The 55,959-nt window shown below is 74.3% G+C and carries 55 protein-coding genes and 1 tRNA gene (1 of these 56 only partly in view); 32 read left to right on the top strand and 24 right to left on the bottom strand.

Translation table 11 applies throughout. The features are described from left to right. Positions 1-1,527 carry the 5' portion of a glycoside hydrolase family 15 protein gene (locus K1Y72_RS14060; RefSeq protein ID WP_308287064.1) on the bottom strand. Its footprint begins 360 nt before the window's first position, so only the first 1,527 of its 1,887 coding nucleotides appear in the window; it begins with the start codon at positions 1,525-1,527; the stop codon falls past the left edge of the window. A gap of 302 nt (positions 1,528-1,829) precedes the next feature. On the opposite strand from K1Y72_RS14060, the gene ppdK reads away from it, so the two are divergent. The 5 genes from ppdK (at position 1,830) to K1Y72_RS14035 (ending at position 8,473) form a co-directional block, all read left to right on the top strand. Continuing rightward, positions 1,830-4,523 (top strand): pyruvate, phosphate dikinase, encoded by a 2,694-nt coding sequence (gene ppdK, locus K1Y72_RS14055; RefSeq protein WP_220166742.1) that lies wholly within the window; start codon positions 1,830-1,832, stop codon positions 4,521-4,523. Positions 4,524-4,652: 129 nt separating this feature from the next. Continuing rightward, positions 4,653-5,459 carry a YdcF family protein gene (locus K1Y72_RS14050; protein ID WP_220166741.1) on the top strand — a complete coding sequence of 269 codons (807 nt, stop codon included), beginning with the start codon at positions 4,653-4,655 and terminating at the stop codon, positions 5,457-5,459. 22 nt (positions 5,460-5,481) lie between these two features. Next, positions 5,482-6,732: a deoxyguanosinetriphosphate triphosphohydrolase gene (locus K1Y72_RS14045; RefSeq protein WP_220166740.1), complete on the top strand. Its 1,251-nt coding sequence runs from the start codon at positions 5,482-5,484 to the stop codon at positions 6,730-6,732. Between the two features lie 33 nt (positions 6,733-6,765). Then, the gene (locus K1Y72_RS14040) at positions 6,766-7,953 is read left to right on the top strand and encodes an MFS transporter (protein WP_308287063.1); all 1,188 of its coding nucleotides are present in this window, start codon (positions 6,766-6,768) and stop codon (positions 7,951-7,953) included. Positions 7,954-8,011: 58 nt separating this feature from the next. Continuing rightward, positions 8,012-8,473, top strand: a complete 462-nt coding sequence (locus tag K1Y72_RS14035; RefSeq protein WP_220166739.1) for a GtrA family protein — start codon at positions 8,012-8,014, stop codon at positions 8,471-8,473. Between the two features lie 7 nt (positions 8,474-8,480). Here K1Y72_RS14035 and K1Y72_RS14030 read toward each other — a convergent pair whose 3' ends face one another. Beyond that, positions 8,481-9,284: an SAM-dependent methyltransferase gene (locus tag K1Y72_RS14030; RefSeq protein ID WP_220166738.1), complete on the bottom strand. Its 804-nt coding sequence runs from the start codon at positions 9,282-9,284 to the stop codon at positions 8,481-8,483. A 54-nt stretch (positions 9,285-9,338) separates the two neighbouring features. Then, on the bottom strand, positions 9,339-10,208 hold the full coding sequence (locus tag K1Y72_RS14025; RefSeq protein WP_220166737.1) for an LLM class F420-dependent oxidoreductase: 870 nt from the start codon (positions 10,206-10,208) through the stop codon (positions 9,339-9,341). A 198-nt stretch (positions 10,209-10,406) separates the two neighbouring features. On the opposite strand from K1Y72_RS14025, the gene K1Y72_RS14020 reads away from it, so the two are divergent. Further along, entirely contained in the window at positions 10,407-13,886 is a 3,480-nt protein-coding gene (locus K1Y72_RS14020) for an FG-GAP-like repeat-containing protein (protein ID WP_220166736.1), read from the top strand. Between the two features lie 6 nt (positions 13,887-13,892). Here the strand turns inward: K1Y72_RS14020 and K1Y72_RS14015 are convergent, their stop codons facing one another. The 4 genes from K1Y72_RS14015 to K1Y72_RS14000 all read right to left on the bottom strand — a co-directional run bounded on the left by K1Y72_RS14015 (position 13,893) and on the right by K1Y72_RS14000 (position 16,659). Further along, a complete protein-coding gene (locus tag K1Y72_RS14015) occupies positions 13,893-15,572 on the bottom strand; it encodes a substrate-binding and VWA domain-containing protein (protein WP_220166735.1) in 1,680 nt (559 codons plus the stop codon). A gap of 154 nt (positions 15,573-15,726) precedes the next feature. Next, complete coding sequence (locus K1Y72_RS14010) at positions 15,727-16,122, bottom strand: ATP-binding protein (protein WP_220166734.1); 396 nt, start codon at positions 16,120-16,122, stop codon at positions 15,727-15,729. Between the two features lie 106 nt (positions 16,123-16,228). Then, on the bottom strand, positions 16,229-16,366 hold the full coding sequence (locus tag K1Y72_RS14005; RefSeq protein ID WP_220166733.1) for a hypothetical protein: 138 nt from the start codon (positions 16,364-16,366) through the stop codon (positions 16,229-16,231). A gap of 11 nt (positions 16,367-16,377) precedes the next feature. Beyond that, positions 16,378-16,659, bottom strand: coding sequence for a hypothetical protein (locus K1Y72_RS14000; protein WP_220166732.1), 282 nt, complete (start codon positions 16,657-16,659; stop codon positions 16,378-16,380). 74 nt (positions 16,660-16,733) lie between these two features. On the opposite strand from K1Y72_RS14000, the gene K1Y72_RS13995 reads away from it, so the two are divergent. After that, positions 16,734-17,123 carry a MerR family transcriptional regulator gene (locus K1Y72_RS13995; protein ID WP_220166731.1) on the top strand — a complete coding sequence of 130 codons (390 nt, stop codon included), beginning with the start codon at positions 16,734-16,736 and terminating at the stop codon, positions 17,121-17,123. Here K1Y72_RS13995 and K1Y72_RS13990 read toward each other — a convergent pair. From K1Y72_RS13990 to K1Y72_RS13965, 6 genes are all read right to left on the bottom strand, one after another. Further along, positions 17,072-17,836: an urease accessory protein UreD gene (locus tag K1Y72_RS13990; protein WP_220166730.1), complete on the bottom strand. Its 765-nt coding sequence runs from the start codon at positions 17,834-17,836 to the stop codon at positions 17,072-17,074. The genes K1Y72_RS13995 and K1Y72_RS13990 overlap by 52 nt on opposite strands. Next, positions 17,833-18,546, bottom strand: coding sequence for an urease accessory protein UreG (gene ureG / locus K1Y72_RS13985; RefSeq protein WP_220166729.1), 714 nt, complete (start codon positions 18,544-18,546; stop codon positions 17,833-17,835). The genes K1Y72_RS13990 and ureG overlap by 4 nt, the downstream gene beginning before the upstream one ends. 26 nt (positions 18,547-18,572) lie before the next feature. After that, the gene (locus tag K1Y72_RS13980) at positions 18,573-19,244 is read right to left on the bottom strand and encodes an urease accessory protein UreF (protein WP_220166728.1); all 672 of its coding nucleotides are present in this window, start codon (positions 19,242-19,244) and stop codon (positions 18,573-18,575) included. Beyond that, complete coding sequence (locus K1Y72_RS13975; RefSeq protein ID WP_220166727.1) at positions 19,244-20,959, bottom strand: urease subunit alpha; 1,716 nt, start codon at positions 20,957-20,959, stop codon at positions 19,244-19,246. The genes K1Y72_RS13980 and K1Y72_RS13975 overlap by 1 nt, the downstream gene beginning before the upstream one ends. Before the next feature lie 107 nt (positions 20,960-21,066). Further along, complete coding sequence (locus K1Y72_RS13970) at positions 21,067-21,378, bottom strand: urease subunit beta (protein WP_220166726.1); 312 nt, start codon at positions 21,376-21,378, stop codon at positions 21,067-21,069. Beyond that, the gene (locus K1Y72_RS13965) at positions 21,375-21,677 is read right to left on the bottom strand and encodes an urease subunit gamma (protein WP_220166725.1); all 303 of its coding nucleotides are present in this window, start codon (positions 21,675-21,677) and stop codon (positions 21,375-21,377) included. The genes K1Y72_RS13970 and K1Y72_RS13965 overlap by 4 nt, the downstream gene beginning before the upstream one ends. Positions 21,678-21,942: 265 nt before the next feature. Here K1Y72_RS13965 and K1Y72_RS13960 point away from each other — a divergent pair, with 265 nt between their 5' ends. After that, positions 21,943-22,767, top strand: a complete 825-nt coding sequence (locus K1Y72_RS13960; RefSeq protein ID WP_308287062.1) for a lysozyme — start codon at positions 21,943-21,945, stop codon at positions 22,765-22,767. 48 nt (positions 22,768-22,815) lie between these two features. Here K1Y72_RS13960 and K1Y72_RS13955 read toward each other — a convergent pair whose 3' ends face one another. Continuing rightward, positions 22,816-23,415: a putative glycolipid-binding domain-containing protein gene (locus K1Y72_RS13955; RefSeq protein WP_220166724.1), complete on the bottom strand. Its 600-nt coding sequence runs from the start codon at positions 23,413-23,415 to the stop codon at positions 22,816-22,818. Positions 23,416-23,501: 86 nt separating this feature from the next. Between K1Y72_RS13955 and dnaG the strand changes: the two genes are divergently transcribed. From dnaG to K1Y72_RS13940, 3 genes are all read left to right on the top strand, one after another. Then, positions 23,502-25,403, top strand: coding sequence for a DNA primase (dnaG, locus tag K1Y72_RS13950; RefSeq protein WP_220166723.1), 1,902 nt, complete (start codon positions 23,502-23,504; stop codon positions 25,401-25,403). A 71-nt stretch (positions 25,404-25,474) separates the two neighbouring features. Next, positions 25,475-26,620: an RNA polymerase sigma factor RpoD gene (gene rpoD, locus K1Y72_RS13945; protein ID WP_308287093.1), complete on the top strand. Its 1,146-nt coding sequence runs from the start codon at positions 25,475-25,477 to the stop codon at positions 26,618-26,620. A 113-nt stretch (positions 26,621-26,733) separates the two neighbouring features. After that, complete coding sequence (locus K1Y72_RS13940; RefSeq protein ID WP_258572422.1) at positions 26,734-27,195, top strand: YbjQ family protein; 462 nt, start codon at positions 26,734-26,736, stop codon at positions 27,193-27,195. Between the two features lie 30 nt (positions 27,196-27,225). Here K1Y72_RS13940 and K1Y72_RS13935 read toward each other — a convergent pair whose 3' ends face one another. Beyond that, positions 27,226-28,476 (bottom strand): molecular chaperone DnaJ, encoded by a 1,251-nt coding sequence (locus tag K1Y72_RS13935; RefSeq protein ID WP_220166721.1) that lies wholly within the window; start codon positions 28,474-28,476, stop codon positions 27,226-27,228. A 176-nt stretch (positions 28,477-28,652) separates the two neighbouring features. Here K1Y72_RS13935 and K1Y72_RS13930 point away from each other — a divergent pair, with 176 nt between their 5' ends. The 10 genes from K1Y72_RS13930 (at position 28,653) to K1Y72_RS13885 (ending at position 38,258) form a co-directional block, all read left to right on the top strand. Further along, complete coding sequence (locus K1Y72_RS13930) at positions 28,653-29,228, top strand: TerD family protein (RefSeq protein WP_220166720.1); 576 nt, start codon at positions 28,653-28,655, stop codon at positions 29,226-29,228. 52 nt (positions 29,229-29,280) lie between these two features. Further along, entirely contained in the window at positions 29,281-29,859 is a 579-nt protein-coding gene (locus tag K1Y72_RS13925; protein WP_220166719.1) for a TerD family protein, read from the top strand. A gap of 32 nt (positions 29,860-29,891) precedes the next feature. Beyond that, positions 29,892-31,004 (top strand): DUF475 domain-containing protein, encoded by a 1,113-nt coding sequence (locus K1Y72_RS13920; protein WP_220166718.1) that lies wholly within the window; start codon positions 29,892-29,894, stop codon positions 31,002-31,004. Between the two features lie 24 nt (positions 31,005-31,028). Beyond that, entirely contained in the window at positions 31,029-31,607 is a 579-nt protein-coding gene (locus K1Y72_RS13915) for a TerD family protein (protein WP_220166717.1), read from the top strand. Between the two features lie 154 nt (positions 31,608-31,761). Beyond that, complete coding sequence (locus K1Y72_RS13910; RefSeq protein ID WP_220166716.1) at positions 31,762-32,919, top strand: HpcH/HpaI aldolase/citrate lyase family protein; 1,158 nt, start codon at positions 31,762-31,764, stop codon at positions 32,917-32,919. Then, positions 32,916-34,262: a phosphoribosyltransferase family protein gene (locus tag K1Y72_RS13905; protein WP_220166715.1), complete on the top strand. Its 1,347-nt coding sequence runs from the start codon at positions 32,916-32,918 to the stop codon at positions 34,260-34,262. Before K1Y72_RS13910 ends, K1Y72_RS13905 begins: the two co-directional genes overlap by 4 nt. Continuing rightward, positions 34,259-35,377, top strand: coding sequence for a cysteine protease StiP family protein (locus K1Y72_RS13900; RefSeq protein WP_308287061.1), 1,119 nt, complete (start codon positions 34,259-34,261; stop codon positions 35,375-35,377). The genes K1Y72_RS13905 and K1Y72_RS13900 overlap by 4 nt, the downstream gene beginning before the upstream one ends. Before the next feature lie 112 nt (positions 35,378-35,489). Continuing rightward, positions 35,490-36,320, top strand: a complete 831-nt coding sequence (locus K1Y72_RS13895) for an HAD family hydrolase (protein WP_220166714.1) — start codon at positions 35,490-35,492, stop codon at positions 36,318-36,320. Between the two features lie 103 nt (positions 36,321-36,423). Continuing rightward, positions 36,424-37,743, top strand: coding sequence for an amylo-alpha-1,6-glucosidase (locus K1Y72_RS13890; RefSeq protein WP_220166713.1), 1,320 nt, complete (start codon positions 36,424-36,426; stop codon positions 37,741-37,743). A gap of 17 nt (positions 37,744-37,760) precedes the next feature. After that, a complete protein-coding gene (locus K1Y72_RS13885; RefSeq protein WP_220166712.1) occupies positions 37,761-38,258 on the top strand; it encodes a hypothetical protein in 498 nt (165 codons plus the stop codon). Here K1Y72_RS13885 and K1Y72_RS13880 read toward each other — a convergent pair. Beyond that, complete coding sequence (locus K1Y72_RS13880) at positions 38,255-38,608, bottom strand: YtxH domain-containing protein (RefSeq protein WP_220166711.1); 354 nt, start codon at positions 38,606-38,608, stop codon at positions 38,255-38,257. The two genes, K1Y72_RS13885 and K1Y72_RS13880, sit on opposite strands and share 4 nt — an antisense overlap. A gap of 149 nt (positions 38,609-38,757) precedes the next feature. Here K1Y72_RS13880 and K1Y72_RS13875 point away from each other — a divergent pair. Beyond that, a tRNA-Asn gene (locus tag K1Y72_RS13875) sits at positions 38,758-38,833 on the top strand. A 48-nt stretch (positions 38,834-38,881) separates the two neighbouring features. On the opposite strand, the gene K1Y72_RS13870 is transcribed toward K1Y72_RS13875, so the two are convergent. The 3 genes from K1Y72_RS13870 to K1Y72_RS13860 all read right to left on the bottom strand — a co-directional run bounded on the left by K1Y72_RS13870 (position 38,882) and on the right by K1Y72_RS13860 (position 41,810). Next, on the bottom strand, positions 38,882-39,625 hold the full coding sequence (locus K1Y72_RS13870; RefSeq protein ID WP_220166710.1) for a VOC family protein: 744 nt from the start codon (positions 39,623-39,625) through the stop codon (positions 38,882-38,884). 62 nt (positions 39,626-39,687) lie between these two features. Then, a complete protein-coding gene (locus K1Y72_RS13865; RefSeq protein ID WP_220166709.1) occupies positions 39,688-41,274 on the bottom strand; it encodes an MFS transporter in 1,587 nt (528 codons plus the stop codon). Positions 41,275-41,336: 62 nt separating this feature from the next. After that, complete coding sequence (locus K1Y72_RS13860; RefSeq protein ID WP_220166708.1) at positions 41,337-41,810, bottom strand: MarR family winged helix-turn-helix transcriptional regulator; 474 nt, start codon at positions 41,808-41,810, stop codon at positions 41,337-41,339. Between the two features lie 91 nt (positions 41,811-41,901). On the opposite strand from K1Y72_RS13860, the gene K1Y72_RS13855 reads away from it, so the two are divergent. Beyond that, positions 41,902-44,073, top strand: a complete 2,172-nt coding sequence (locus K1Y72_RS13855; RefSeq protein ID WP_220166707.1) for a helicase-associated domain-containing protein — start codon at positions 41,902-41,904, stop codon at positions 44,071-44,073. Here the strand turns inward: K1Y72_RS13855 and K1Y72_RS13850 are convergent. Together K1Y72_RS13850 and K1Y72_RS13845 are read right to left on the bottom strand one after the other, a co-directional pair. After that, positions 44,059-44,613 carry a putative immunity protein gene (locus K1Y72_RS13850; RefSeq protein WP_220166706.1) on the bottom strand — a complete coding sequence of 185 codons (555 nt, stop codon included), beginning with the start codon at positions 44,611-44,613 and terminating at the stop codon, positions 44,059-44,061. The genes K1Y72_RS13855 and K1Y72_RS13850 overlap by 15 nt on opposite strands. 7 nt (positions 44,614-44,620) lie before the next feature. Next, positions 44,621-45,223, bottom strand: coding sequence for a TetR family transcriptional regulator (locus K1Y72_RS13845; RefSeq protein WP_220166705.1), 603 nt, complete (start codon positions 45,221-45,223; stop codon positions 44,621-44,623). A gap of 79 nt (positions 45,224-45,302) precedes the next feature. Here K1Y72_RS13845 and K1Y72_RS13840 point away from each other — a divergent pair, with 79 nt between their 5' ends. Continuing rightward, a complete protein-coding gene (locus K1Y72_RS13840) occupies positions 45,303-46,760 on the top strand; it encodes an MFS transporter (RefSeq protein WP_220166704.1) in 1,458 nt (485 codons plus the stop codon). A gap of 80 nt (positions 46,761-46,840) precedes the next feature. On the opposite strand, the gene K1Y72_RS13835 is transcribed toward K1Y72_RS13840, so the two are convergent. Both K1Y72_RS13835 and K1Y72_RS13830 read right to left on the bottom strand, forming a co-directional pair. Then, a complete protein-coding gene (locus tag K1Y72_RS13835) occupies positions 46,841-47,398 on the bottom strand; it encodes a hypothetical protein (protein WP_220166703.1) in 558 nt (185 codons plus the stop codon). An 8-nt stretch (positions 47,399-47,406) separates the two neighbouring features. Next, positions 47,407-47,667: a hypothetical protein gene (locus K1Y72_RS13830; protein WP_220166702.1), complete on the bottom strand. Its 261-nt coding sequence runs from the start codon at positions 47,665-47,667 to the stop codon at positions 47,407-47,409. A 147-nt stretch (positions 47,668-47,814) separates the two neighbouring features. Between K1Y72_RS13830 and K1Y72_RS13825 the strand changes: the two genes are divergently transcribed. From K1Y72_RS13825 to K1Y72_RS13815, 3 genes are all read left to right on the top strand, one after another. Beyond that, a complete protein-coding gene (locus K1Y72_RS13825; protein ID WP_220166701.1) occupies positions 47,815-48,651 on the top strand; it encodes a helix-turn-helix domain-containing protein in 837 nt (278 codons plus the stop codon). Next, on the top strand, positions 48,645-49,073 hold the full coding sequence (locus K1Y72_RS13820; protein ID WP_220166700.1) for a DUF397 domain-containing protein: 429 nt from the start codon (positions 48,645-48,647) through the stop codon (positions 49,071-49,073). The genes K1Y72_RS13825 and K1Y72_RS13820 overlap by 7 nt, the downstream gene beginning before the upstream one ends. Positions 49,074-49,141: 68 nt before the next feature. Beyond that, positions 49,142-49,945 (top strand): DUF72 domain-containing protein, encoded by an 804-nt coding sequence (locus K1Y72_RS13815; RefSeq protein ID WP_220166699.1) that lies wholly within the window; start codon positions 49,142-49,144, stop codon positions 49,943-49,945. A gap of 8 nt (positions 49,946-49,953) precedes the next feature. On the opposite strand, the gene K1Y72_RS13810 is transcribed toward K1Y72_RS13815, so the two are convergent. Then, entirely contained in the window at positions 49,954-50,982 is a 1,029-nt protein-coding gene (locus tag K1Y72_RS13810) for an ABC transporter substrate-binding protein (protein ID WP_220166698.1), read from the bottom strand. A 96-nt stretch (positions 50,983-51,078) separates the two neighbouring features. Between K1Y72_RS13810 and K1Y72_RS13805 the strand changes: the two genes are divergently transcribed. The 5 genes from K1Y72_RS13805 to K1Y72_RS13785 are packed head-to-tail and all read left to right on the top strand — an operon-like array spanning position 51,079 to position 55,879. Further along, the gene (locus tag K1Y72_RS13805; protein WP_308287060.1) at positions 51,079-52,119 is read left to right on the top strand and encodes a FecCD family ABC transporter permease; all 1,041 of its coding nucleotides are present in this window, start codon (positions 51,079-51,081) and stop codon (positions 52,117-52,119) included. Beyond that, positions 52,116-53,144, top strand: coding sequence for a FecCD family ABC transporter permease (locus tag K1Y72_RS13800; RefSeq protein ID WP_308287059.1), 1,029 nt, complete (start codon positions 52,116-52,118; stop codon positions 53,142-53,144). Before K1Y72_RS13805 ends, K1Y72_RS13800 begins: the two co-directional genes overlap by 4 nt. Continuing rightward, a complete protein-coding gene (locus K1Y72_RS13795) occupies positions 53,141-53,965 on the top strand; it encodes an ABC transporter ATP-binding protein (RefSeq protein WP_258572421.1) in 825 nt (274 codons plus the stop codon). The genes K1Y72_RS13800 and K1Y72_RS13795 overlap by 4 nt, the downstream gene beginning before the upstream one ends. 46 nt (positions 53,966-54,011) lie before the next feature. Beyond that, positions 54,012-55,451: an MFS transporter gene (locus K1Y72_RS13790; RefSeq protein WP_220166697.1), complete on the top strand. Its 1,440-nt coding sequence runs from the start codon at positions 54,012-54,014 to the stop codon at positions 55,449-55,451. Continuing rightward, the gene (locus tag K1Y72_RS13785; RefSeq protein WP_220166696.1) at positions 55,448-55,879 is read left to right on the top strand and encodes a MarR family winged helix-turn-helix transcriptional regulator; all 432 of its coding nucleotides are present in this window, start codon (positions 55,448-55,450) and stop codon (positions 55,877-55,879) included. Before K1Y72_RS13790 ends, K1Y72_RS13785 begins: the two co-directional genes overlap by 4 nt. The last annotated feature ends 80 nt before the right edge of the window (positions 55,880-55,959 follow it).

Genomic DNA, 55,959 nt, shown 5'->3' with positions numbered 1-55,959 from the left:
CTTGTCGTCGGCGGGCAGGAACCCCAGCAGCGGGATGAGCAGCGCCGACGCGTCGAGCGCGGTCGCGCCGTAGTGCGCGGTGAACACCCCCCGGTCGTCCAGGGCGTTCTCCAGCACGTCGGCGTGCATCTCGTCGGCGGCGAGCTGCCAGCGGCGGGCCCGCTCGTCGTCGCCGCGGATGCGGGCGAGGCGCGCGCCGCGCTCGGCGGCGACCCAGCAGAACACCTTGGAGGAGGTGAAGTGCTGCGGCTCGCCGCGCACCTCCCACATGCCGCAGTCGGGGGCGCGCCAGTTCTCCACGGCGTCCTCGACCTGCTTCACCACGATCTTCCAGAGCCGGTCGTCGAGCCGGTCGCGCTTGCGCACGAACATGTAGATCGACCCGATGATCGCGCCCCACACGTCGTGCTGGGCCTGCATGTACGCCTCGTTGCCGATGCGCACCGGGCGGGCGTTGTCGTAGCCGCTGAGGTGGTCCAGCGTCGCCTCGGGCAGCTCCTCGCGGCCGTCCAGCCCGTACATGATCTGCAGCTTGCCCTCGGCGGCCTCGGCCACGTCGGTGATGAAGTAGAAGAAGTCGTTGGCCTCCCAGTCGTACCCGAGGGTGTAGAAGGCCCAGAGCGCCATCGTGGAGTCGCGGATCCAGGTGTAGCGGTAGTCCCAGTTGCGGTCACCGCCCGGCGCCTCGGGGAGGGACGTCGTCGCGGCCGCGGCGACCGCCCCGGTAGGGCCGTAGGTGAGGCCCTTCAGGGTGAGCGCGCTGCGCTGCAGGTGGCTGCGCCACGGGTGGTCGGGGAAGCGGCCGCGGTCCAGCCAGTGCTGCCAGTGGTGCACCGTCCACACCAGGCGCTCGTGCGCCTCCTCGTAGTCGCCGGGCGGCCGGTGCTCGCTCCACGACAGCGCGACGTAGCGGACGTCGCCCTGCTTCAGCAGCGTCCGGGACGTGGCGAGCGACCCCTCGAAGCCCACGTTCATGTCGGTGGTGAGCCGCAGGTTGATGCCGTTGCCGCGGGCGACGGCCTCGTGGTACCCGGCGCCGCAGTACTCCCAGCGCGCCGGCGTCTGCCCGTAGTCGAACACCGGCATGCAGTCCAGGCGGACCTGCGCCTGCCCGTTGACGCAGCGCACCATCCGCAGCAGGACGTGGTCGGCGTCGTAGTCGGTCGGCGCCCGCCGGTCGGTCTGCGACCGCTCGTTCTCGTGGTGCCAGGGGCCCATCAGCAGCGCGTCGGTCACCACCACCCAGCCGCCGTGCACCCACCAGGTGGTCTCCATCACCATCGTGCCGGGGATGTACCGCTGCGCGGCGGGCACCTCCACGCCCGCCGGGCCCAGCCGGAAGTACCCCGCGTCCCGGTCCAGGATCGAACCGAACACGCTGGGCGAGTCCATCTTGGGCAGGCACATCCACTCGATGTTCCCGCTCGGCGCGACCAGGGCGGTCGTCTCGCAGTCCGACAGGAACCCGAAATCGGCGATCGGTGCGAACGGATCCCCCGCCCGGCCACCGGCGACCTTGGGCCTCACAGCCTCACCTCCGTGCTCCATCATTCCCTCTCGATCGCAATGCGCAGGCCATGTGCCCTGGCTGTTTTCCCTACGGGGGCTGTCTGGAATGTGGCTATTGGAATAGACCACTACGCGGCCGCTGACCTGCGCGAACGCGGCAGAGGTGAACGGGCGGCGAGCGGCGGGGGACAACACGGGTACAGTCCCCGCAAACAGGGCAAAGGACCGTCACCGCCTGCGGGAACGCGACGACGCGCGCCCCGGGCGGGCCGGACCCCGGTCCTGTCGTTGGGTGGAACCGGAGCGAGAAGGAGCTCCCCGTGCCGAAGTTCGTGTACGACTTCACTGAGGGAAACAAAGACCTCAAGGATCTGCTGGGTGGCAAGGGCGCCAACCTCGCCGAGATGACCAACCTCGGTCTGCCCGTGCCTCCCGGGTTCACGATCACCACGGAGGCTTGCCGCCACTACCTCGCCCACGGAAGCCTGCCCGACGGGCTCCAGGACGAGGTGGACGCGCACCTGGCCGCCCTGCAGGAGGAGATGGGCAAGCGGCTCGGGCAGGCCGACGACCCGCTGCTGGTCAGCGTCCGCTCGGGCGCCAAGTTCAGCATGCCGGGCATGATGGAGACGGTCCTCAACATCGGGCTGAACGACGAGTCCGTCGAGGGCCTCGCCGCGCAGGCGGGCGACGAGCGGTTCGCCTGGGACTCCTACCGGCGGCTCATCCAGATGTTCGGCAAGACCGTGCTGGACATCGAGGGCGACCTGTTCGAGGACGCCATCGAGGCCGCCAAGGACGCCAGGGGCACCAAGGACGACGCCGGGCTCGACGCCGCCGACCTGCGCGGCCTCGTCGCCACCTTCAAGGGCATCGTCCGCGAGCACGCCGGCCGGGAGTTCCCGGCCGACCCGCGCGAGCAGATGGACCTGGCGATCAAGGCGGTGTTCGACTCCTGGAACGCCGACCGCGCCATCCTCTACCGGCGCCAGGAGCGCATCCCGGTGGACCTCGGCACGGCGGTCAACGTCTGCTCGATGGTGTTCGGCAACCTCGGCGAGGACTCGGGCACCGGCGTCGCGTTCACCCGCGACCCCGCCTCGGGGCACCAGGGCGTCTACGGCGACTACCTGCAGAACGCCCAGGGCGAGGACGTCGTCGCCGGCATCCGCAACACCGTGCCGCTGCCCGACCTGGAACGCATCGACAAGACCAGCTACGACCAGCTGATGGAGTTCATGGCGCGGCTGGAGAACCACTACCGCGACATGTGCGACATCGAGTTCACGATCGAGCGCGGCAAGCTCTGGATGCTGCAGACGCGCGTGGGCAAGCGGACCGCCGCCGCGGCGTTCCGCATCGCCTGCCAGCTCCTCGACCAGGACCTGATCGACGCCGACGAGGCCGCGCGCCGCGTCACCGGCGACCAGCTCGCCCAGCTGATGTTCCCGCGCTTCGACACCGCCGAGATCGAGGACGTGACGCTGCTCACCAAGGGCATGAACGCCTCGCCCGGCGCCGCCGTCGGCAAGGTCGTGTTCACCTCCGAGCGCGCCAAGGAGCTCGCCGAGCAGGGCGAGGACGTCATCCTGGTCCGCCGCGAGACCAACCCCGACGACCTCGCCGGCATGGTCGCCGCGCAGGGCGTCCTCACCTCGCGCGGCGGCAAGACCTCGCACGCCGCCGTCGTCGCCCGCGGCATGGGCAAGACCTGCGTGTGCGGCGCCGAGGAGCTGGAGGTCGACGTCAAGGCCGGCCGGTTCACCGCGCCCGGCGGCGTGGTGGTGGGCGAGGGCGACGTCATCTCCATCGACGGCTCCAGCGGCGAGGTCTACCTCGGCGAGGTGCCCGTCATGGACTCGCCCGTCGTGCAGTACTTCGAGGGCGAGCTCGACCCCGCGGGCGGCGACGAGCTGGTGCAGGCGGTGCACCGCGTCATGGCGCACGCCGACGGGGCGGCCGCGCTGAAGGTCCGCGCCAACGCCGACAACCCCGACGACGCCGCGCGCGCCCGCCGGTTCGGCGCGCAGGGCATCGGGCTCTGCCGGACCGAGCACATGTTCCTCGGCGACCGCCGGCAGCTGGTGGAGAAGCTCATCCTCGCCGAGACCGCCGAGGAGCGGCAGGACGCCCTGGACGCCCTGGAGCCCTTGCAGCGCGAGGACTTCACCGGCATCTTCGCGGCCATGGACGGGCTGCCGGTCACCATCCGGCTGATCGACCCCCCGCTGCACGAGTTCCTCCCCGACCTCACCGACCTGTCGGTCAAGGTCGCCCTCGCCGGCGCCGACGCGAGCGACCAGGACCGCCGGCTCCTGGAGGCCGTCCGCCGTCTGCACGAGCAGAACCCTATGCTCGGACTGCGCGGCGTGCGGCTCGGTTTGGTGATTCCTGGCCTGTTCTCGATGCAGGTGCGGGCGATCGCCGAGGCGGCCGCGGACCGGCGCCGGGCGGGCGGTGACCCGCGCCCCGAGATCATGATCCCGCTCGTCGGCGCGGTGCAGGAGCTGGAGGCCGTCCGCGAGGAGGCCGAGGGCGTGCTGGCGGAGGTCGCGGCCGAGACCGGCGTGGACGTCCCGGCGCTGATCGGCACCATGATCGAGCTGCCGCGGGCGGCGCTCACCGCCGGGCAGATCGCCGAGGCCGCGGAGTTCTTCTCCTTCGGCACCAACGACCTCACCCAGACGACGTGGGGCTTCTCCCGCGACGACGTCGAGGCGGCGTTCTTCTCCCGCTACCTGGAGCTCGGCGTGTTCGGCGTCTCGCCGTTCGAGACGCTCGACCGCGACGGCGTCGGCCGCCTCGTGCGGATCGCCGCCGAGGAGGGCCGCCGCACCCGCCCGGGGATCAAGCTCGGCATCTGCGGCGAGCACGGCGGCGACCCCGACTCGGTGCACTTCTGCCACGAGGTCGGCCTGGACTACGTGTCCTGCTCGCCGTTCCGCGTGCCGGTCGCCCGGCTGGAGGCGGGCCGCGCGGCCATCGACGCGGCCGCTGCCGCGGCCCGCGGCTAGAACGCGGCCGTCCGGTCCTGTCCGGCGGGGGTTCCCGCTGGACAGGACCGGATACATCACATCGAAACGGTCACGAACGGAGCGAACTCCGGGCGCCCCCGCGGGCATCCAACTAACGTGGTCAGAGCGATGACGTTGGAGATCGAGGAGTCCGGCGGCGAGCCGGACGGGCCGCACGGCGGCGACGGCGGCGAGGGCGCCCGGCGCGGGCGCCGGGGCCGCAAGGGGCGCAAGCCGCGCAGCCGGGCGTTCGTGATCACCATGGGGGTGATCGCCACGGTCGTCGGCGTGCTGGTGCTGGTGCCGCTCGCCGTCGGGTTCCGAGTCTGGTGGCAGGCCCGCCAGGACGAGCGGCCCCGCTCGGACGCGATCATCGTGCTCGGCGCCGCGCAGTACAACGGCGTCCCCTCGCCCATCCTGAAGTGGCGCCTGCAGCACGCCCTGGACCTGTACCGCGACGGGGTGGCGCCGCGCATCGTCACCGTCGGCGGCAAGGCGCCCGGCGACAACTTCACCGAGGCCGACTCGGGCCGCCGGTGGCTGATCACCAAGGGCGGGCTGCCCGCCGACCGGGTGGTGGCGGTCCCGTCCGGCCGCGACACCCTGCAGAGCTTCGAGGCCGTCGGCAAGGTCTACAAGCAGCGCGGCTGGCGCTCGGGCGTCATCGTCACCGACCCCTGGCACGGGCTGCGGTCCAAGCGGATGGCCGAGGACAACGGCATCGAGGCGGCGTCGTCGCCGACCCGCAGCGGGCCGAGCGTGATGACGCGCGACACCCAGTTCCACTACATCGTCCGCGAGACCGGCGGCTACCTGTCCTACGTCCTGCTCGGCAAGAGCGTGAAGGTGCCGGGCGAGACGAGCAGGACGATCCCCGACCCCGCGTCCACGGCGTCGCCCTCGGCGGCCTCCCCGGCCGCGACGCCGCGGCCCTGACGCCGCATACGCTGGACGCCTGATGAGCCCCTACACCGACCGCGACCGCGCCCGCATCGCCCCCGAGGCGCCGAAGCGCCGCGACCGGACCGCCTTCGAGCGCGACCGCGCCCGGGTGCTGCACTCGGCCGCGCTCCGCCGCCTCGCCGCCAAGACCCAGGTGGCCTCGCCCGGCAGCGAGCCCGCCGACAACGTGCAGAGCCTGCGCACCCGCCTCACCCACTCGCTGGAGTGCGCGCAGGTCGGCCGCGAGCTCGGCCGGTCCTTCGGCTGCGACCCCGACCTCGTCGAGACGGCCTGCCTGTCGCACGACATCGGCCACCCGCCGTTCGGGCACAACGGCGAGGCCGCCCTCGACGAGGTCGCCCGCGGCTGCGGCGGCTTCGAGGGCAACGCCCAGAGCCTGCGGGTGCTGACCCGGCTGGAGCCGAAGTCGTTCGCGCCGGACGGCCCGCCGATGCACGGCCGCAGCGTCGGCCTCAACCTCACCCGCGCCGCCCTGGACGCGGCGATGAAGTACCCCTGGTCGCAGGAGGAGGCGGTCAACGGCAAGTTCGGCGTCTACACAGACGACGCCGCCTACGCCGCCTGGATCCGCGAGGGCGTCCCCGCGGGCGCCACCTGCTTCGAGGCGCAGGTCATGGACTGGAGCGACGACGTCGCCTACTCGGTGCACGACCTGGAGGACGCGCTCGTCGCCGGGCACGTCGACTTCGCCCGCCTCGCCGACCCCGCCGAGCGCCGCCTCGTCGCCGAGACCGCCGTCAAGCTGTACTGCCCCGACGCGGGTACCGCCGAGCTGGACGAGCGGTTCACCGCGCTGCTCGCCGAGCCGTACTGGCCCGACCGCTACGACGGCACGCAGCGGGCGCTCGCCGCGCTGAAGAACCTGACGAGCTCGCTCATCGGCCGGTTCTGCCTGGCCGCCGAGGACGCCACCCGCGCCGTCCACGGCACCGCGCCCCTCACCCGCTACGCCGCCGAGCTGGTCGTCCCGCGCGCGCAGCGCCTGGAGTGCGCGCTGCTGAAGGGCATCACCGCGCACTACGTGTGGATCAGCCACGAGGAGATCCGGGCCCGCCAGCGCGAGCTGATCACCGAGCTGGCGGCGCTGCTGCTCGCCGGGGCGCCCGCGACGCTCGACCCGGCGTTCCGCGCCGCGTTCGAGGCCGCCGGCGACGACGCCGCCCGGCTCCGCGCGGTCGTCGACCAGCTCGCCTCGCTGACCGACACCTCGGCGATCGCCCGGCACCGCGTGCTGGCCGCGAAGTAGATCATTCCGGGCGTTCCGCCCTAGAGTCTCCTGGTGAGCGAGACGACGGCGGCGCCCGGGACGGCGCCCGCGCTGCGCCGGGCGCGGCGCGCGGCGACGGTGGCGTTCCTGGCGCACGGCCTGATCGCCGCCGCCTGGGTGGCGCGCATCCCGCAGATCAAGGGCCACCTCGGCCTGTCGGACGGCGTCCTCGGCCTCGCCCTGCTCGGCGCCCCCGCCGGGGTCGTCGCCGCGACCCGCGCGGCCGGCCCGGCGATCGCCCGCTGGAGCAGCCGGACGGTGACGCTGGCGGCGGGCGCCGCCGGGGCCGCCGCGGTCGTCGCCATCGGCCTGTCCTGGAACCTGCCGTCGCTGGTCGCGGCGCTGCTGGCGCTGGGCGCCTCCCTCGGCATGATGGACGTCGGCATGAACGCCCAGGGCGTCGCGGTCGAGCGCCGCTACGGGCGGCCGCTGATGTCGGGCCTGCACGGCGCCTACAGCGTCGGCACGCTCGCGGTGGCCCTGGCCGGCGCGGGCGCCGCGCACGCGCACGTCCCGGTGGCGGCGCACCTGGCGGTGCTGGCCGCCGCGGTCCTCGCCGTCCTCGCCATCGGCTGCCGGGGCCTGCTGGACGCCTCCGCCGACGTCCACGAGGAGCCGGACGCGGACGCCGCCCCCGCCGCAGGGAGGGCCGGCCGGTGGGCGCTCGCGATGCTCGGCGTCATCGGGCTCTGCTCGTTCGTGGGGGAGGGGGCGATGGCCGACTGGAGCGCGGTCTACCTGAAGGAGGACCTCGGCACCGGTCCGGGTCTCGCCGGGCTCGGCTACGCGGGCTGCGCCGTCGCGATGGCGGCGGGCCGCCTCGCGGGCGACGCGGTCGTCGCCCGCTTCGGGCCCGTCCCGGTGCTGCGGGCGGGCTCGCTGGTCGCGGCGACGGGCCTCGGCGCGGGCCTGCTGCTCGCCCACCCGGCGGCCGCCGTGACCGGTTTCACCCTCTTCGGGCTGGGGGTGGCGGTGGTGGCGCCGGTCACCTTCAGCGCGGCGGGCAACCTGCCGGGCGTCCCGGCGGCGACCGGCATCGCGCGCGTCACCTCGCTCGGCTACCTCGGCCTGCTGGGCGGCCCTCCGGTCATCGGGCTCCTCGCCGAGGGCGCCGGGCTGCCGTGGGCGCTCGCCGTCCCGGCGGTGCTCGCGGCCATGATCGTCGTGCTCGGCGGCGCGGCCGGCCGCGCCGGCCGCTGATCGTTTTCTTGCCGATCGCCTCCCGGACATATGTCCGACTCGGGTAAGGTCTCGACAAGTGAGCACCTTGCAGCGGTCAAGACCGGTCGAAACGGTCAGGGCTGCGCGGGATTACCGCCCTTTCGTCCGCGAGCTCCTCAGCTTCGGCGTCGTGGGCTGCCTCGGCACCGTCATCACCATCGGCGGCGCCAACGTGCTGCGGCACCTGCTCGGCGGCAGCCCGCTGATGAGCGTCGTCATCCCGACGGTCGCCTCCACCCTGACGTCCTACCTGCTCAACCGGTACTGGACCTTCCGGGACGAGGAGTCGGCGGCCTCCGGCCGGGAGTTCCTGATCTTCTTCGGGCTGAACGGCATCGGGATGCTGATCCAGGTGCTCTGCACCGGGTTCACCTACTACACCCTCGGCCTGCACGGCGGGATCTCCTACAACATGGGCCTGCTCGGCGGCCTGGCGCTCGGCTCGGCCTTCCGCTACTGGTCCTACAAGAAGTGGGTCTTCTCCCCGGCGACCGCCTAGCGGCCGGTCAGCCGGCCGGCTTCTCCCCGACGCCCGCCAGCAGGCGCACGGCGCCCGGCGTCGCCGGCGGGGCCTCGATGCCGGGCCACTCGCGGACGTCGACCAGCCCCGGCGGCAGCAGCGGGAACCCCTCGTAGAACCGCTCGATGCGCGCCCGCGAGCGCAGCCCGCCCGTGCCGGTGCCCGCGCCCCGGTAGGCGTCGGTCAGCGCGGAGACGTCCGCGTCGAGGTCCGGGCCGGAGGCGACGGTGAGGATGAGGCGGCTGCCGGGCGCCATGCGGGCGGTGAACGCGCCGATGATCCCGTCGGGGTCCTCGTCCTCGCCGATGAAGTGCAGCACCGACACGAGCAGCAGCGCGACCGGCCGGTCCCAGTCGATGAGCCGGGCGACCTGCGCGTCCTCCAGCACCGTCGCCGGCGTCCGGATGTCGGCGTGGACGACGGCGGTGGCGTCGTCGGGCAGCAGCGCGCGGGCGTGCGCGCAGGCGATCGGGTCGACGTCCACGTAGACGACCTTGGTGGCGGGCCGGATCGGCCGCGCCGCCTCGTGCACGTGGCCCTGCGTCGGCAGGCCCGCGCCGAGGTCGACGTACTGGTCGATGCCGGCCCGCGCCGCGTCGCGCACGGCGGCGCCGAGGAACGCGCGGTTGGCGCGGGCGACCTCCCGGACCTCCGGGAACCCCTGCGCGACCTGCTCGCCGCGGATCCGGTCGATCTCGAAGTTGTCCTTGCCGCCGAGGTAGAAGTCGTACATCCGCGCCGCCGACGGCACCGTCGGATCGATCCCCGCGGGCACTCGATCACCTGACATGCCCGACATGCTAGGCCGTCCCGCCAGCCCCCGGCAGTGCTTCGGGCGGGTCCGTCAGCGGCCGGCGGGGACGAGGTCCTCCGTCTGGGCGAGGGCCTCGCCGAGGACGGGGGCGAGGTCCTGGCCGGCGAGCTGGGAGAAGATCACGTGGTCGACGCCCTTCCCGGCGAGGGCGCCGATCGCGTCGACGGCGCGGTCCGCGGTGGCCTCGCCGGGCAGGTTGGTCAGCGCGGTCTTCTCGATCGCGGCGTAGTCGCGGCCGGCGTTCTCGCAGTGCTCGCGCAGGACGTCGAGCTTGCGGGGCAGCTCGGGCGAGTCGAAGAGGTTGCAGGCGTCGGCGTGCTCGGCGACGAGGCGGAGCGTCTTCTTCTCGCCCGACCCGCCGATGAGGATCGGCGGGTGCGGCCGGGTGAGGGCGGGCGGGGAGTTCAGCGGCCGCTCCAGGTGGTGGTGGGCGCCCTCGAACGGCGTCTCGTCGCCCTCCCACATGCGGTGGGCGATGCGCAGCGTCTCCTCCAGCAGCTCGAAGCGCTCGGCGACCGGCGGGAACGCGACGCCGAGGCCGCGCGACTCCTCCTCGTTCCAGGCGGCGCCGATGCCGAGCCAGGCGCGGCCCCCCGACAGGACGTCCAGGGTGGTGACGGTCTTCACCAGGATCCCCGGGTGCCGGTAGGTGACGCCGGTGACCAGCGTGCCGAGCGTGATCCGCTCGGTGAGCGCGGCGGCGTAGGCGAGCGCGCTGTAGCCCTCCAGCATCGGGTCGTCGGCGGGGCCGACCATCTCGATCTGGAAGAAGTGGTCCATCACCCACAGCGAGTGCAGGCCGGCCTGGTCGGCCTCGCGCGCGATGCGGGCGAAGGACGGCCCGATGCGCTCGGGCCCGCCGTCGAAGGTGAAACTCGGCACCTGCAGTCCGATGCGCATGGCGGACGCTCCTCCGGTTCGGGTACGGGTTCCCACTCTGGGACCTGGAGCGCGCTCCAGGTCAAGCGGGCGCGCCCCTGACGGAACATGTGCCCGGTTGAGTGGGCGGATGCGCGGTTTTGGCAGGAATAGGGGTAGGCGCCGGGTAAAAACCGAGAGATATTCAGGTCCGCTGGTTCGGCGGTCCTGGAGGCGTGCATGAGGGTGCGGTCGGCGGGTGCGGTGCTCACCGCCCTGGTGGTGCTGTGGGGGTCGGCCGCGTCGGCGGCGGCCGCCTATCCCGACGACCCGGGCTACGCGCCCGCGGAGCGGGCGGGGGAGTGCCCCCGGGTGCCCGGCGCGGAGCAGCACGGGCTCTACTCCTTCCTCCCGCGCTGCACCCCGAACGCCAAGGACCCCGAGGGCGCGTCCGGCATGTCGGTCGACGCCGCCTGGCGCGACTACACGACCGGGTCGCCGGACGTCACGATCGCCTACGTCGAGGGCGGCATCAACTGGCACAACGGCGACGCCGCCGAGCTCGCCGACAAGGTGTTCCTCAACACCGGCGAGCTGCCGAAGCCGCAGGGCGCGGCGTCCCACGACAAGGACGGCGACGGCGCCGTCACCGCCGCCGACTACGCCGGCGACCCGCGCGTCGAGGACGCCAACGGCAACGGCCGCACCGACCCCGAGGACCTCATCGCCGCGTTCTCCGACGGCAGGGACGACGACGGCAACGGCTTCACCGACGACATCTCCGGCTGGGACTTCTACGACCGCCAGAACGACCCGGCCACCTACGACTCCACCTACGACCACGCCAACAACCAGATGCGCACCCTCGCCGCGCAGACGAACAACGGCGTCGCCGGCGCCGGGGTGTGCCCGCGCTGCCGCGTCCTGCCGGTCCGCGCCGGGCAGGAGGCCCTGGACCGCACCGACGACCTCGCGCAGGCGTGGCTGTACGCGGCCCGCATGGGCGCCAAGGTGATCGTCAGCACCACCGCCGACCTCGGCTACTCCGCCTACATGCGGCAGACCGTCGAGAAGCTGTGGCGCCAGGGCGTCGTCATGGTCGAGTCCAGCAACGACTTCGACTCGACCGACCACCAGGGCGGCATGTTCTGGCCGCACGTCGTCCCCGGCAACGGCCTCGTCGCCAACAGCGCGGGCGTCCCCGGCACCCTCGCCAACACGCTGACGACGACCTACCGCGCGCGGTCGGGGCTCACCTCCTTCGGCGCCAAGGCGATGTTCTCGGTGTCCACCGGCGGCGGGTCGACGTCGGAGTCCACCCCGACGACCGGCGGCGTGTTCGGGCTGCTGCTCTCCTACGGCCTGCAGATCGGGAAGCCGCTCACCGGCGACGAGGCCGTGCAGGTGCTCCGCGCCACCGCCTCCGACATCGCCGACCCGTCCCTGCCCTGGCCCGGGAGGCCCGGCTGGGACCGCCAGTACGGGTACGGTCGCCCGAACGTCGCGAAGGCGCTCAAGATGATCAAGGACGGGGCGGTGCCGCCGACCGGATCCCTCACCGCGCCCGACTGGTACGCCCTCTACGACCCGCAGAAGACGAAATCGGTGCGGGTCACCGGCCACATCGCCGCGCCCCGGTCGTCCGGTTACCGCTACGAGCTGCAATGGGCGCCCGGCATCGAGCCCGCCGACAAGGACTTCCGCACCGGCGGCTCGGGCACCGGCACCGCGCCGCGCGACGGCGCCCTCGGCACCCTCGACCTGTCGAAGGTCCCCGAGTCGGTGTGGAACTCCGCCTACAAGATGCCGACCGACAAGGCCCTGTCGGAGACCGAGCGCTACACCGTGACGCTCCGCCTGCGCGTCTGGGACGCGGCGGGCCGGATGAGCGAGGACCGCCGCGCCGTCGCCGTCCACCACGACCCGGCCCTCCGCACCGGCTTCCCGATCAAGCTGGGGATCGGCAACGAGAGCCAGCCCGCCCTCGCCGACCTGCGCGGCGACGGCCACCAGGCGATCGTCTACGGCGACGGCGACGGCCGGATCCACGCCCGCGACGGCGTCACCGGCGCCGAGCTGCCCGGCTGGCCCGCCACCACCCGCCCGACCGTCCCGCAGGCGCCGACGCCGGGCGTCGACCCCGGCCACGAACCGGTCATCGCGCCCGTCGCGATCGGCGACCTCGACCACGACGGGCGCCCCGAGGTCGTCGCGACCAGCTCCACCGGCCGGACCTACGCCTTCGACGCGGCCGGCAAGGCGCTGCCCGGCTGGCCGAAGACCCTGGACGCCGGCGTGGCGCAGCCCGCGATCCCGCGTCCGGCCCTCAAGTACACCCGGCTGCCCGCGCAGGGCGCCACCGCCTCGCCCGTCCTGGCCGACCTGGACGGCGACAAGCGCCTGGAGATCGTCCAGGCGGGCTGGGACGGCCGCCTGCACGCCTGGCACGCCGACGGGACGACCGTGCCCGGCTGGCCCGTCGAGGTGAGGACCGGCCAGGGGCCGCCCGAGGGCTACGTCCGCATCGACGACCACAAGCTGCCCGGTACGCCCGCCGTCGCCGACCTCGACGGCGACGGAAAGCCGGAGATCGTCGTCCGCTCGCAGCGGTTCGACACCAAGGGCGGCGGCGAGCAGTTCTACGGCGCCGGCTACGTGTTCGCCTACCACGCCGACGGCCGCCCGGTCGCGAACTGGCCGGTGCGCACCCCGTCCACGATGACCTTCTACGGCAGCGCCCAGGAGTTCGTCACCGAGGGCGTCAACCAGCCCGCCGTCGCCGACGTGGACGGCGACGGCAGGGACGAGGTCGCGACCGGCCCCTCCTTCGCGCCCACCTACCTCATCGCCGGCACCGGCAAGATCGTCCGGAACCTGGGGCCGCTGGAGAACCCCGCCGCCGGCCTGAACCCCGCCGCGGTGCTGAAGGGCAACCTGCCCGCCGACGTCCCCCTGTCGTTCACCACCACCGGCGCGTTCGGCCGGTTCGGGCCGTTCAACCGGCTCGGCTACACCGAGAGCGGCTCGGGCGCGGTGTCGCTCATCACCGCGCTGCTGTTCCCCGGAAGCGGGCAGCCGATCGGCAACTACCAGCGCGGCTACGACGCCGCGACCGGCCTGCCCGTCCTCGGCTACCCGCAGGGCCGCACCGGCATCGGGTTCCTCGGCGCCCCCATCGTCGCCGACGTCACCGGCGACGGCCGCGCCGAGGTCGTGGACGGCGGCGACACCTCGACCCTGCACGCCTTCGGCGACCTCGGGCAGGCCGCCGGGTTCCCGCGCTTCACCGGCGGCTGGATGCTCTGGTCGCCGACCGCCGGGGACCTCGACGGCGACGGCCGCACCGACCTCGTCGCCACCACCCGCGAGGGCTACCTGTTCGCCTGGCGGACCGCGGGGAGGGCCGCCGCGAACGCCGAATGGTGGACCTACCACCACGACGAGTGGCGCACCGGCCGCTACGGCGTGGACTCCCGCCCGCCCGGCGCGCTCCGCGGCGCGCGCCGCGACGGCACGACGGTGACGTTCACCGCGCCCGGCGACGACTGGTACACCGGCCGGCCGGCGTCCTACCTGGTCACCGCGGGCGGCCGGACGTCCACGCTGCCCGCGACGCGGGACGCGGGCGCCGCCCAGGCGCTCACCGTGCCGGCCGGGACCGTCCGCGTGCAGGCGGCCGACGACGCCGGCAACGTCGGCCCGGCGGTGACGCTGCCGTGACCGGCGTCAGCGGCAGCGCGGCGCGCAGAGGCGGCGGGCGACGGCCTGCCCGAACACCTCCTGCATCCGGGCGGGCGAGCCGGCCTGGAACGTCCGCCCCTGGACGACCCGCGCGATGCGGCCGAGGGCGGTGACGTCGGCGCCGGGCCCGATCGCGAACATCATGACCTGGACGGGGCGGGCCGGGTCGGCGAGGCCGCGCAGCGCGTCCAGGGTGGCGGCGAGGGTCGGGCCGCCGGGATCCTCGTCGCGGCCGTCGGTCCAGAACGCGATCGTGTTGACGAACTCGGGCTTGTAGGTGCGCTGCATCCGGGCGTAGGCGGCCAGCAGCGTCGCGTACAGGGCGGTGCGGCCGTGCGGCCGCACCTTCAGCCGGCCGAAGGCGTTCAGGCCGAGCTGGCGGCGGGTCGCCGACCCGAACCGCTCGCCGAGCGGCCCGACGCCGACGAGCTCGGTGAAGTCCGGCCGGCCGGCGGGCGCGGCCGAGAAGCTCCACAGGCCCACCTCGGAGTCGTCGGGGAACAGCGCGAGCACGTTCTGCATCGCGGTGAGGGTGCCCTGCAGCCGCGTCCGGCCGGGCGCGATCTCCTCGGCCATCGAGCCGGACACGTCGACGACGCTGAGCAGCCGGATGCCGAGCGTCAGCCGCGCCCACGACTGCGCGGCGGCGGCGACGCGGTCGGGGCCGGGCGCGGCGAGCAGCCGGAGGCCGCCGGCGGACGGCGCGCGGAAACCGGCGTTCCGCACGTCCCGCCGAGTCGCCGCCGAGGCGAGCGCCCGGACCAGCCGCCGCACGGCGGGCGCCGTGTCGGGGCGACCGGCGGCGGGCGCGACGCGCAGCACCGGGTAGTCCATCGCGAGGGTGCCCTCGGCGGGCCGGACGGTGACGGCGGGGTCGCCGGGCGCGTCCCGGTTGTGGGCTAAGACGGCCTGCTCGGGGACGAGCGCGAAGGTCGGGTCGCGGCGGTCGCCGACGAGCGCGGCGCGCACCGAGGGCGCCTGCCGCTCCCGCCAGGCGCGCGCGACCGCGCTGAACAGGGCGCGCTCGCCGGTACCGTCGCCGGTCAGCGTCGCGGCGATCACCAGGGCGGCGAGGCCGGGCCCGGTGCGCGCCGGGTCGGGCACCCGCATCCGCAGCGAACCGCCGGCCGCCGCCCGCATCATCGCCGTCCACGAGGGCGCCTCCGCCGCCCGGTCCGCGAGGCGCCGCGGCAGCGCCGCCACCAGCGGGCTCGCCGCCACGTGCGCGCCGGTCGGGACGAGCGCGCCGCGGCGGTCCGCGGGCAGCAGGCCCGTCCACAGGCCGGTGTCGGGGATCCACACGTCCGGCCGCGCCGTCCCGGGCCCGGCGGCGGCGCGCCCGGCGAGCAGGTCGGCGACGTCGGCGGGCGGCACCGCCCGCACCCGGATCTCCAGGCAGCGGCCCGCCGCCTTCGCGTGCCCCGCCGTCGCCCGCGCCGCCGCCCGCGCGACCACCGGCGCGATCGCCGGCTCGGCCGCCACGTCCAGCGCCAGCGGGGACGCGCCCGCCGCGCACGCGAGGCCGAACGCCCCGCCGACCCGGTACACGCCGAACCCCATCAGCAGGGCGAGCAGCGTCGCCACCGCCAGGGGCCGGGAGAAGCGGCGGCGGCGGGGCCGGCGGTGCCGGGCGGACGGTCCCTGCGGGGTCTGCTTCAGGCGCATGGCGTGGCTGTCACCCTCCTGAGCGGACGCGCTGCCGCCCCTGCCACCCCTGCCGCGACGCGCCGCCCCCGCACCATAGATCAGCGGGGGCGGTTCCGTTCCTTAACGCACGCTTAAGGCCGGTTCAAGCGTCCCTGTCCGCCCGTGATGCGGGTCAGGCCGCGAAGGCGATCTCGAACCAGGTGTGCCGGCGCCCCGCGTCGTCGCCGTGGTGGCCGGCCCGGTCGGCCAGATCCTCGATCATCGCCATGCCGCGGCCGCCGGTCGCGAGCGCGCCCCGGCTGACCCGCTCCGGCGCGGTCGCCCCGCCCGCGTCGGCGACGTCCACCCGCACCGCGCCGCCGACGTCGTAGAGGGTGAGGGTGAGCTCCCCGCCGTGCCGCGAGTCCGAGTGCCGCACGCTGTTGGTCGCGGCCTCGCTGACCAGCAGCACCAGGATGTCGGCCAGATCGCCGGGCGGCAGCAGCCCGGCGGCGAACCGCCGCGCCGCCGGCACGCTCCGCGGCACCGCGGGCAGGGTCACCGAGCCGAGGACGGTCCAGGTCGTCATAAGGCACACTCCGGTCCGGTCGCCATCAAGCCGTCACCATGGGTGATCCCCCGGAATCGATGCGTCACGGGTACGGAACGGGCCACAGATTGCGCACCCGGAGGAGTCAGTGCCGTCTCTCCCCTTCGGGGGTGAAGCGGATACGGCCGTCAGCCCAGTCGTGGAAGAGCCGCGCCCAGCGCTCGTCCACGGGCAGCGGGGGGCGGTCGGGCTCGTGGTCGAGGTAGGGGATGAGTGGTTCCATGACGGACAGGATCAAGGGCCGAACGGTCCGGAGATAGAACCGGTCCATCTCGTAAGCCATGCAGAGCAGCACCCCTGTCCGACGCTGCGGGAGGTGACGAGGACCGTGGCGAGGGGGTACTCGGTGCAGAACCGCTCGATGACGCCGGCGGCGTCCGCGCGGTGCGCTGCGTCGATCAGCTCGTCCAGGCCGGCGGGCGGCCGGCAGTTGTAGGAGACGTCCAGGGTGTGCTCGATGTGGCCGACGACGGACCGGACCGGCGGGTTCTCCTCGGCGAAGTTCCGCACCGTCACGAGGAAGGGGACGCGGTCGCCGCCGGCGCGGCCCGCCTTGACCCGGAGCCGGCTCCGGGCGGAGGGTGGGGCGGGTGAGCTCCTACTCCCCGGCCGAGACCTCGGCGAAGAGCGGTTTCAGCATCGACACGCTCCGCTACTACGAGAAGATCGGCCTGCTGCCGGGCATCGCCCGCGACACCGCCGGGCGGCGCGTGTTCAGCGACGGGGACCTGTCGTGGCTGCACATGCTGCGCTGCCTGCGCGACACCGGCATGCCGATCGCCGAGATGCTGCGCTACGCCGAGCTCGCGCGCGAGCGCGGCACCGAGACCGAGCGCCTCGCGCTGCTGCGCGCGCACGACCGCCGGGTGGAGACCGAGATCGCCAAGCTGCGCGAGCAGCAGCGGCACATCCAGACCAAGATCGGCTTCTATGCGGGGGCGACGGCGGCCTGCCGGGTCGGCGCGGGCCCGGCCGCCTGACGGCAGCGCCGCTCGCCCTCGGCGAGCAGGCGCCGCAGCGCGGCGGAGTCCGCCGCGACGGCGGTGACGAGGACGCCCGGACCGGCGAGCGGCAGCACCGCCAGGCCGTCCGCGGCGTGCGGCTCGGCGGCGACGCCGGGCCCGGCGAGCAGGACGCTGCCGGCGGCGCCCGCGTCGCCGAGCACGGCGCGGCTCGTGCAGGCGAGGCGGTCGGTCAGCCGCAGCTCGTGGCGGAGCAGCGGGACGCCCGCGACGGTCACGTCGAAGCGGCTGGTGTGGCGGCCCGGCTCCTCGCGGTGCCGGCCGAGGACGAGCTCCTCGAACCAGCGCAGGGTCGCATCGGCGGCGAGGTCGATCTCGGCGGCGGCGCGGTGGCGGCAGCCGCGCGCCGCGACCGTCGGCTCGGGCGCGAAGTCCAGGTGGGCGCCCGCGCCGACGGACGCGCGGACCGTCATCCGCGATTCCCCGTCGCCGGGCAGCGCCAGCGACGTGGCCGCCGACCGGACGGCGAGCCGCGCGCCCGGCTCGACGACGAGGTCCAGCTCCAGGTCGTCGCCGCCGAGCGGTCCGGCCGCCGCGCCCACCAGGTAGACGGCGTCGGGGGTCTGGCGGAGGGCGAGCGGCCCGTCCGAGCGGAGCCGGGTGAGGCGCGGCGCGCCGCCCGCGCCGGGCGCCGCGGTGACGGCGGCGCGGGCGGTGTAGCCGCGGGTCACGACGCGGCCGCGCGCTCGCGCTCGCGCCCATGCTCGTGCTCGTGCTCGCCGTGCTCGTGGGCGAGGTCGTGCAGGACGCCGCGGATCCAGGCGGCGACCTCGTCGGCGCCGGGCCGCTCGCGCAGGCTGCTGAACACGACGGGCTTGCCGCCGCGGACCTTGCCGGCGTCGCGGCCCATCATCGCCAGGTCGCTCCCGACGAGCGGCGCGAGGTCGGTCTTGTTGATGACGAGCAGGTCGGCGGCGGCGACGCCGAGGCCGCCCTTGCGCGGCACGTCGTCGCCGCCCGCGACGTCCAGCACGAAGATCTGCCGGTCGGCGAGGCCCTGGCTGAACAGCGCGGTCAGGTTGTCGCCGCCGCTCTCGACGATGATGAGGTCGAGGCCGGGATGGCGCTCCTGGAGCGCCTCGCAGGCGTCGAGGTTGGCGGAGATGTCGTCGCGGATCGCGGTGTGCGGGCAGGCGCCGGTGCGCACGGCGGTGATCCGGTCGTCGGACAGCACCGCCTCGCGGCGCAGGAAGTCGGCGTCCTCGGTCGTGTAGATGTCGTTGGTGACGACGGCGAGGTCCAGCTCGTCGCGGAGCGCCCGGCAGAGCGCGGCGGTGAGCGCGGTCTTGCCGCTGCCGACGGGCCCGCCGATGCCGAGCCGCAGCGCGCGGCCGTGCGGGCGGGTGGCCGCGTAGGGGTCGTGGTCGTGGTTGGCGCCCATGGGGCCTCCTCTTGTACGGGTGCGGGTCAGGACTCGAACAGGCGCAGGTCGGTGCGCAGGTGCCGCTCGGCGTACAGGTCGAGCAGCGGCGCGGACGCGGCGGGCAGCTCCGCCCACGGCCCGTCCGCGAAGCCGGCGGCCTCGGCGGCGACGGCGTCCACGTCGGCGGCGAGGACCGCGAGGGCCCGGTTGACGGCGAGCGGGTCCAGGCCGAGCAGCCGGATCCCGGCCGACGCCGGGCCCGTCACCGCCATGTAGGCGGTGATCTCGGCGGCCTCGCGCGGCGCCGCGCCCATCGCGGCGGCCGCCGCGCCGAGCACGGCCGGATGGTGCGGGCCGCCCGGCGTGCCCGCCAGCGCGTCGAGCGCCGGGGACGCCCACGCGGTGCGGGCGACGCGCAGCAGCGACCGGCCCTGCGCCCGGGACGCGGCCCGCTGCGCGGGGGAGGGCGTGCGGGCGTCGGTCTCGGCGTCCAGCGCCGCCCACGCGCCGCCGCCCCGCGCGGCGTGCGCGCAGGCGGCGGCGGCGAGGGCGGCCGCGACCAGCCCCGACGTGGCGAGGCGGCCGCGCAGGAAGTCCGCCAGCGCCGGGACGTCCCGGACGGCGCCCGCCGCGACGGCCGGCTCCAGGCCGCCCGAGTGGGCGTGGCCGCCGGCGGGCAGCCGGGAGTCGGCGAGCAGCAGCAGCGAGGCGCGCATCAGAACAGGAAGTAGCGCTGGGCCATCGGCAGCTCGCGCGCCGGGGCGGGCTCGACCGCGTCGCCGTCGATCGTGACGGTGAAGGTGTCGGGGTCCACCTCGATGCGCGGCAGCGCGTCGTTCAGCGGCAGGTCGGCCTTGCCGAGCCGGCGGGTGTCGCGGACCGGGACGAGCGCCCGCCGCACGTCCAGGGTGTCGGCGAGGCCGTCCTCCAGCGCCGCCGGCGACACGAAGTGCAGCGAGGCGGACGCGGCGACCTGCGGCGCCGCCCCGAACATCGGCCGCGGCATGACCGGCTGCGGCGTCGGGATCGAGGCGTTGGCGTCGCCCATCTGCGCCCAGGCGATGATCCCGCCCTTCAGCACGACCTGCGGCCGCACCCCGAAGAACGCCGGATCCCACAGCACGAGGTCGGCGAGCTTGCCCGGCTCCACCGAGCCGATCTCGCCGTCCAGGCCGTGCGCGATCGCCGGGTTGATCGTGTACTTGGCGACGTAGCGGCGCGCCCGCAGGTTGTCGGCCGGGCCGCCCAGCGCGCCGCGCCGCGCCTTCATGGCGTGCGCGGTCTGCCAGGTGCGGATGACGGTCTCGCCGATCCGGCCCATCGCCTGTGAGTCAGAGCCGATGATGGAGATGGCACCGAGGTCGTGCAGCACGTCCTCGGCCGCCATCGTCGTCGGCCGGATCCGCGACTCGGCGAACGCCAGGTCCTCGGGGATGGACGGGCTGAGGTGGTGGCACACCATCAGCATGTCCAGGTGCTCGTCGAGGGTGTTGACGGTGTGCGGCCGCGTCGGGTTGGTCGAGGACGGCAGCACGTTCGGGTGCGCGGCGACGGTGATGATGTCGGGCGCGTGCCCGCCGCCCGCGCCCTCGGTGTGGTAGGCGTGGATGGACCGGCCCGCGATCGCGCCGAGCGTCGACTCGACGTACCCGGCCTCGTTGAGGGTGTCGGAGTGCAGCGCGACCTGCACGCCCGAGGCGTCGGCGACGCGCAGGCACGCGTCGATCGCGGCGGGCGTGGAGCCCCAGTCCTCGTGCAGCTTGAACCCGGACGCCCCCGCCCGGAGCTGCTCCCAGAGACCCTCCTCGGACACCGTGTTGCCCTTGCCGAGCAGCGCCACGTTGACCGGGTATCCGTCGAGGGCCTGGAGCATCCGCGGCAGGTACCAGGCGCCGGTCACCGTCGTCGCCTTGGTGCCCTCGGCGGGGCCGGTGCCGCCGCCGATGAGCGTGGTGACGCCCGCGCCGAGCGCCTCGTCCAGCAGCTGCGGGCAGATGAGATGGACGTGGGAGTCCACCGCCCCCGCCGTGACGATCTTCCCGTTGCCGGCCAGCACCTCGGTGCTCGGGCCGATCACCAGGTCGGGGTGGACGCCGTCCATCGTGTCGGGGTTGCCGGCCTTGCCGAGCGCGACGATGCGGCCGTCGCGGATCCCGATGTCGGCCTTGACGACGCCCCAGTGGTCCAGCACGACGGCGCCGGTGACCACCAGGTCGAGCGCGCCCTCGGCGCGGGTGGTGCGGGCCTGCCCCATCGACTCGCGGATCACCTTGCCGCCGCCGAACACCGCCTCGTCGCCGGCGCCCGCCGGACCGCGGCTGCGGTCCTCGGTCACCTCGACGAACAGGTCGGTGTCGGCGAGCCGGATCCGGTCCCCGGCCGTCGGCCCGTAGAGCGCGGCGTACCGCGCGCGCGACAGCTCAGTGCTCATTGGGCTCGCCTCCGCTCGCCGCTTCGCACGCCTTCAGCGTGACGGCTTCCCTCGTCGCTCCGGTCGCAGGCTCCCTGCGCTCCTCAGTCCAGCCGCCACGCGCGTGCTCAGCCATCCAGCTCTCCTGCCTGCTCGGCGCGGAGGCCGGGGACGACGCGGTTCCCGGCCAGCGGGACGAGGTCCACGTCGCGGGTGATGCCGGGCTCGAAGCGCACGGCGGTGCCGGCCGGGACGTCCAGGCGGGTGCCCCAGGCGGCGTCCCGGTCGAACTCCAGGGCCGGGTTGGCCGCGGCGAAGTGGTAGTGCGAGCCGACCTGCACGGGCCGGTCGCCGGTGTTGACGACGGTCAGCGTGGTGCGCGGGCGGCCGGGGTTCAGCTCCACCGGCTCGCCGCCCGGCACGATCTCCCCGGGGATCACGGGATCGGCCGGTGGACGGTGACGAGCTTGGTGCCGTCGGGGAAGGTCGCCTCCATCTGGACGGAGTCCAGCATCTCGGGGACGCCCTCCATGACGTCGTCCCGCGCCAGCACGGTGCGGCCCGACTCCATCAGCTCGGCCACGGTGCGCCCGTCGCGGGCGCCCTCCAGGATGTGCACCGCGATGAGGGCGGTCGCCTCGGGATGGTTCAGCCGCAGGCCGCGCGCCCGCCGGTCCCGGGCCACCTGGGCGGCCACGTGGATCAGCAGGCGCTCCTGCTCGTGTGGGGAGATCTGCACAGTCCGGGACGCTAGCGGCGGTCCCCGACGCGGCGGAACGTCCCCGGCGTCCTTTTTACAGGGTCTTCACACGCGAAACACGGCCGACACGAGCGGGCGCCCGCCGGGGGCCGCCACTAGCACGGACCGGGCGCGCGGCCCAGCCCCAGGAGCGCCGAAGCGGCGACGAATGTTCCCCCAGAATTACGACGTACAAGACTCCGTCCGACCGGGCGCGTCAGGTTATAACTGCACCGGAAGATCCCCCGCTGCAGAGGAGGGTCGTGTGACGACCCGAATGCGTTCCTTCCTGGCTCCCGCCCTCGCCCTCGCCGCCGCCACCGCCGCCAGCGTCGCGGCGGTGAGCGCCCCCGCCGCCTCGGCCGCCCCGCCGCCCGTCTCCCACCCCGAGCGCGACTGGATGGGCTCCCAGGTCGCCGAGCACATGCCGGACGGGCCCAGCTCGCCGCCGCCGAGCCTCGCCGCGCAGACGCGCGGCCTCGACGTCAGCGGCTGGCAGGGCAACGTCGCCTGGTCGACGGTCGCCGCCAACGGCGCCCGCTTCGCCTACGTCAAGGCGACCGAGTCCACCACCTACACGAGCCCCTACTTCAGCCAGCAGTACACCGGCTCCTACAACGCCGGCCTGATCCGCGGCGCCTACCACTTCGCGACGCCGAACACCTCCTCGGGCGCGGCGCAGGCCGACTACTTCATCGCCCACGGCGGCGGCTGGTCCAAGGACGGCCGGACGCTGCCCGGCCTGCTGGACCTGGAGTGGAACCCCTATGGCGCCACCTGCTACGGCCTGTCGGCCGCGGGGATGGTCAACTGGATCCTGTCGTTCAGCGACCGCTACCACGCCCGCACCGGCCGCTGGCCCGTCATCTACACCGCCACGAGCTGGTGGAGCCAGTGCACCGGCAACACCGGCGACTTCTCCTCCACCAACCCGCTGATGCTCGCCTACTACGGGTCGACGCCGGGCCCGATGCCCTACAACTGGGCCTACCAGACGATCTGGCAGTACAGCGACTCGGGCACCTTCCCCGGCGACCAGGACCTGTTCAACGGCGACTTCTCGCGCGTCCAGGCCCTCGCCAACGGGTAGCGCGCGGCGGGCACCCGGCGGCCGGGCCCAGGGGTCGAGCCCAGTGGTTCAGACCCTGCGCCCGGCCGCCGGGTGGTCCGCCACCAGCCCGTCCGCGTCGAAGACGATCTCCCGGCCGCCGCGCGGATCGTCGTGGCGCAGCACCGCGCGGGCGCCGTCGCGGCGGGCGAAGGCGTAGGTGTGGGTCTCGGGCGCCACCCGCAGGTCCGGCACCGAGACCCGGGCCACCGCGACGTCCACCGGGCCGCCGCCGCCGAGCAGGCCCTCGCGCAGCACCGGCAGCGTGCTCGCCAGCGGCGACAGGGCCAGGTCGCAGTCCAGCGCGCCGTCCAGCGCGGCCGCGTCGCCGCCGGGCGGCGGCAGCGCGAGGCGGCCCTCGGCGCGGGCGTTCACCGTCCACCGCCCCTCGGGGCGGCCGACGAGCTCCAGGGACCGGCGCCACGGCCCCGCCGCCTCGTCCTCGCCGTGGGTCCGGACGAGCAGCCGCGCGGTGATGTAGCGGTCGCCGGTGGTGAGCTCGTACTCCAGCAGGTAGGGCACGTCGCCGCCGCCGATCGCGCTGCCCGCCGCCGCGAGCCGTCCCTCCGACAGGGTCACCTCGGCGAGTTCGGCGCCGCGCTCCTTCACCCACACCAGCGATCGCGTCATGCCCCCAGTGTGCTCGCGGCCCCGCCGGCCAACCCTTCAGCGCGGGACGTCCCCGGCTGTCAGGGGGCGACATTAGACTCCGGGACGTGGCAGGCCGGATTCGCAATGAGGACATCGCGCTCGTACGTGAGCGGTCACCCATCCACGAGGTCGTAGGGGAGTACCTCCAGCTGCGCAACGCGGGCGGTGGCAACCTCAAGGGCCTCTGCCCCTTCCACGACGAGAAGTCGCCCTCGTTCAACGTCACGCCGTCGCGCGGGCTGTACCACTGCTTCGGCTGCGGCGCCGGCGGCGACGTCATCAAGTTCGTCCAGGAGCTCGACCACCTGTCGTTCGGCGAGGCGATCGAGCGCCTCGCGGGCAAGGCCGGCGTCCAGCTCCGCTACGAGGAGGGCGGCTACACCCCGCGCCAGGACGGCGGGCAGCGCGCCCGGCTGCTGGAGGCGCACCGCGCCGCCGCCGAGTGGTACGCCGAGCAGCTCGCGGGCGCCGACGGCGCGATCGGGCGGAGGTTCCTGTCCGAGCGCGGGTTCGAGGCCGCCGACGCGGCCGGGTTCGGCGTCGGGTTCGCGCCGCGCGAGTGGGAGGGCCTCGTCCGCCACCTGCGCGGCCGCGGCGTCACCGACCAGGACATGATCACCGGCGGGCTCGCCAAGGAGGGCCGGCGCGGCCCGATGGACCGCTTCCGCGGCCGCCTCATGTGGCCGATCCGCGACCTGTCCGGCGACGTCATCGGGTTCGGCGCGCGCCGCCTGCACGACGACGATGACGGCCCCAAGTACCTCAACACCCCCGAGTCGCCGCTGTTCCACAAGGGCAACGTGCTCTACGGCGCCGACCTCGCCAAGAAGGAGATCGCCCGCCGCCGCCAGGCCGTCGTCGTCGAGGGCTACACCGACGTGATGGCCTGCCACCTGGCGGGCGTCCCGACCGCCGTCGCCACCTGCGGCACCGCGTTCGGCGACGAGCACATCAAGGTGCTGCGGCGGCTCCTGATGGACCAGGACGAGTTCCGCGGCGAGGTCGTCTTCACCTTCGACGGCGACTCGGCCGGGCAGAAGGCGGCGCTGCGGGCGTTCGCCGACGAGCAGAAGTTCGTCACGCAGACCTTCGTCGCCGTCCAGCCCGACGGCCTGGACCCCTGCGACCTGCGCATCCGGAACGGCGACGCGGCGGTGCGCGACCTGGTCGCCTCCCGGCTGCCGCTGTTCGAGTTCGCCGTCCGCAACGCCATCCAGGAGAAGGACCTGAACACCCCCGAGGGCCGGCTCGCCGCCCTCGACGCCGCCGCGCCCGTCGTCGCCGGCATCAAGGACCGCGCGCTCCGCCAGATGTACGCCGTCAGCCTCGACCGCTGGCTCGGCATCATGGACGAGCAGTTCGTGCTCGGCCGCGTCCGCGAGCTCGCCGCCCGCCGCGCGGCGCAGCCCCGCGGGGGCGCGCGCGGCACGGGGCGCGGCGGCAACGGCGCCCCGCCGCCGGAGCCCGCGCCCGAGCGTCCCGCCTACGACCCGAACGACCCCGAGGTGCAGCGCGAGCGCGAGCTGCTGAAGATCGCCATGCAGCGGCCCGGCGTGCTCGGCCCGGTCTTCGACGGGGTGCCCGCCGAGGTCTACATCGCCCCGCCGCACGCCGAGGTCCGCCGCGTCATCGGCGCCGCCGGCGGCACCGCCGCGGCGGGCCGCGACGCCGAGTGGGTGGCGCTGCTCCGCGAGACCGCCCCGAACGACCAGGTCAGGGGGCTGATAACGCAGCTCGCAGTGGAACCGGTGCACTCCGCGCATGAATCGGAGGACCGATACGCCGGTGAGCTGCTGGCCCGGATCCAGGAGCGCCAGCTCACCCGGCAGATCGCGGACGTCAAGTCCAAACTCGGACGGCTCAATCCGGTCGAGCAGGCCGAGGAGTACAACCGGCTCTTCGGCGATCTTGTCGCGCTTGAGCAGCAGCGACGGGTGTTGCGCGAGCGCGGCCTCGGGTCGCAGTAAGTCAAGGGACAGCAAAATGGGTCCTGTGATCTAGGGCCGGGCTGACGCACACTGTCCACGTGGGCCCTTCGGTGCTGCCAAGCGAGGCGCCATCGGTTGACCAGGTGGCGGACCTTGTCGCGCGTGGTAGAGAGCGTGGCGGAGTGACGGTGGACGACGTCGCCGCCGCACTCGATCGCTCCGACTTGCCGGACGACTCCCTGGAGAGGATCGTCCGACTGCTCGCCGAGCAGGGGGTGGAGGTCCTCGAGTCTCCTCACGAGACCGAGGACGTCCAGCGAGCGGACGAGGGAGACCTCGGCAAGCGGGCGCCAACGAGCGACCTGGTGCGCATCTACCTGAGGGAGATCGGTCGCGTTCCGCTGCTCACGGCAGAAGATGAAGTCGAACTAGCGAAATCGATCGAGGCGGGGCTGTTCGCGGAGGAGAAGCTGGCGCACGCCGGCGGCCTCTCCCGCGGCGAGGCCCTCGACCTCGAACTGCTCTCCCGCGACGGTGCGCGGGCGAAGCAACGCCTGATCGAGGCGAACCTGCGCCTGGTCGTCTCGATCGCCAAACGCTACGTGGGCCGGGGAATGCTCTTCCTCGACCTCATCCAGGAGGGAAATCTCGGACTGATCCGCGCGGTCGAGAAATTCGACTACACCAAGGGATTCAAGTTCTCGACGTACGCCACCTGGTGGATCCGGCAGGCCATCACCCGGGCCATCGCCGACCAGGCCCGCACCATCCGCATCCCGGTGCACATGGTGGAGACCATCAACAAGCTGGTGCGCGTGCAGCGCCAGCTCCACCAGGACCTCGGCCGCGAGCCGCTGCCCGACGAGATCGGCCTGGAGATGGGCCTCACCGCGCCGCGCGTGGTGGAGATCCAGCGGATCGCCCAGGAGCCGGTGTCGCTGCAGTCGCCCATCGGCGAGGAGGACTCCGACCTCGGCGACTTCATCGAGGACTCCGACGCGGTCGTGCCGATCGAGGCGGCCGCGTTCATCCTGCTCCAGGACCAGCTGGAGGACATCCTCGGCACGCTGTCGGACCGCGAGCAGCGCATCATCCAGCTGCGCTTCGGGCTGACCGACGGCCACCCGCGCACGCTGGAGGAGGTCGGCCGCGAGTTCGGCGTGACCCGGGAACGGATCCGGCAGATCGAGTCCAAGACGCTCGCGAAGCTGCGCCACCCCTCGCGCGCGCAGATGCTTCGGGAGTACCTGGACTAGGCGCGTCCGCGAAGGCGCCCCCCGCCCACGGGGAGCGGGGCGGGGGGGGCGCCTTCGCGCGCCCGGCCGGACATTCGTGGCAGAACGTCCGCCGGGTGGTCTACCGTGAGGCCATGTCCATGCTGATCGTGACCACCGACGCCCTGCCCGGTTTCGAGATCCGCAGCGTGCTCGGGGAGGCGCTCGGGACGGCCGTGCAGCCCGACGGGCCGGCCCGCGGCGGCCAGCCGGGCGGCGCGCCGAGCAGCGCGACCTTCCGCGTCGGCGGCGACCAGCCGGCCGGGCTCGGCGCCGCGCGCCGCGAGGCCGTCGAGCGGCTCGCCGAGGACGCCCGCCGCAAGGGCGCCAACGCCGTGATCGGCATGAGCTTCGACACCGCCGCCCTCGGCGGCGCCCACGAGGTCTGCGCCTACGGCACCGCCGTGTGGGCCGAGCCGGTGCAGAACACCGGCTACCCGCAGCAGCAGCAGCACCAGCAGCACCAGCCGGGCCCGTCCTACAACGACCCGCAGCACTCGGGCACGCCGCCGATGTACGCGCGCAACCTCACCATCGGCCTCCACGACCAGCGCTGAGACCCCCGGCGGAGGCCCGGCACCGGCCGGTCAGCCGTGGGCGGCGCGCTCGGCGCGGATGCGCGTGACGACGTCCCCGGCCTCGGTCTTCACCGCGTCGAGTTCGCGCAGGTAGGACCAGTAGTCGGGGTGCGCGCCGGTCAGCGTCCGCGGCGCCCGCTCCAGCCGCGCCACCAGCCCGTCCAGCACCCGGACGTGCTGCGGGGCCGCGCCGCCGGGCTGCGCCATCGCGAGGCGCTGCGCGTCGCGGACGGCGAACCGGGCGGTCCGCGCCGCCCCCTCGGGGTCGGCGGCGACCTCGGCGAGCTCGGCGACGCGCCCGGTGACCTGCGCGGCCCGCCGCTCGGCGCCGTTCAGCTCGGTGCGCGCCGCGGTGACGGCCCGCTGCGCCTGCTTCCACTCGGCCCGCGCCACGTGCGCCGACGCCTCGTTCAGCCGCTCCCGGGCCCGCTCGACGGCCCCCGCGACCGCCTCGGGCGCGCCCCGCAGGTCCTGCCAGCACGCCTGCGAGTAGCCGCGCAGCAGCGTCTTCATGGCGTCCTGGACGGCTCCGACCCGCGTCTCCACCATGTCGGAGCGGGTCCGGACGGAGGCGAGGGCGTGGCGCGTCCGCTCGGCCTGCTTCGGCAGATCCTCGGCGGCCTCGCGGGCGCGCTCGGCGGCCTGCCGGACCTCCTCGGCCTTGTCCATCGCGCCGTTCAGCCCGAGCCCGCCGAGCCCCTGCGAGCCGAGCCGGGCGAGCCCGTCGCGGGCCGTAGCGAGGTCGGCCTCGGCGTCGGAGGCGTCCAGCCCGGCCGCGCGGGCCGCGCCGACGGCGGCCTCGGCGGCCGCGGCGGCCGCGCGGGCGGCGGTCAGCTTCGGCGGCAGCCGGTCGAGGGCGGCCTCCAGCCGGGACATCCGCCCGGCGAGGCGCTCGGCGAACCCGCCGAGGTCGGCGTTGACCTTGCCGAGCCGCTCGGTGACGGCGCCGAAGCCGCGGCGGGCGGCGTCGTACTCGGCGGCGGTGCGGTCGCGCTCGTCGAGCCGATGGGCGTCCACGACGGCGATGTAGGCGACGGCGGCGGCGTCAGCGGCCTCGGTCAGCGCCGCGAACTCGCGCTGGGCGGGCGCCGCCGCGGCGGCGTCGAGATCGGCGTAGACCTGCACGCGGCCGCGCAGGTACTTCTGCGCCTGGTCCATGTCGTAGAAGGCGGTCGCCGCCGCCTCCTTGGCCGCCAGCGCCGCGTCCTCGCCCGCGGCCGCCCGCCCGCGCCGCCGCTGGTCGCCCGATCCCCGCACCACCGCAGCCTCCTCTCGGTCCTCCGAGCCTAGTCGGGGCGCGCGGGGCGCGGAATCACCGCCCGGGCGGAGGAACGATCACAACGGGCAGGCGTTCGGGAACGGATAGCATCGCTGCTACGTCGGTTATGGCGGGGGCGCCCGTCCGGCGCCCGACCGCATGCGATCGAGGAGGCACAGTGGGCGTCAGCCTGACCAAGGGCGGAAACGTCTCGCTCACCAAGGAGGCCCCCGGCCTCACCGCGGTGACCGTGGGGCTCGGCTGGGACCTGCGCACCACCACCGGGGCCGACTTCGACCTGGACGCCGCGGCGCTGGTCCTGGACGCCGCCGGCAAGATCATCACCGATCGGCACTTCGTGTTCTTCAACAACCTGCGCAGCCCCGACGGCGCGGTCGAGCACACCGGCGACAACACCACCGGCGCGGGCGAGGGCGACGACGAGCGGATCAACGTCAACTTCGGCGCGCTGCCGGACACCGCCGACCGGGTCGCGTTCGCGGTGTCGGTCTACGAGGCCGACGCGCGCGGCCAGAACTTCGGCCAGGTCCGCAACGCCTACATCCGCGTGGTGAACCAGGCCGGCGGCGCCGAGCTCGCCCGCTACGACCTGTCCGAGGACGCCTCCACCGAGACGGCCATGGTGTTCGGCGAGCTTTACCGTGCGGGCGCCGATTGGAAGTTCCGGGCCGTCGGTCAGGGGTATGCCTCTGGTCTGGCCGGCATCGCCATGGACTTCGGCGTCACCATCTGATCCCCGTCCGGGGCTCGCGCGCACAGCAGGCAGACCAGAGGAGTTGTCGATCATGGGAGTATCGCTCGCCAAGGGCGGAAACGTCTCGCTCAGCAAGGCCGCGCCGAACCTGACCGCGGTGTCGGTCGGGCTCGGCTGGGACGTGCGGGCGACGACGGGCGCCGATTTCGACCTGGACGCCTCGGCGCTCCTGCTGGGCGCGGACGGCAAGGTCATGTCCGACCGGCACTTCGTGTTCTTCAACAACCTGCGCAGCCCCGAGGGCGCCGTCGAGCACACCGGCGACAACCTCACCGGCGAGGGCGAGGGCGACGACGAGTCGATCAACGTCGACCTCACCGGCGTGCCCGGCGAGTGCCAGCGGATCGTGTTCCCCGTCTCCATCTACGAGGCCGACCGGCGCGCCCAGAACTTCGGGCAGGTCCGGAACGCCTTCATCCGCATCGTCGACCGGTCCGACGGCAACGAGCTGGCCCGGTTCGACCTGTCCGAGGACGCCTCCACCGAGACGGCGATGGTCTTCGGCGAGCTCTACCGGCACAACGGCGAGTGGAAGTTCCGCGCCGTCGGCCAGGGCTACGCCTCGGGCCTCGCCGGCATCGCCATGGACTTCGGCGTCAACGTCGGCTGAGCGCCGATCCCCGCAACGAACAGAAAACCCACATGATTCTTCGCACCTTCGGGTGGTCCTTCGCCATCACCGCCGTCGGCCTGGCCGCCGCCCTCCTCTACCAGGGCGGCACCGGCCTCGCGCTGGTGGCGGTGCTGGCCATCCTGGAGATCTCGCTGTCGTTCGACAACGCCGTGGTGAACGCCAAGGTGCTGGACCGGATGAGCCCGTTCTGGCAGAAGATCTTCCTGACCGTCGGCATCGCCATCGCGGTGTTCGGCATGCGGCTGGTCTTCCCGCTGCTGATCGTCGGCATCACCGCCAAGCTCGGCCCCGTCGAGGCGTTCGACCTGGCGCTGAACGACCAGCACCGGTACGAGGAGCTGATGCACAACGCCTACCCGATGATCGCGGCGTTCGGCGGCATGTTCCTCATGATGCTGTTCCTGGAGTTCGTCTTCGAGGACCGCGAGGAGCGCTGGCTCGCCTGGCTGGAGCGCCCGCTCGCCCGCATCGGCAAGCTGGACCAGCTCCCCGTCGTGGTCGCGGGCGGCGCGCTCGCGCTCGTCGCCTCGTTCTGGGCGGAGAACCCGGGCAACGTGATGATCGCCGGCGTGCTCGGCATGATCACCTACATCCTGGTGAACGGGCTCGGCGAGCTGTTCGCCGAGGCCAACGAGGAGGACGAGGACGGGGCCGACACGTCCCCGGGCCACTCCGGTCCGAGCGCGCTGGCGCTCGCCACCGGCAAGGCCGGGTTCTTCCTGTTCCTCTACCTGGAGGTGCTGGACGCCTCGTTCTCCTTCGACGGCGTCATCGGCGCGTTCGCCATCAGCACCGACCCGATCATCATCGCGCTCGGCCTCGGCATCGGCGCCATGTACATCCGGTCCCTGACGGTCTTCCTCGTCCGCAAGGGCACCCTCAGCGAGTACGTCTACCTGGAGCACGGCGCGCACTGGGCCATCGGCGCGCTCGCCGCCTGCATGCTGATCAGCATCGGCCACCACGTGCCCGAGTGGGTGACCGGCGGCCTCGGCGCCGGACTGATCATCGCCGCGTTCGCCACCTCGGTGGTGCGCAACCGCGCCGCGGGCGGCGGCGGCACCATCGGCGGCGGCGACGCCGGCGACCAGGACGCGCGGCTGCACTCCAGCCGGGTCTAGCAGAGCCAAGGAGTTCCCCACCTCATGTCCGTCTCACTCACCAAGGGCCAGAAGGTCTCGCTCGCCAAGCCCGGCGGCGGCACCCTGACCAGGGTCCGGATGGGCCTCGGCTGGGACGCCGTCCCGAAGAAGGGCCTGTTCGGCCGCGGCAGGGCGCCCGACATCGACCTGGACGCCTCCTGCCTGCTGTTCGACGCGAGCGGCAACCTCGCCGACGCCGTCTGGTTCCGGCAGCTGCGCAGCAAGGACGGCGCGGTGCTGCACACCGGCGACAACCTCACCGGCGCCGGCGAGGGCGACGACGAGGTGATCAACGTGGACCTGGCCGCGCTGCCCGCCAGCGTCGCCCAGCTCGTGTTCACCGTGAACTCCTTCACCGGCCAGGACTTCTCGCAGATCGCCAACGCGTTCTGCCGGCTGGTCGACGAGTCCACCGGCCAGGAGATCGCCCGCTACGAGCTGAGCGGCTCGGGCGGCCACAACGCGCAGATCATGGCGAAGGTGGCCCGGGACGGCGCGGGCTGGTCGATGACCGCGGTCGGCGCCACCGCGACCGGCCGCACCTTCCAGGACCTGCTGCCCGCGGTGACGCAGCACCTGTGACGCCGGCCCCGGCGCGGCCCCGGGGCCGCGCCGGGGCCGGGCCAGGGCGCCGACCTGCGGGCCCGTCGCGGAACCGGCGTCCCGGCGCGCCGTCGTGAGGTCCCGGAAGGGACCTATCATGGGATCGACGGGCTCAATGGGGGGAATTGCGTGGATGCGGCACTTTGATCACATAGATACCGCTCTGCGCAAGCACCTGTTCTTCCGCCACCCCCGCGGCTTCGACCGGCACGACGACCCGGCGGTGCTCGCCGTCGCGCTCGGCGCCACCCTCTACACCCCGGCGATCCGCCCGCGTCTCGCGGACGACGTCGCCAAGGCCGCCGCGCGGGGCGTGACGAGCCTGGTGGTGTGCCTGGAGGACGCGGTCGCCGACGCCGACCTGCCCGCCGCCGAGGCCAACGCCGTCGCCCAGCTCCGGCTGCTGCACGAGCGGGGCGGCCCCGCGCCGCTGCTGTTCGTCCGGGTCCGCGCCCCCGAGCAGGTCGGCGACCTCGTGGAGCGCCTCGGCGACGCCGCCGCGCTGCTCACCGGGTTCGTCCTGCCCAAGTTCACCGGCGCGTCCGGCGGCCCGTTCCTGGACGCCGTCGCCGCCGCCGCGGACCGCACCGGGCTCCGGCTCCTCGCCATGCCGGTCATCGAGAGCCGCGAGGCCGTCCACACCGAGACCCGCGCCGACCTGCTGCGCGAGGTGGCGCTGCTGCTCGCCAAGCACCGCGAGCGGATCCTCGCCGTCCGGATCGGCGCGACCGACATGTCGTCGGCGTACGGGCTGCGCCGGCCGCCCGACCTCACGATCTACGACATCGGCCCGGTCGCCGGGGTGATCGCCGACGTGGTGAACGTCCTCGGCCGCGCCGACGGCACCGGCCACGTCGTGACCGGCCCGGTCTGGGAGTACTTCTCGGCGGGCGAGCGGATGTTCAAGCCGCAGCTCCGCCAGACGCCGTTCGAGGCGCAGCAGGCCGTGCCGCTCCGCAGCCGCCTCATCGGCACCGACCTGGACGGGCTGATCCGCGAGGTGCACCTCGACAAGGCCAACGGGCTGACCGGCAAGACCGTCATCCATCCGAGCCACGTGGCGGCGGTGCACGCCCTGTCGGTCGTCACCCACGAGGAGTACTGCGACGCCGCCGACATCCTCGGCGTCGCCGGGGGCGGCGCGATGGCCAGCTCCTACGCCAACAAGATGAACGAGGCGAAGCCGCACCGCGCCTGGGCCGAGCGGCTCATGCTGCGCGCCCACGTGTTCGGCGTCGCCGCCGAGGACGTCACGTTCGTCGAGCTGCTCGAAGCGGCGGGCGCCCGGTGAGGCGCGGCGGCACCTGGCCGGGGGAGTGGGTCTCCGCCCGGCTCGGCGTCCGGGTGACCGGCGACGGCGTCGACGACCTCGTCGGCCTCGCGGTGCGCCGCAACCCGCGCCGCGCCCACCTGCTGGTGTCCGGCGTCCTCGGCAAGCACGTCCCGACCGAGCCGCGCCTCGTGTACGGGGCGGGGCTGCTGCTCGGCGAGGCGGTCCGGCTGCGGCTGCGCGGCCGCGACACCGGCGCCGAGCAGTACCTGCCGTTCCTCGCCAACGCGCTGCGCGGCACCCGCGGCGCGGCGGGCGCGCTCCGCGACCGGCTGCGCGAGCCGAAGGGCGGCGTGGACGCGGTCGTCCTCGGCTACGCCGAGACCGCGACGGCCCTCGGCCACGCCGTCGCCGACGCGCTCGGCGACGCCTACTACCTGCACTCCACCCGCCGCCGCCCCGGCGCCGGCCGCGACGTCTACGGCGGGTTCGAGGAGGAGCACAGCCACGCCACCGGCCACCTGCTGGCGCCCGCCGACCGCGCCGCGTTCGACCGGGACGTCCCGGTGGTGCTGGTGGACGACGAGCTGTCCACCGGCCGCACCGTCCTCAACACCGTCCGCGCCCTGCACGCCGCCCGCCCCCGGTCCCGCTACGTCCTCGCCGCCCTGGTCGACATGCGAAGCGAGGCCGACCGGATGCGGCTGCGCGACCTGGCCGCCGAGCTCGGCGCCCGCATCGACGCCGTCAGCCTGGCCGCGGGCCGCGTCGAGCTGCCCGTCGGCCTCGCCGAGTCCGCGCGGCGGCTCGTGGACGAGCTGGCGTCCGGGCCGCCGGAGGTCGTGCCCGCCGGGGTGTTCGCGACCGAGCGCGTCGACCTCGGCTGGCCCGCCGGCGTCCCGGCGGGCGGCCGGCACGGCTTCGTCCGCGACGACCGGCTGCGGCTGGAGAAGGAGCTGCCGGAGATGGCGCGCCGCGTCGCCGCGCAGCTCCCGCCGGGCGCCGGGCGCGTCCTCGTCCTCGGCACCGAGGAGCTGATGTACGCGCCGCTGCGGCTCGCCGCCGCGCTCGCCGACCTGCTGCCCGCCGCCGATGTCCGCTTCTCCACCACGACGCGCTCCCCGGCGCTCGCCGTCGACGACCCCGGCTACGCCCTCCGCACGCGGCTGGTGTTCCCCGCCCACGACGACCCCGCCGACGGGCCGGGGGAGCGCTACGCCTACAACGTCGACGACTCCTTCGACGCGATCGTCCTCGTCACCGACGCGGCGGGCGACACCCCCGAGCTGGCCGCCGGGCTGCTGCCGCTGCTGGCGGGCCGCGCGCCCGTCCTGCTCGCGGTGATCCCCGAGGAGGGCGCGTGAGCGCGGTGCCGCTGCACGGCCCGGAGTTCGGCAGCTACGCCGCCGACGACGTGACGTGGCTGCTGACGGACCTGTCGGGCGCCCGCCTGGAGGCGCCGACCGAGGAGCGCGAGGCCGCCATCCAGGCGGGCCGCGCCCACTACGCCGAGTCGCTGCCCGTGGAGTACCAGCCGGGCCCGGCCTACCAGCGGCTGTTCCACGACGCCCTCGCCGCGTCCGCCGAGCGCCTCGCCCACGCGACCGGCCTCATCACCGAGCTGGTCCTCGCCGAGCGCGGCCCGGACGCCGTCCTCGTCTCGCTGGCCCGCGCGGGCACGCCCGTCGGCGTCCTCGTGCGCCGCTGGGCGCGGTTCGCGCACGGCCTCGACCTGCCGCACTACGCCGTCAGCATCGTGCGGGGCCGCGGCATCGACACCGTCGCCCTGGACCACCTGGCGGCCCGCCACGACCCGTCCCGGGCGATGTTCGTGGACGGCTGGACCGGCAAGGGCGCGATCACCCGCGAGCTGGCGGCCGCCGTCGCCGGCACCGGCTTCCCGGCCGACCTCGCGGTGCTGGCCGACCCCGGCCACTGCACGCCGCTGCACGGCACCCGCGACGACTTCCTCATCCCGTCGGCGTGCCTGAACTCCACGGTGTCGGGCCTGGTCAGCCGCACCGTCCTGAACGCCGACCTGATCGGGCCCGGCGACTTCCACGGCGCCAAGTTCTACGCCGAGCTCGCCGGCGCCGACGTGTCGAACCTGTTCCTGGACACCGTCTGCGCCCGGTTCGGCGACGTCGCTGAGCGCGTCGCCAAGGACGCCCCGGCGCTGCTGGCCGCCGACCGGGCGCCCGACTGGTCGGGCTGGGAGGCGGTCCGCCGCGTCGGCGCCGCGCACGGCGTCGACGACCTCAACCTGGTGAAGCCGGGCGTCGGGGAGACCACGCGGGTGCTGCTGCGGCGCGTCCCGTGGAAGATCCTCGCCCGCGCCGACGCCGGCGCCGACCTCGCCCACATCCGCCTCCTCGCCGAGGAGCGCGGCGTCCCGGTCGTGGAGGTCGCCCCGGACGACCTCCCGTACGCCTGCGTCGGCCTCATCCACCCCCGCTTCGGCCAGGGGGCCGTCCAGTGAGCGTGGGCGGCCGCGCGTCGTCTGGACTGACGAGCGCAGGGAGCCTGCGACCGGAGCGAGGAGGGAAGGCGGCGCGTGAAGCGGCCGCCCACCGCCGAGCGGAGGCGAGGCAATGAGCACGGTCCTGGTCTGCTCGGATCTCGACCGGACGATCATCTACTCGGCGGCGGCGATGGGGCTGTCGGGGCCGGACGCGGCGTTGCCGCGCGTGCTCTGCGTCGAGTTCTACGGCGGTGCGCCGCTGTCGTACATGACCGAGACGGCCGCCCGGACGCTGGAGGAGCTGGCGCGCGCCGCGGTGCTCGTCCCCACCACCACCCGCACGCCCGAGCAGTACGCGCGCGTCCACCTGCTGCCCGAGCCGCCCGCCTACGCGATCTGCGCGAACGGCGGGCACCTGCTGGTCGGCGGCGTGGACGACGGCGACTGGGCGGCGGCCGTCCGGGGCCGCCTCGCCGAGCAGGCCGCGCCGCTCGCCGAGATCACCGCGTACCTGGCCGGAACCGGCGACGGGTTCGTCCTGAAGCGCCGCACCGCCGCCGGCCTGTTCGCCTACAACGTCGTCGACCGGGCCTCCCTCCCGGACGGCTGGCTCGCCGACCTGTCGGGCTGGTGCGCCGAGCGCGGCTGGCGGACCTCGCTGCAGGGCCGCAAGGTCTACTGCCTGCCCGGCGGGCTCACCAAGGCCGCCGCGGCCGCCGAGGTCGCCGCCCGTACCGGCGCCGCCGCGACGCTCGCCGCGGGTGACTCCCTGCTGGACATCGAGCTGCTGGAGGCCGCCACGTGCGCGCTGCGGCCCGCGCACGGCGAGCTGCACGACGCCGGCTGGACCTCGCCGCGCACGGCCGTGACCGCGGCGTCGGGCATCGCGGCGGGGGAGGAGATCGTGGCCCGGCTGCTCGCCCTCGCGGAAGACCTTTCCGCGGTTCCCGCCCCCCGGTAGGGAATCGACGGCCCCGCAGGGGTCGCGGACGCGGCCGTCCCCGGCGACAATCACGGTGGACCCAAGGGTGGCGACGAGGCGATCGGGGGTTCGCGCAGAGATCATGAGTGCCCGTCTCACCGGCGACGAGACCGCGCTCTGGCAGGCCGCTGCCAGGGTGCTGGACGCCAACTGGACCGGGGCGGCGACGGTTCCGTCCCCGGGCCTGTACCCCCACCAGTGGAGCTGGGACGCGGCCTTCGTCAGCATGGGCCTCGCCCGGCACCGCCGCGACCGCGCCGAGCGCGAGCTGCTGTCGCTGTTCGGCGGCCAGTGGGCCGACGGGCTGCTGCCGCACATCGTCTTCAACGGCACCCTCGCCCGCGACGCCTACTTCCCCGGCCCCGACCTCTGGCACAGCGAGCGCCAGGGCGCCGCGCCGAACGGCGTCCGCACGTCGGGGATCGTGCACCCGCCGCTGCACGCCCTCGCCGCGCTGCGGCTGCACGAGACCGCCGCCGACATCGAGCGGAGCCGCGCGTTCCTGCGCCGCCTGTATCCGGCGCTCGCCGCGCAGCTCGGCTACCTGGCCACGTGCCGCGACCTGGACGGCAGCGGCCTCGTCGCGATCTGCCATCCGTGGGAGTCGGGCCTGGACAACAGCCCGGCGTGGGACCGGCCGCTCGGCGCGCTCCGGCTGCCGCCGACCGCGTACGCGCCGCGCCGCGTCCCGCGCGCGCTGCCGACCGGCGAGGACTACGACCGCTACGTGTGGCTCGTCACGCTGCTCCGTGATGCGGGCTACGCCCCGTCCTACCTGCGCGACGAGCATCCGTTCGCGGTGCAGGACCCGCTGGTCAACGCGACCTACCTGGCGTCCGCGCACGCCCTCGCCGAGATCGCCGAGATCGTCGGCGCCGATCCGGTGCCGCACCGCGAGCGCGCGCACCGCGTCCACTACGCGCTCCTGGAGCGCCTCTGGGACGGGGAGACGGGCTGCTTCCGCGCCCGCGACCTGCGCGACGACCGGCTGCTGCCGGTGGTGACGCTCGCCTCGTTCGGGCCGCTGCTCGACCCCGAGCTGCCCGCGCCGATCGTCCGCAACCTGGTCGACCTGCTCTTGTCGGCGCGCTTCGCGGGCGCCGCCGGCTACCCGGTGCCGACCTGCGACATCCAGGCGCCCGCGTTCGACCGGGGCGGCTACTGGCGCGGCCCGACGTGGGTGAACACCAACTGGCTGATCTGGTTCGGGTCGGTCGCGCACGACCTCACCGTCGTCGCGGACCTGCTCTACGGCTCGACGCTGCGGCTCGTCCGCCAGTCGGGGTTCCGCGAGTACTTCGACCCGTTCGACGGGACGGGCCGCGGCAGCCACGACTACAGCTGGTCGGCGGCGCTCGTCCTGGACCTGCTGGGCGCCCGGCGCGGCTCCCGCGCGGCCTGATCGCCTACGGTGGGGCCATGCGCCTTCTCGGGTCCTCCCGGCTCCCCGCCGCCGTCCGCGACCGCCTCGACCTCGCCCGGGGCGAGCGGGCCCTCGCGTCCGCGCCGACCCGGGGCGGCTCGCACGTCGTGGCGACCTCGCTGGCCCTGCACCTGCCCACCGCCGAGGGCGGCTTCGCCCGCGTCCCGTGGGAGCGGGTGGACCAGGCGTCCTGGAAGGACGGGTGGCTGCACGTCCAGGAGACCTCGGGCGGCGCCGGGCACCACGTCCGGCTCACCGAACCGGGCTCGGTGCCCGAGACGGTCCGGGAGCGCGTCACCTCGACCGTCCTCGTCACGCAGAACGCACCCCTCCCCGGCGGCGGCGCCGTCCGGATCGCCGGACGGCGCTCGCCCGCCGGGGGCGAGGTGCGCTGGTCGATGGTGTTCGAGGCGGGCGCCGACCCCACCGACCCGGGTCTGCGCGCCCGTGCGGAGCAGGTCCTGGAGGACCTGCGCCGCCAGACGGGCCTTTAGCGCGGCTGCCCGGTCCCCTTGGGGCCCGAGGCGAGCGGCGTGCCGGCGGGCTCGGCCGTGACCGGCGGGGCCGGGGCGGGCTTCGGCGCCGGAGCGGGCTTGGCGGTGGAGTCGTCGGACGAGCCGAGGCCCGGCACCTTGTCGCTGACCTTGGCCGGGACCTTGTCGCGCGCCGTGGCGGCGAGCTCGGTGGCCTTGTCCTTGGCGGTGCCGGCGGCCTGCTGCACGTTCGGGTTCTCGGTGAAGCGGCGCGCGTACTCCTGGATCTGCGCGTACCGCTCGCGCCCGGCCTTGGTGCCGAGCACGTAACCGGCGGCCGCGCCGGCGAAGAACGAGAGACGGATCTTCATGTGGGGACCCCCTTGGTCGTTGGTGACGGCCCTCTACCCCGGAAAATCCGACTCACCCATCGGCGTCGATATGGATGCGCGAACCACTGCTCGGATGCGCTAATCTAAACGTGCTGCCGGGGACGGAAGAGCCCCGGGAGCAGCGACGATCCCGCGTAGCTCAATCGGCAGAGCAGCCGGCTGTTAACCGGCAGGTTAGTGGTTCGAGTCCACTCGCGGGAGCCACTCGACGCCAGGGCCGCCCTCCATCCGGGGGCGGCCCTGGCGCGTTTCTCAGGCCGTGGCGCGGGCCAGGACGCAGAACTCGTTGCCCTCGGGGTCGGCCATGACGGTCCAGGGGACGTCGCCCTGCCCGATGTCGGCGGGCGCCGCGCCCAGGGCTTGCAGGCGGGCCACGTGCGCCGCCTTGTCGTCGCCCCGGTCGGGGGCCAGGTCGAGGTGGAGGCGGTTCCACCAGGTGCGCGCGGCGGGGGTGCGGAGGAACTCCAGGTAGGGGCCGACGTTCGCGGGCGAGCGCAGGCGGACGTGGTCGCCGGTCGTCTCGTGCGCCGTCCAGCCCATCGCCTCGCCCCAGAAGCGGGCGAGGGCGCGCGGGTCGGCGCAGTCGACGACGACGGCGGCGATCGGACCGGTGTCCCGGTAGAGGTCGCGGGGTTCCAGGACGCAGAACACGTTGCCCTCGGGGTCGGCCAGGACCGTCCAGGGGACGTCGCCCTGGCCGATGTCGGCGGGGGTCGCGCCGAGGTCCCGGAGGCGGGCGATCAGTCCGGCGTGGTGGGCGGGGGAGGTGGTGGCGAGGTCGAGATGGACGCGGTACCGGACGGTTCCAGGGTCGGGGACGGCGACGACGTCCAGGCAGACGGCGGTGGGGTTCGGCCAGGCGAAACCGGCGGGTTCGACGTGGGTCACGCCGGGTTCGCGGCCGGCCGCCGCCCAGCCGAGCGCGTCCGCCCAGAACCGGCCGAGCGCCGCGTCGTCGCGGGCCTTGGCGTTCACCTGGACGAGTTGCAGAGCCATCCGGTGATCGTAAGGGCCGCGCGCCCCGGCCGCCCCCTCGTCCGGCCGGGGCGCGCGGCGGTCTACCCGGCGGCGGGGACGGAGCCGCGCCGCACGCCGACGGCGGCGAGGACGGCGCCCGCCAGGCAGAGCACGGCCGTCACGGCCGCGGCGGTGTGCACGCCGTTCATGAACGCGTGCCCGCTGCCCTCGACGACGGCGGCGCGCAGCTGCTCGGGCATGGACGCCGAGACGGGCGCGACGCCCATCGACACGGCGTCCTCGGCCTCGCCGAGCCGGGCGGCGGCCTGCGCGGGGACGCCGGCGCCGGTCAGCTCGTCCACGAGCGTGCCGCCGACCCGGCCGCTGATCAGCGACACCAGCACCGAGGTGCCGAGCGCGCCGCCGACCTGCAAGGCCGTGGCCTGGAGGCCGCCCGCGACGCCGCCGTCCCGCACCGGCGCGTTCCCGACGATCGCCTCGGAGGACGCCGACATCACCATGCCGACGCCGAGGCCGAGCGCGACGAACGGCGGCCAGAACGCGCCGTAGGCCGAGTCGCTCTGCCAGGTCAGCATCCACAGGGACGCGCCGGCCTGCAGCAGCATGCCGATCGGCATCGACACGCGGGCGCCGAACCGGTCGGTCACGGCGGCGCCGAGCGGCGCGGCGACGACCGAGGCGAGGCTGAGGGGCAGCGTCCGGACGCCCGCTTCGACCGGCGAGAACCCGCGCACGTTCTGCAGGTACAGCATGATGAAGAAGATCGAGCCGAGCAGGGTGAAGAAGTTCACCGCGGTGATGACGGTGCCGATCGTCAGCGCGGGGCTGCGGAACAGCCGCATGGGCAGCAGCGGGTGCTCCCGCCGCGTCTCGTGCCGGCAGAACAGCGCGAGGACCGCCAGGCCGGCGGCGAGCGAGCCGAGCGTCCCGGCGGCCGTCCAGCCCCACGTCTCGCCCTTCACCACGCCGAACACCAGCACGACGAGGCCGAGCGCGAGCAGCACGACGCCGCCGACGTCGAAGCGGTGGTGGCCGGTGGAGTCGCGGCTCTGCGGCAGCACGAACGCGCTGACGGCGAGCGCGAGGACGCCGACGGGCGCGTTGATGTAGAAGACCGACTCCCAGCCGACGTGCTGCACGAGCAGCCCGCCGACGATCGGGCCGAGCGCGGTCGACACCGACGACACCATCGCCCAGATGCCGACGGCCATGCCGAACTTCTTCGGCGGGAACACCGCGCGCAGCAGGCCGAGGGTGTTCGGCATGAGCAGGCCGCCGAACAGGCCCTGGAAGGCGCGGAAGACGATCACACCGGCGATCGAGCCGGACAGCCCGATCGCGACCGAGGCGAGCGTGAACCCGGCGACGCCGACGAGGTAGAAGGTACGGCGCCCGAACCGGTCGCCGAGCTTGCCGCCGAGGATGAGCGAGGCGGCGAGGGCGAGCAGGTAGGCGTTGGTCACCCACTGGAGATCGGCGGTCGAGGCGTGCAGCGCCCGGCCGATCTCGGGGTTGGCGATGGACACGACCGAGCCGTCCAGCCCGACCATGAACAGGCCGAACGCGACGGCGACGAGCGTGAGCCAGGGGTTGGCCCGGCGCCCGGACGGCGCCGGGGCGGCGCCGCTCGCGGGCAGGGTCGATGAGCCCGTGGGGGCAGTGGACATGGAGGAGCCTTGTCTTCGGGAGCGCGCACGCGGGCGCGGAACGTTCTTCGGGAAAGGAGGGATCAGCCGCGGAGGGCGGGCAGCGACGCCGCGAGCGCCGCGAGCGCGCCGGTGGCCGACCCCAGCGCGGCCTGCTCGCCGTCGCTGAGGGCGCGGAGGGCCTGGGCGAGGAAGGCGCGCTTCAGCCCCTCGACCTCGGCGAGGCGCTCCAGCATGAGGGGGGTCGGCAGCAGGTGCGCGACCCGCCGGTCCCCGCCGTCGGCGCGGCGCTCCAGCAGGCCGTGCCCGACGAGCTGGGACACCAGGGCGCTGGCGTTGTTCGGCTTGACCAGCAGCGCGGACGCCGCCTCCCGCACGGTGACGCCCGGCTGCTCGGCGACGAGCCGGAGCAGCGCGAGCTGCCCCTCGGGCAGCGGCGGGTAAGGGAGCGTCTCCCGCACGTGCCGCTCCATCGCCCGGTTCAGCGCGGGCAGCAGCGGCACCAGGGCCGCGGCCGTGGCGTCGATGTCCTGCGCGGACGGGCGGGAGGCGGTCACCGGGCGATAATACCTATGAAGAGATACCTATGCCAAAATACCTGTCCCCGTAACCGCCTCCGGCCTGCGCGGCGGGCTCTAGGCTCGCCCCATGGACGCGTGGCGCGATTTCACCGAGACGCTGCGCGGCTGGACCGTCGAAGACCTGGGCGGACTGCTCGCGCGCCGGCCGTGGCTCTCAGCCGGGAGAGCGCCGCGGAGCCTCGCCGACGCGGCCCGCGCGCTGCTGTCGGACACCTCGACGCGGCTCCTGCTGGACGCTCCGCTCCCGCTCGTCCAAGTCCTCGCCGAGGCCGTCGCCCTCGTCGACGCGTCGAACGACTTCGACCACGACTTCGCGTTCTTCGCGTCCGGCCTGCCGGGCCTGCCCGCCCTCCCTCCGGTGACGCTGGAGCGGGCCGCCCTCGCCGCCCGGTTCGCGCACGCCGAGACGGCCCCGGACGGAACGGGCTTCGCCGATGTGCTGCGGGAGCTGGAGCGGCGCGCCCTGCTCGTCCCGGTGGCCGGGGACCGCCTCGCCATGCCCGCCGTGATGATGACACTGCTGGACGCGCGGGGCGCCTACGAGGAGCCGTCGGTCTTCGAGGCCCTGACGCGGGAGTTCGCCGCCCCCGCCGTCCGGCGCATCGCCGGCACCCTCGGCCTGCCCAACGGCACGCGGACGGTGAGCGACAACGAGATCGCGCTCCTGCTCGGCGAGCCCGGCCTCGTCCGCGAGATCGTCGCCGGCGCGCCCGCCGAGGCCCGGCGGATGCTCCAGCGGCTCGTGGACGAGAGCTCGGGGCTCGGCACCCACTGCTTCCAGCGGGACGGCGCCCGCTTCGTGTTCCGGGACGGCGGATCGGGCGACCCCGACACCGACTGGCTCGCCGCGCGCGCCCTCATCGTCCCGCTGGACGACGACATCGCGGTGGTGCCGAAGGAGGTCGCCGACGCGCTGCGCGGCGCCGCCCCGCTCCCCGAGCTCAGCCTGTACCCGGGAGCGCTGCCGTCCGGCGCGCTGCCTCCGGGGGAGCCCGCCGGGCAGGCGCAGGCGGCCGTGCTGGAAACGCTCGACCGGGTCGGCGCGCTGCTCGCCGAACTGGCCGGACGGCCCGCCGCGCCGCGCAAGTCCGGCGGTCTCGCCGTGCGGGAGACGGCGCGGCTGGCCAAGGCGCTCGGCGCCGCCGAGGACGAGGCACGCCTGTGGATCGACCTCGCCGCCGCGGCCGGTCTGCTGGCCGTCTCCGGCGCGGGGCTCGCGCCCACCGCCGCCGCGGACCGCTGGCGCGCGGCGTCGCCGGGCGAGCGGATCGCCGTCCTCGTCGCCGCCTGGTACCGCCACGAGCTGGTCATCACGGACTGGCCGCGGGAGGACGACGCTCGGTCCGTGGCCCTGGCCGCCCCCGACGACCCGTCCGCTCCTGCGGTCCGCACCGCCCTGCTGGAAGCCCTCGCGACCCTGCCCGAGGGGCAGGGCGCGTCCACCGGGCTGGACACCCTGCTGCTGGCCGTCATCTGGTTCCGCCCCATGGCGTTCGCGTCCGCCCACGACGTGCCGCCCCGCCTCGACGCCACTTACGGCGAGGCCAGGGCGCTCGGCCTGGTCGCCGCGAACGCGCTGACCGGCCCCGGCCGGGTGCTGGCCGAGCGCGGACCCGACGAGGAGCGGATCGCGGCGGCCGTGGACGCGATGCTGCCGCCGCTCCAGGAGCGCGCCTACTTCCAGGCGGACGGGATCGCCGTCGTCCCCGGTCCGCCGGCGCCGCGCCTCGCCGCCCTGCTCGACGCCGCGGCCGAGCGCGAGGGCAGGGGAGGCGCGGCCGTCTGGCGCTTCACCGACGCGACGATCCGCGCCGCACTGGACGCGGGAACGTCCGGCGAGGCGCTGCTGGCGTCGCTCGCGACGGCCTCCGCCGTCCCGCTGCCGCAGACGCTGGAGTACCGGATCAAGGACGTCGCCGCCCGGCACGGCCGGGTCAAGGTGGTGCCCGTCGCCTGCTGCCTCCGCTCCGACGACGAGGCGCTCCTGGCGGAGCTGGTCGCGCACCGCGCGCTGGCGTCCCTGCGCCTGCGCGCCCTCGCCCCGACCGTGCTGGCCTCCGCCGAACCGCCCGCCGCGACGCTGCACGCCTTGCGCGCCGCCGGCTACGCCCCCGCCCAGGAGGACGGGACCGGCGCCCTCGCCGTCGAACGTCCCGCAGCGCCGGCGGCCGCACCCCGCCGCGCGGGCCGCCGATCCCCCGATCCTCTGGAACTGGCCCGCCGTCTACTCGACGGCTGAGGTCCGGTCCGGTCGGGACGCGCGCAGGGCGGTGTCCAGGGCGCTCATGAGCCGGGCGACGCGGTTGCCCGCCGCCGGGGCGGGCGGGTACCGGCACAGCACGTCGACCAGGGTGGGCGTGGCGCGCTGCCGGGCCTGCTCGATCGACCGTTCCGCGGCGGCGGGGTCGCCGCCCGCTTCCAGCTCGGCAATGCGGGCGGCGCTCGCGGCGGCGCGCAGGATGTGCCCCACCTGGGTGGCGCGCGCTATCGGATGCAGGTAGGCGGCGGCCGCGGCGTCGCCGGCGCAGCGCGCGGCGAGCCGCGCCGCCTCCGTGCCGGCCTCGGCGGCGGCCCGGTGCGCGTCCGTCGAGGCGGTGCGCTGGAGCCCGGTCCGTCGCGCGCCGTCGGCGAACGTGCGCGCCGCGTCCAGAGCCGCGCGCGGGCGGGGGTCGCCGGGGACGGACTTCTCGAACACCGCGAGGACGTCCTCGGCGCTGGTCGCCGCGTAGCGCGCCACGGCCCGCAGCTCGTCCATGGTCAGCTCGAAATCGCCGGACATCGTCGCCTCAGGACCGGGCGAAGGCGATGTCGAGGCGGTCGAAGGCGGTGGTGGCGCGTTCGCGGGCGCGGGCGGCCACGTCGTCGGCGGAGGCGCCGGTGAGGAGCTCGCCGACGTTCTCGCCGGTGAGGTGGCGGAGCGTCGCGGAAACCAGCGCGGCCATGAGGCGGGCGGCCTCGTCGCCGCCGAGGGCCTCGGCGAGGAGCTGCTCGCGCCGGTGCTGGCCGAGCTGGAAGCGGGCCATCAGGGCGGGGCTCTCGGAGACGAGGCGGAAGACGCCGAGGACGCTCGGGATGTCGCACATCCCGACCGCCGGGTCGCGCCCGTCGACCCGGGAGAGGTGCAGGTCGCGCAGGGCGCGCAGCGGCTCCGGGCTCTGTGCCGCGACCGCCGCGTCGTCGCCGACGTGGTCCTCGGCGGGCCCGAGGACGAGATCCTCCTTGGAGCCGAAGTAGTTGAAGAAGGTCATCTTCGAGATGTTGGCGGCGAGGGCGATCTCCGCCACCGACGTCTCCTCGAAGCCGCGTTCCAGGAACGCCTCCATCGCCGTGTGCCAGATCGCCCGCCGCGTCTCCGCCTTCTTGCGCTCCCGCAGTCCCATCTCAGCCATGGACAACACTGTACCAGGTCGAAAATTAATCTCGATAAAACTATTGACCGAGTACAAGATTCGGTCGTACGGTTCTCCCATGACGAACCCGATGACCGACGCCCAGCGCAAGGTCGGCATGCTGCTCTGCCTCTTGACGATCATCCTGGCGATCCTCGACCAGAACATCGTGACCTCGGCGATCGTGCCGATCGCCCGCGATCTCGACCCGGCCCACGGCGTCGAGCACGTCTCCTGGCTGGTGGCGTCGTTCACCCTCGCGGCCACCGCGGTGCTGCCCCTCTACGGCCGCCTCTGCGACCTGTTCGGCGCCCGGCCGGTGATGCTCGGGGCCATCGGCACGTTCCTCGCCGGCTCGGCCCTCTGCGGGGCCGCCCAGAGCATGACCGAGCTGATCGCCTTCCGGGCGGTGCAGGGCCTCGGCGCGGGCGGCCTGATGAGCGTGACGATGGTGATGATGGCGATGCTCAAGGGACCGGAGGAGAAGAAGGGCCCCGGCGGCGCGGCCGGCCTGGTCGGCGGCCTCGGCATGGCGATCGGCCCGCTGGTCGGCGGCCTGCTCGCCGACCACGCCGACTGGCGCCTGATCTTCTACGTGAACCTGCCGCTGGGCCTGCTGATCATCGCCGGGCTGCTGCTGGTGGTCCGCCTGCCCCGCGCCGCCCGCCCCGCGACCTCCATCGACTTCGCCGGCGCCGCGCTGGCCGCCCTGTTCGCCTCCGCCCTCCTGCTCGTCGCCGAATGGGCGGGCACCACCTACGCCTGGTCCTCGCCGCAGATCCTCGGGCTCGGCGCGGCGGCCCTGGCCACGCTCGCCCTGTTCCTGTGGCGGCAGGCGACGGCCGAGCACCCGATCCTGCCGCTGACGCTGTTCCGCGTCCCCGAGATCCGGCTCGGCTTCCTCGTGCAGGGCCTCGTCGGCGCGGCGATGCTCGGCGCGCTCGTCTACCTCAGCGTCTACCTGCAGACCGTCCGCGGCGTCGACGCCTCCGCGGCGGGCCTCTACCTGGCCTTCACCGCCGCCGGCCTGGTGGTCTCCGGCGTCCTCGCGTCCCGCCTGGACCTGTCGGACCGGACGTTCCTCCTGCTCGGCACGGTCCTGGCGGCGGCCGCCCTCGGCGGCATCGCCCTGATCGGGACGACCACCTCGCTCTGGCTGATCCGCGCCGACATGACGCTGTTCGGCCTCGGCCTCGGGTTCCTGCTCGGCCGCCTGATCACGGTCGTCCAGGGCGCCGCCCCCGCCCCCCAACTCGGCGTCGCCACCACCGGCATCCGCTTCTTCCAGTCCCTCGGCGGCGCCGTCGGCGCGGGCGCCCTCGGCTCCCTGCACACCGCCGCCACCCACCACGCGGCCGCGGCGGGCTCCTCCCCGGCGGCCTCGATCGTCTCCGGCACCCACGCCGTCTTCCTGGCGGCGTCCCTCCTCGCCCTCCTCGCCGCCGCCGCCGTCACCCGCCTCCCGAGCCGCACCGCCCCTGCTCCCGCTCCCGCACCCGCCGCCGTCCCCGACCCCCAGGAAGCACAGGTCGCCTGACTCCGGCACCCTGCTCCGCCCCATTGACCGGTGCCGCGTGTGCGGCCGGAGCACCGCTCCGGCCGCACACGCGGCACCGGTCATTCGAGACCCCGCCGCCCGATCTCCCGACAGAGCTCCTCAAGCGTGGCCGCACTGACGAGCCCGCGCGGCGTGGCGGCCCACCACGAGCGGGTGGCGTCGCCCCACCAGCAGGGGAGATCGGGAAAGCGCCTGCGGAACTGGCCGGGGGTCATCGGCGGGAGGTCGGACGCGGTGTTCCGGCGGCGGGCCTGCCCGGCGAGCGCGGCGGCGATCCAGGGACCGAGCCGCGCCGTGACCTGCCGGGCCGCGCGGGCCGGGTCGGAACAGGAACCGACGATCGAATCGGTGCTGGACAGGTAGCAGGGCCCACCGGTGGCGGGGTCGGCGACGACGGTGATCGTCTCGCCGAAGTCGGGAACGGCGGACGCGGTGACCCGCAGCGACGGGGAGCCGTGATGATCGTGGACGGCCGTCCGCCATCCCTCGCGGGCGAGGGCCTGGGCGAGCCGGTCCAGCGCGACGCGGGCATCGGGCCGCTGCCGCCACCGTGCGCGCGAGACGATGCGCCGCACCGTGCGCGCGACAGCGGCCGGGCCGCTCACCGGACCGTTCACCGGGCCGCTCACAGGAACGCCCGGCGGGGGAGCGGACGGCGCGCGGCACGGTCGCGCTCGATGCGAAGTTCCGCGCGGAGGGCTTCGGCGCTGGTGCGGATGACGGTCGGATCCACTCCGGCGGCCGGGTCGTGGAGTGTGGCCACCCAGTCGCCCAACCGCCCGTCGTAGCGCACGGACCGCCAGATCCGGTGGCCGGGGAAGTCGAGCCGCAGGGCGGCGAGCGCCAGGTCATCGAGGCGGGCGGGCAGGTTCGACAAGTCGATCACCTCGCAGGATGGTTTCTCTGAGTTACGGCTACTCAGCCTGCTGTGATCGGGTTATCGTCGAGAAGGGCCGGAAGCGCAGAGCGGCAAAGTCCCGGATCCCCTTCGGAAAGTCCCCCTGGTTTCCCTCCTCGCTCCCTGGAGATCGCCATGCCGCGCCGCCCCCGCGACCCCGGTGTCCCGCAGTCCCCCGCCGAGTACTTCGGCACCGAGCTCCGCGCCTACCGCGAGGCCGCCGGCCTCGGCCGCCCCCAGCTCGCCGCCAAGCTCGGCTACTCCGCCCAGTGGATCGGGCAGGTCGAGGGCGGCAAGGCCGGCTGCGCCCCCGGCGAGGAGTTCGCCAACGACTGCGACACCTGCTTCGGAACGAACGGCACCTTCCACCGCATCTGGAAGTGGAACCAGCAGGTGGGGCAATTGGAGGTGCTGCTGCCTGGCTTCGCCGAGTATCTGCGCCAGGAAGAACAAGCCGTGGTCATTCACAAGTACGAGGCCATGGCCATGCCGGGGCTTCTGCAGACACGCGAGTACGCCTACGAGATGCTCAAGGAAGGACGCTCGGCAGAAGAGACCGATGAACTGGTAAGCACGCGACTGCGGCGCGCACGCATTCTTGAAGGTGAAGATCCATGCCATGTGGTCGTTGTCTTCGACGAGGGCGCCGTGCGTCGTGCGGTCGGGAACCGAGGGGTCATGCGGGCGCAGGTTCAGCACCTGATCTGTCTTGCGCAACGCAGGAACGTGACGCTTCACATCATTCCCAGCAGCAAAGGCGTCCATCCGGGGCTGCCCGGAAGCTTTACAACATTGGAGTTTGAGGACGGCAGTCGATCCGCCTATGTTGAAGGGTACATGGGTGGGCAGTTGATCGAGCGGGGTGATGTTGTCCGCGGTTACGCACTGTGTTTCGACCTCATCAGGGGCGCCGCCCTACCGACGGATGAGTCCCTTGTGCTGCTCCAAACAATCTTGGAGGAACTATGCTGACTTCTGATTTGCACTGGCGAAAGAGTGGCCGCAGTTACAACAACGGCGGAGACTGCGTAGAGGTGGCTGACCTGGGGCTAGTGGAGTGGCGCAAGAGCAACCGCAGCACCGACATCGGCGGCAACTGCGTCGAAGTGGCTGGCCTGCCCCAACTTGCGTCTACGTGGCGCAAGGGCAGTCGGAGCTTTAATAACGGCGGTGACTGTGTGGAGGTGGCCGGCCTGCCTCACTCGGGTTCCGAGTGGCACAAGAGCAGTCACAGCTACGACAACGGTGGTCAGTGTGTTGAGGTGGCGCGCCTTACGCCGGCCATCGCGTTGCGTGACTCCAAGGACCCTGACGGGGCCAAGCTGATCCTGCCGTCCAAGGCGTGGCGGGAGCTCGTCGCGAGGATCTCCGAGGGCTCGCTCGACCTCGGCTGACGGCTCGGCTCGCGGACTGCGCGTGGCGAGGGGCGTGAGGACGGCTCTTCTGCGGGCATGTGGGGGCCATGAGGTTGTTCGTGGGGACGTCGGGGTGGCAGTACGACGACTGGCGCGGTGGGCTGTATCCGGCGGGGGTGGCCAAGAAGCGGTGGCTGGAGCGGTACGCCGAGTGCTTCGCGACGACCGAGCTGAACGCCTCCTTCTACTACCCGGTCGGGCGCAAGACGTTCGAGGGGTGGCGGCAGCGGACGCCCGAGGGGTTCGTCATGGCGGTGAAGGCCGGGCGGACCCTCACGCACCGGACGCGGCTCAAGGAGCCGCGCGAGGCGGTGGAGGCGATGGTCGAGGCCGCGCGCGGGCTCGGAGACCGGCTCGGGCCGTTCCTGGTGCAGCTCCCGCCGACGATGCGGGCCGAACCCGAGCGGCTGGACGCGACGCTCCGCGCGTTCCCGAAGGACGTGCGGGTCGCCGTCGAGCCGCGCCACCAGACCTGGTGGACGGACGAGGTGCGGGGCGTGCTGGAGCGGCACAACGCCGCGCTCTGCTGGGCCGACCGCGAGGACGCGCCCGTCGCGCCGCTCTGGCGGACGGCGGACTGGGGGTACCTGCGGTTCCACGAGGGGACGGCCGAGCCCTGGCCCATGTACGGCGAGGACGTCCTCGACGCCTGGCTGGAGCGCCTCGGCGAGCCGCGCGGGGACGACTGGTACGTCTACTTCAACAACGATCCCGGCGGCGCTGCGGTCCGCAACGCCGTGCAGTTCGCGGAGAAGGCGCGGAAGGCGGGCTGGGACGCGACCCGGACTCCGGCGGAGTTCCCCGAGTCGCTTCTCCAGCCCGCCTCGCGCGAGTGGAACACCCCTGACTAGGCGCGGGGCTAGGAGACCTTCTTGGCGTTCTGGATCGCCTTGGTCAGGTTCTCCAGGATCGGGGCGGCGCCCGCGTAGGAGAAGACCGGCTCGGCCTGCCAGCTGATGACCTGGTCCGCCTTGACGGCGGGCAGGTCCTTCCAGGTGGGCTTGGACTCCAGGTCCTTCGGCTGGAGGGCCTGGGTGCGGGCGTCCAGCAGGATCAGGTCGGCCTTGTACTTGTCGGCGTTCTCCCAGGACAGGCCCTCGAAGTAGTCGTCCTTGTCGAGCTTGTCCGGCACGATGATGTCGACGCCGAGCTGCTTGAAGTACATGAGGTCGCTGTTCTTGCCGGGGTTGGAGGCGTAGAACAGGTCGGCGCTGCCGGAGGCGGCGAGCACCTTCAGGCCGGGCTTGGCGGCCGCGGCGGCCTTGAGGCCGGCGGCGGCCTTGTCGAAGCGGGCCTTGTCGGCCTTGACCTTGTCCGAGTCCAGGTCGGCGCCGAGGGCCTGCGCGAGCTTGGCGTAGTGCTCGATCGGGGTCGGCAGCGGCGCCTCACCGGTGGCGACGCCGACCGACGGCGCCAGCTTGAAGATCTTGTCCTTGCTCTCGGCCGGGACGTAGAACAGGTTCGGCTTCACGAACATGTGGTCGACGAGCAGCTCGGGCCGGAGCGCGGCGTACTTCTCGATGTCGAACTCGCCGTAGGCGTTGCCGATGATGGTCGCCTTGTCCGGGTCGAAGCCGCCGATCTGCGCGTCGGGCGTGCCGTCCTTCTTCTTGGCGGGGCCGTAGACGCCGACGATCTGCTTGTCGATGCCGAAGTCGTGCAGGGCCGCGGCGGCGCCGACGTAGGTGACGACGCGGGTCGGCGCGGACTTCAGCTCGATCTTCGTGCCGCGGTCGTCGGTGTAGGTCCAGGGGCCGCTGGACGCCTTGGCCTCCGCGGCGCCCTTGTCGTCGGAGCCGCAGGCGGTGGCGGCGAGGCCGATCGCGACGGCGCCGGCGGCCGCCAGCAGGCGGCGGCGGGTGAGGGGGGTGGGGCGGTGGAGCGACATCACGGTCCTTCGGGATGAACAGAATAGGATGCCCGATACCGGGCGTTTCGGGCTTAGGTTAACCTAACCTAAGCCAACGTCCCGGAGAGGCCCCCTGTGACCACCGCCATGTCCCCGGACCGGACGGCGGCCCCCGTGCGCGCGTCCGGCAGCCGGGGCCGCCGCGCGGCCGGCCTGCTCGGCGCCCTGCTCGTGCTCGGCGCCGTCCTCGCCCTCAGCATCGCGGTCGGCGCCCGGCCGCTGCCGCTCGGCCAGGTGTGGGACGGCCTGTTCCACGAGGGCTCGCCCGCCCGCACCGTCGTGTACGAGCTGCGCCTGCCGCGCACGCTGCTCGGCCTGCTCGCCGGCGCCGCGCTCGGCCTCGCGGGCGCGGTGATGCAGGCGCTCACCCGCAACCCGCTCGCCGACCCCGGCGTCCTCGGCATCAACGCGGGCGCCGCCGCCGCCGTCGTGACGGCGCTGTCGTTCCTCGGCGTCACCTCCTTCCTCGGCCTCGTCTGGTTCGCGTTCGCGGGCGCCGGCGCCGTCGCCGTGCTGCTGTACGCGGTCGGCGGCGGCCGCAGCGCGACGCCCGCGCGGCTCGCGCTCGCGGGGTCGGCGCTGAACGCGGCGCTGTACTCCTACGTGAGCGCCGCCCAGCTCCTGGACACCGCCTCCCTGGACCGGATGCGGTTCTGGACGGTCGGCTCGCTCGCCTCCGCCGACGCGGGGACCGTCGCCCGGCTCGCCCCGTTCGTCGCCTGCGGCGTGGCGGGCGCGCTGCTGGTCGCGCGGCCGCTGAACGCGCTGTCGATGGGCGACGACGCCGCCCGCGGGCTCGGTGCGAACCCCGCGTGGACGCGCGCCGCGTCGATCGCGGTCGTGACGCTGCTCTGCGGCGCCGCGACCGCCGCGTGCGGCCCCATCGTGTTCGTCGGGCTGATGGTGCCGCACCTCGTCCGCCCGTTCACCGGCCCCGACCTGCGCTGGCTGCTGCCCTACAGCGCCGTGCTCGCGCCCGTCCTGCTGCTCGTGTCCGACGTCCTCGGGCGCGTCCTCGTGCGGCCGTCGGAGCTCCAGGTCGGCGTCGTGACGGTCGTGCTCGGCGGCCCGTTCTTCCTCTACTTCGTGCGCAGCCGGAAGGCGGCCGACTCGTGAACCACGTCCGTGCCGGGGGAGTGTCGCTGCGGTTCCGGCCGCGCGCGATGGTGGTGACGGCGCTGCTCGCCGCCGCCGCCGCGGCGCTCGCCGTCGTCGCCATCGGCGGCGGCGAGTTCTCGATCGGGCCCGCCGACGTGGTGCGCGTCCTGCTCGGCGGCGGCGACCCGGCGGACGCCTTCATCGTCCGCGAGCTGCGGCTGCCGCGCGCGGCGGCCGCCCTCGCCGTCGGCGCGGGCCTCGGCCTGTCCGGCGCGATCTTCCAGTCGGTGTCGCGCAACCCGCTCGGCAGCCCCGACTTCATCGGCATCGGGCAGGGCGCGTCGGCGGGCGTCCTCACCTCGATCGTGCTGTTCGGCGCGGGCACCGCCACCGCCGCGACCGGCGCCGTCGCGGGCGGCCTGCTCGCCGGCGCGGCCATCCTCGCGATCACCGGGCGGCGCGGCACGCACGGCCAGCGGCTCGTGCTCGTCGGCGTCGGCGTCGCCGCGATGCTCACCGGCGTCAACAGCTACCTGCTCACCCGGGCCAGGATCGAGGACGCGGCGCGCGCGGTGCTCTGGCTCACCGGCAGCCTGGACGGCCGCGACTGGGCCGACACCGGGCCGCTGCTGATCGGCCTCGCCGTGCTCGTCCCGGCCGTGCTGCTCTGCTGCGCCCGCCCGATGCGGATGCTGGAGATGGGCGACGACGCCGCGCACGGCCTCGGCGTCCCGGTCGGCGCGGTGCGCGCCGGGCTCCTCGCCGCCGCGATCGTGCTCGCCGCGCTCGCCTCCGCCGCCGCCGGGCCGGTCGCCTTCGTCGCCCTCATCGCGCCCCAGCTGGCGCGCAAGCTCACCCGCACGCCGGGGCCGAACCTGCTGCCGTCGCTCTGCACGGGCGCGGTGCTGCTCGCCGCCGCCGACCTGGCGGGCCAGCGGGCCTTCCCCGGCCACCAGCTCCCGGCCGGCGTCGTCACCGGCCTGCTCGGCGGCGGGTACCTGGTGTGGCTGCTGGTCACCGAACGCAGAACGGGACGGATTTGAACGACACGCCAGCCATCGCCGCCCGGCTCGCCGGGACCGGCCTCACCCTCGGCTACGACAAGCGCACCATCGCCCGCGACCTGGACGTGGCCGTCCCCGACGGCTCCTTCACGGTGATCGTCGGACCGAACGCGTGCGGCAAGTCCACGCTGCTGCGCGCCCTCGCGCGCATCCTGAAGCCGGCGGCGGGCGAGCTCGTCCTCGACGGGCGGGCGCTCGCGTCCTGGCCCGCCAAGAAGCTCGCCCGCACCCTCGGCCTGCTCCCGCAGACCTCCATCGCGCCCGACGGGATCAGCGTCGCCGACCTGGTGGCGCGCGGCCGCTACCCCCACCAGGGGCTGCTGCGGCAGTGGTCGCGCGAGGACGAGCGGATCGTCGCCGAGTCGATGGCCGCGACCGGCGTCGGCGAGCTCGCCGAGCGCGGCGTCGACGAGCTGTCGGGCGGCCAGCGCCAGCGAGTGTGGATCGCGATGGCGCTCGCCCAGCAGACCCCGATCCTGCTGCTGGACGAGCCGACGACCTTCCTCGACATCGCCCACCAGATCGAGGTCCTCGACCTCTGCGCCGCGCTGCACGAGCAGGGCCGGACGGTCGTCGCGGTGCTGCACGACCTGAACCACGCGGCGCGCTACGCCACCCACCTGATCGCCATGCGCGGCGGGCGGATCGTCGCCGAGGGCGCGCCCGGCGAGGTGGTCACCGCCGCCCTCGTCGAGGAGGTGTTCGGGCTGCCCTGCCGCGTCATCGACGACCCGGAGACCGGGACGCCGCTGGTCGTCCCGGCGGCGCGGCGGAACGCGGTCGCGGAACCCGAAAGTTAGTTGTACTCTTAAAACCGTTATAGCGGTACAACCACTTGGGGGCTCCGTGCCCGACCTCTCCTACCGGCGGCGCCTGCTGGTGCTGGCGATCTGCTGCATGAGCCTGCTGCTGGTCAGCCTGGACAACACCATCCTCAACGTCGCGCTGCCCTCGATCCGGCGCGACCTCGGCGCCTCGGTCGCCGGGCTGCAGTGGACGATCGACGCCTACCTCGTCGTGCTCGCCTCGCTGCTCCTGCTGTCCGGCTCGACCGCCGACCGGATCGGCCGCCGCCGCGTCTTCCGGGCGGGCCTGGCGCTGTTCGGCGCCGGCTCGCTGCTCTGCAGCCTCGCCCCGTCGCTCGGCTGGCTGGTCGCCGCGCGGATCGTGCAGGCGGTCGGCGGGTCGATGCTGAACCCGGTGGCCATGTCGATCATCACCAACGTGTTCACCGAGCCGCGCGAGCGGGCCCGCGCGATCGGCGCCTGGGGCGCGGTCGTCGGCGTCAGCATGGCGGCCGGGCCGGTCGTCGGCGGGCTGCTGGTCGACTCGGTCGGCTGGCGGGCGATCTTCTGGCTGAACGTGCCGATCGCCGCCGCCGCGCTCGTCCTCACCGCGCTGTTCGTGCCCGAGTCGCGGGCGCCGTCGCCGCGCCGCCCCGACCCGCTCGGCCAGCTCTGCATGATCGTGATGTTCGGCGGGCTCACCTACGCGATCATCGAGGCGCCCGGCCACGGCTGGGCGTCGCCGCGGGTGCTCGGCACCGCCGCCGCGGCCGTGCTCGCCCTCGCCGTCTTCGCCCGGCACGCCCCGCGTACCCGCGAACCGGTCATCGATCCGCGGTTCTTCCGCAGCCTGCCGTTCAGCGGCGCGGTGCTCGCCGCCGTCAGCGGATTCGCCGCGCTCGGTGCGTTCCTGTTCCTCAACAACCTCTACCTGCAGGACGTGCGCGGGCTGTCGGCGCTGCACGCCGGCCTCTACCTGCTGCCGATGGCCGCGCTCACGCTCGTCGCCGCGCCGCTGTCGGGGCGGATCGTCGGCGCGCGCGGGCCCCGCCTGCCGCTGATCGTCGCGGGCGCGGCCATGCTCGCCGGCACGGTGCTCCTCGCGGGCTTCGACGCCGAGACCCGCGACCCCCTGCTGTTCGTCTCCTACGTGCTGTTCGGCCTCGGGTTCGGCGCGCTGAACGCGCCGATCACCAACACGGCGGTGTCGGGGATGCCGCGCGCTCAGGCGGGCGTCGCGTCGGCGGTCGCCTCCACCAGCCGCCAGCTCGGGCAGGCGCTCGGCGTCGCGGTCGTCGGCGCCGTGCTCACGGCGGGGACGGCCGGGGGCGGCGGGTTCGTCGCGGCCGCCCGGCCCGCGTACTGGATCATCGCCGGGTGCGCGCTCGCGGTGCTGCTGGTCGCTACGATCACCACGGGCCGGAGGGCGCGCGCCAGCGCCGAGCGGACCGCCGCGCTCCTCGCCCCCGCCGAGCCGAAGACCCCGGCGGTCCAGCGATGACCAGCGACGCCGCGGCGCGCGCCTGGCGCAACCTCAACCTGGTGCTGCAGGAGCGCGGGGACCGGCGCCGCCAGGTCGTCGAGGAGTGCGGGATGAGCTTCTTCCGGGTGAAGGCGCTCCGCCGCCTGCGCGCCGGTCCGCTCGCGCTGCGCGACCTCGCCGCCGAGCTGATGAGCGACCGCCCCTACACGACCCTGATGGTGGACGACCTCGCCGGGCGCGGCCTGGTCGAGCGCACCCCGAACCCGGCCGACCGGCGCTCCAAGATCGTCGCGCTGACCCCGGCGGGCGCGGCGCTCGCCGCCCGCGCCGACGCCATCCTGGAGAGCCCGCCCGCCGTCCTGGACGAGCTGCCCCCCGAGGACCTCGCCGCCCTCGACCGCATCGCCGCCCGCCTCGCCGCCCTCACCGACCGCCCCCGCGACTGACCCTCGGTCACCCCGGCGACCGGCGGGTCACAGGAGTGACCCCCCGGTCGCTTGCCGTTGAGTTGCGGCGTGTTGGCCCG

The organism is Actinomadura parmotrematis (genome assembly GCF_019458805.1).
GTDB classification, from domain to species: domain Bacteria; phylum Actinomycetota; class Actinomycetes; order Streptosporangiales; family Streptosporangiaceae; genus Spirillospora; species Spirillospora parmotrematis.
The sequence above is the reverse complement of the archived record's forward strand: the minus strand, read 5'-3'. Positions and strand labels throughout refer to the sequence as shown.

Coding starts and splice junctions, on each gene's coding strand:
- K1Y72_RS13845 (WP_220166705.1), bottom strand. CDS start 45,223: ATGGCTGAGATGGGACTGCGGGAGCGCAAGAAGGCGGAGACGCGGCGG.
- K1Y72_RS13975 (WP_220166727.1), bottom strand. CDS start 20,959: ATGAGCACTGAGCTGTCGCGCGCGCGGTACGCCGCGCTCTACGGGCCG.
- K1Y72_RS14025 (WP_220166737.1), bottom strand. CDS start 10,208: ATGCGCATCGGACTGCAGGTGCCGAGTTTCACCTTCGACGGCGGGCCC.
- K1Y72_RS13870 (WP_220166710.1), bottom strand. CDS start 39,625: ATGGCTCTGCAACTCGTCCAGGTGAACGCCAAGGCCCGCGACGACGCG.
- K1Y72_RS13920 (WP_220166718.1), top strand. CDS start 29,892: ATGATTCTTCGCACCTTCGGGTGGTCCTTCGCCATCACCGCCGTCGGC.
- K1Y72_RS13815 (WP_220166699.1), top strand. CDS start 49,142: ATGAGGTTGTTCGTGGGGACGTCGGGGTGGCAGTACGACGACTGGCGC.
- K1Y72_RS13980 (WP_220166728.1), bottom strand. CDS start 19,244: ATGCGCGCCTCGCTGCTGCTGCTCGCCGACTCCCGGCTGCCCGCCGGC.
- K1Y72_RS14020 (WP_220166736.1), top strand. CDS start 10,407: ATGAGGGTGCGGTCGGCGGGTGCGGTGCTCACCGCCCTGGTGGTGCTG.
- K1Y72_RS14010 (WP_220166734.1), bottom strand. CDS start 16,122: ATGACGACCTGGACCGTCCTCGGCTCGGTGACCCTGCCCGCGGTGCCG.
- K1Y72_RS13910 (WP_220166716.1), top strand. CDS start 31,762: ATGCGGCACTTTGATCACATAGATACCGCTCTGCGCAAGCACCTGTTC.
- K1Y72_RS14030 (WP_220166738.1), bottom strand. CDS start 9,284: ATGTCAGGTGATCGAGTGCCCGCGGGGATCGATCCGACGGTGCCGTCG.
- K1Y72_RS13840 (WP_220166704.1), top strand. CDS start 45,303: ATGACGAACCCGATGACCGACGCCCAGCGCAAGGTCGGCATGCTGCTC.
- K1Y72_RS13895 (WP_220166714.1), top strand. CDS start 35,490: ATGAGCACGGTCCTGGTCTGCTCGGATCTCGACCGGACGATCATCTAC.
- K1Y72_RS13885 (WP_220166712.1), top strand. CDS start 37,761: ATGCGCCTTCTCGGGTCCTCCCGGCTCCCCGCCGCCGTCCGCGACCGC.
- K1Y72_RS13940 (WP_258572422.1), top strand. CDS start 26,734: ATGTCCATGCTGATCGTGACCACCGACGCCCTGCCCGGTTTCGAGATC.
- K1Y72_RS13825 (WP_220166701.1), top strand. CDS start 47,815: ATGCCGCGCCGCCCCCGCGACCCCGGTGTCCCGCAGTCCCCCGCCGAG.
- K1Y72_RS13955 (WP_220166724.1), bottom strand. CDS start 23,415: ATGACGCGATCGCTGGTGTGGGTGAAGGAGCGCGGCGCCGAACTCGCC.
- K1Y72_RS13890 (WP_220166713.1), top strand. CDS start 36,424: ATGAGTGCCCGTCTCACCGGCGACGAGACCGCGCTCTGGCAGGCCGCT.
- K1Y72_RS14015 (WP_220166735.1), bottom strand. CDS start 15,572: ATGCGCCTGAAGCAGACCCCGCAGGGACCGTCCGCCCGGCACCGCCGG.
- K1Y72_RS13880 (WP_220166711.1), bottom strand. CDS start 38,608: ATGAAGATCCGTCTCTCGTTCTTCGCCGGCGCGGCCGCCGGTTACGTG.
- ureG (WP_220166729.1), bottom strand. CDS start 18,546: ATGGGCGCCAACCACGACCACGACCCCTACGCGGCCACCCGCCCGCAC.
- K1Y72_RS13855 (WP_220166707.1), top strand. CDS start 41,902: ATGGACGCGTGGCGCGATTTCACCGAGACGCTGCGCGGCTGGACCGTC.
- K1Y72_RS14050 (WP_220166741.1), top strand. CDS start 4,653: ATGACGTTGGAGATCGAGGAGTCCGGCGGCGAGCCGGACGGGCCGCAC.
- K1Y72_RS13850 (WP_220166706.1), bottom strand. CDS start 44,613: ATGTCCGGCGATTTCGAGCTGACCATGGACGAGCTGCGGGCCGTGGCG.
- K1Y72_RS14005 (WP_220166733.1), bottom strand. CDS start 16,366: ATGGAACCACTCATCCCCTACCTCGACCACGAGCCCGACCGCCCCCCG.
- K1Y72_RS13820 (WP_220166700.1), top strand. CDS start 48,645: ATGCTGACTTCTGATTTGCACTGGCGAAAGAGTGGCCGCAGTTACAAC.
- K1Y72_RS13810 (WP_220166698.1), bottom strand. CDS start 50,982: ATGTCGCTCCACCGCCCCACCCCCCTCACCCGCCGCCGCCTGCTGGCG.
- K1Y72_RS14045 (WP_220166740.1), top strand. CDS start 5,482: ATGAGCCCCTACACCGACCGCGACCGCGCCCGCATCGCCCCCGAGGCG.
- K1Y72_RS13865 (WP_220166709.1), bottom strand. CDS start 41,274: ATGTCCACTGCCCCCACGGGCTCATCGACCCTGCCCGCGAGCGGCGCC.
- K1Y72_RS13925 (WP_220166719.1), top strand. CDS start 29,281: ATGGGAGTATCGCTCGCCAAGGGCGGAAACGTCTCGCTCAGCAAGGCC.
- K1Y72_RS13785 (WP_220166696.1), top strand. CDS start 55,448: ATGACCAGCGACGCCGCGGCGCGCGCCTGGCGCAACCTCAACCTGGTG.
- K1Y72_RS13915 (WP_220166717.1), top strand. CDS start 31,029: ATGTCCGTCTCACTCACCAAGGGCCAGAAGGTCTCGCTCGCCAAGCCC.